The following is a 53,313-nucleotide window of genomic DNA, read 5'->3' as shown; positions in this document are numbered from 1 at the left end:
ATACACATCCTCAATAGACACACCACTTTCAGCTAATTCGTCTATAACCTCAACAAAATTTGTTGAATACCGTCCTTGCTTTGGAAAAACAGCACTGTAGAAATCAATATTTGCTCCTATGAATACACTTCTCAACCACGCTCTGTTGTATATCTCCGGATGCACACGAACCCCAATTACTCCCTTCTTAAGTTTGAAAACATATATAGCATCGGAGTGATCGGCATCTAAGTAATAAGTACTTTCGCCAACCTTCAAATCCAGTTTGCTAAGAAACTCCAGAAATTCATCATCCTGATATGATGGGTCCTTTGAGTAAATCTTACTACCGTCCCAGTAGAATACCGAAGCAATAAACTCGTTGAATTCTTCAGGCTTTTTAGTATTCCATATATCATAATATTCAGCAAAGCCTATCAGTGTTGGTTCAATAACATCCATAAAGTATTCATATTCATTTATATTCCTTTTCAGAATCTCCTCACCGTAGGCTCTAATAGCCTCTACCTCGTAGTCATAATAGTCATCTTTGAACCCTTTGTTAATAACTTTTAGCATATTTACAGTGTAAGTTTGAACTAACGAGTATATTGAGTTTATAACGAAATAAGATACTACAAGAGAAATTCCAAATATAACTACTGAAATGATGATAGCACTCTTTAAAGCAAAACCAATCCTAAATCTCTTCATACACTATTCCTCCAAGTATCCATATAATAAACTAAAGATTTTAGCCTTTTCTACTTCTAAACCATACAGAGCATAGTCTGAATATCCTAAATACTAGCGCTATTAACTAAAATTTTCAAGGACAGATCCTGACCAGATAGAACACAACTAAAGCTAAGATACTAAAAGATTATCTCAAAAATCAGGTTCTTATACCAGAGACAGAATTCAGAAGCGCAGGTAAAAACTGATCTATCACCTTTAAAACAACTACACAAAGATCTAGACCTTACTGTCTTCTAGGCTCTAATGTTTGAATTCAAAGCATTATTACAAATATCATTTTAATTATGGAAGAGGAACAACTACTCAAGTGGAACAAGATAATAGAGAAGACACCACCACTACCTTTTGTAGTTAATACACTCCTAAACGAATTGGACAACCCTGATGTAGACATAAAGAAGATAGAGGAGATTATAGAGAAGGATACCTTACTCGTAACGAAGGTTTTAAGGATGGCAAACTCTGCATACTATGGCTTTCCTAGAAGTATAGCAACAGTTAAAGAAGCGATAATAGTTCTTGGCTTCAATACCATAAGAAGTATAGTGCTTGCTATATCTATAAAATCAGTAATGAATGTTGATGTCTCTGGATATTGGATGGGTTCAATGAAGGGGCTTTGGGAACATTCACTGCTTACTGCTGGAGGGGCAAGAGTAATAGCAAAGAAACTTAAATTACAAGACCCTGAAAGATACTTTGTAGCAGGATTGCTACACGATATTGGTAAAATAATTCTAAGCAGCATAGCAAAGGAATACAAGGTTCAATTCCTAAAGAATTTTCTCTTCTACAACAAAACTATATCTCAAAGCGAAGAAGAGATAATAGGTATATCCCACAATATGGTAGGATACCTTCTAGCAAATTACTGGAACCTACCGCAGTTCATAGCAGAAGTTATACTCTACCACGATGACCCATCCAAAGCTCCTGAAATCATCAGAAAAGATATAACTGTAGTATCTGCTGCTAATGAACTATCGTATAACTTTATACCCGAAAACCTAATTGAAATAGGTGTTAGCGACAAAAAGAATAAAAAAGCAGAAGAATATCTATCTTACCTATCAATCTTAAATGAAAGAGACAGTATTCTAGGAGCTATGAAGAAGTTTATTCAAGTTTCAGTCGGAGGTTACGATGAACAGTATTGATAAACTTAGAAAAGAAATTGAAGAGATTGATGAAAAGATTCTCAACCTAATAAATGAAAGAGTCAAAATAGCGATTCAGATAGGCGAGGAGAAAAAAAGAAACAAGATAGGTATTTACGACCCTGTTAGAGAAAGTGAGGTTATAGAGAGAATTAGAAATATGTCAATAAATGTTGGGTTACCATACGAATACATTGAGGATATTTTCCTGCTTATAATGTCAATGACTAGGAACGTTCAAGGCAAGTTAAAAATTGCTCTTCTTGGTCCTGAGGGAACATTTTCGGAAATAGCGGTAGTGAAGAGATTTGGCTACGATGTTGATAAGATATACACTAACAGCATACCTGACATATTTAGAGAAGTATCAAAGGGCAAGGTTGACATAGGGATAGTTCCGATAGAAAACTCTTACAGCGGTGTAGTAGCACAAACACTTGATAGTTTCGTTGACTCACACCTCAAAATAATGGGGGAACTATTCCTCAGGGTTCATCATTCACTTCTATCTGGGGAAAATAGCATTGAGAATGTTAAGAGAGTTTATTCACACCAGCAAGCACTGAGTCAGTGTAAGGATTGGATTGAGAACAACTTACAAGGGGTTGAGATTATTGAAACGAGTAGCACTGCAGAAGCGTCTCGTATCGCATCAACAGAACCATACTCCGCATCAATAGGTAATGAAATCTTGTCTAGAAAATACAACCTTAACATACTCGCAAAGAACATTGAAGATGACCCTATGAATACAACTAGATTTTGGATAATAGGTGAGAATGAAATTTCCAAAACAAACAATGACAAAACAACCATACTATGCTATATCAAAGACAAGCCCGGAGCATTGTTTGACATAATAAAACCTTTCAAAGATCTGAATGTTAATATGACAAAGATAGAGTCAAGGCCATCAAGAATAAAACTCTGGGACTACTTATTCTTCATAGACTTTGAAGGACACATACAGGATGATAAAATCAAACGACTACTAGAAGAGATTGAAAAGAAGTCATCTCTCGTTAAAATCTTGGGATCTTATCCAAAAGGTATAGTATTGGAGTAAGTTTATGAATGAAGTTTATAACTTTAGAAAGTTCCTAGAAGAGAACCTATCAAACCTAAAGGAAGTAAAACCTCTGTATTTCACTAACTTCAACAAATTAAAACTTCTAAAGAGAGGAAAAGTTAGAGATATATACGAGATTGGAGATTATCTTTTGATCGTTTCAACGGATAGAATATCTGCGTTTGATGTTATACTTCCTACACCTATTCCCCTAAAAGGAATGATACTAAATATGATGTCTTATTTCTGGTTTGATAAGTTCAAGGATTTGGTTGAAAACCATGTTGTTTCAGTTAATCCAGAAGATTATCCCGAAGAATGTAGAGAATATCTTAATCTACTGAGATATAGAAGTATGCTTGTTAGGAAGATGAATGTATATAAGATTGAGTGTATAGTTAGGGGATACTTGGCTGGTTCTGGATACGAAGAGTATATCAAAAACAACTCAATATGTGGGATCAAGTTGCCAGAAGGACTTAAAATGTCATCAAAGCTTCCAGAGCCTATTTTTACTCCTTCAACTAAATCAGATGTAGGTCATGATATAAACATATCTATTGATCAAGCAAGAGAGATAGTAGGAGATATGATTCAAGAGATACGACATAAGAGTATTGAGATATTTAAAATCGCTTCAGAGAACCTTGAAAGCAAAGGAATACTCCTCTGTGATACCAAATTTGAGTTCGGGTTTGATAAAAAATCTAAACTAGTTCTAATTGATGAAGTTCTAACACCAGACTCTTCTAGATTCTGGCTTAAAGAAACATACAGAGAGGGAGTCCCGCAAGAGAGTCATGATAAACAGTTTGTGAGAGACTATCTAAAAACTCTCGTTTGGGACAAATCATATCCAGGACCTGACTTACCAGAGAACATTGTTTTTGAAACTGCCAAAAGATACATATCTATCTTTCTCAAAATAACTAATTAGAGTAGTATGACAATATATCAAGAGCAACTAGCATAACTTCTACCCCTTTCTTTATATTATCCATAAGAGTCCTATTATATATACCCTTAATAGTTTTTGCGTTGAGTAGGTATTCCGGCGAAAGTGAGTTATAGTCTTCTAAAATCAATTTTAAGTTCTTACTAAGTTGATTAAAGTAGTCATTGTATTTTAAAACGATACTTCCTGCCAAATTGTTTAGAACAGATACTTTTTGTTGCAGTGATTTTTTTGAATTTTCTGACTTTATGTAGTTAAAGTCTTCCAAAAACTTACTTATTACTCCATAGTGATCTCCACCTTTTGATGTTTGCTTTACAAAGTTTGATATATCCTTCTCACTCTCCTCTATTGACTGAAACACAGAGGATAGCAAATTCTTGTAATATCTATCTTTGAAGATACCATTCACTATAATATCATTCACAGATTCTCTAAATCCCTTCTTCCAGAAGTAGTAAAAGAAAGTATATACAATCTCAAAAGATATGGTATGTGTAAAATAATTTAGTTTGTGCGACATAAGTATCTTACTAGTCTCCTCAGTGTATATCGTTAGCATATTCCCTTTGACTTCATCATACTTCACTCCTATGGTATTATAGAATATTTCCATCTTCTGAGATATAACTTCTTTGAGTATCTTTGTAGCAAGACCCTTATTTTTACTAATTACAACCTCCTTGTATATGTTAAGTAAAGAATATTCTGGTATCATAAAAATAGGATAATAGTCGGGATCATCCTTAAGAATACAAATAACATTAACTAAATCCATTTTTTCAATAATCTCACCAACCTTATCTAGATTTTCTTTAGATAACATAGATGAGATACGAGAAAAATTATTGTAATCATAGGAAGGCTCTTTATCAATCAGCTCTTCTAAATACTTTTTAAGTGCTATTATCACATCAACCATCATAGGCGTTATATCAGTTTCGGAAAGTATGTTTGATAACTTCTCAAGTTCAGATGTAAAGACATAGTCAGGAGTAGCATTCATTGTAATTCTACCTTTTTCATCCATAAACTGCTTAAGTATCCTTTTGAAGTTAACCTGCTCAACCAACTCTTTAAACACAAGCAGCCTACTGTAGACCCTATTGGCTCTATTTACCATTACTGGGTCAATACTTTCTAGACTGGTTTGAACTTCAGTTTCTATCTTATCATAGATTTTCTTGATGGACTTATACTCAGATATTATTGATTTTACATCACTTATTCCTATTATTGGTCTTGAATTCGTCAATATCTCAAATAGGTATTCAGCGCAGGTCTTTATTTCTAACACTGAAGAATTGTCCCACACATTTGGATTAAATATGGTCATATCAAGAACCTCTTTTACCAAAGATATGGTTTCGTAAAGTTCATAGAGATACCTAGCAAATTGAGGGTAAAGTTCCTTTGTGTAAGGGTTCATAATTCTAGGGGTATTGCCAGAGACCTTTCTCTTTATTATCCTCAACCTTTTGTTTCTGACATACTTCTCGTATGATGACAACCCAAGCAAAGATAGTATGAATATTAGCAGATTGTCCCAAAACGACAAATACACTTGATTAGAAGTAGTTTGTCTGATAGTAGTCTCTTTAGGTTTATCGCTAACTTTCATCTCCTTGATAGACTCTTCCATTTTTCTTCTAAGCTCCTCCCTTTCATCTGGAGACATACTTTTTATTTCCCTATCAATCCTCTGAGAAGTCTTCATAGGTATTCAAGAATCCTTAATCTACCCTCAAAAACTCACCTATTGCTTCTTTTATCAAATCTTTTAGATAGTCAGCAGAAGGATAAACCAATATCTTATCTAAATCTCTAATTGATATGAAATCAAAACCTTTTATTATTCCATCATTCTCTGACAATTTTATATCGCTCAAATCTGCAACTACATAATAGTAAATGTCAATAACATGCCTATCACCTTCAGGGGGGATAAAATCCCTTATACCAACATATTTGACAGAATACACATTACTAATATCAAGTTCTTCTTTCAATTCCCTAAGAAGAGCGTCTACTAACCTCTCTCCATACTCCACCCCACCTCCAGGTAAAACATAGTATTCCTTATTATTCTTGGAATGCTTAACCAAGAGTAATGCTCCTTTATCATTAAAGATAACCGCTTGAACTCTTATCCTTATCATCTATATACCCTAGAAAAATTCTTCTAGATTATAAAGTCATCTAATTTTTCATTTCAATCTCCAGGAGAACGCTTTAGGAATAAAAATTTTTTGTTTTTGGTGTTTTTACTACACCTGCGGAGAGGTCTCATCAGAGACAAGTATTCATACACATTAAACACACTTTCCGAATCTCCTCCATAATTTGTTGAATTCAACTCAACCATCTTTGATAATTCATGCCAAAGGTATTGAAGTATGAAATTCTTTGTTAAGAGATATGATTTTTCTTTAGGTAAGAGATTTTTTGTCGCTGGTCTTACAGGTTTTCTACTCCTATTCACACTTCTAGGTATCCACCTTTCAATACTTACTAATGCTATTGAAAATTTTAAGACGGAAATGGCTGTATCCATCTTTATAAATACTTCCAAGTTAGTCTATGACAAATTTGGAGCGGGAGTTGGTGAAGAAAGACAAACTGGTAAATCCTGGCTTTCAATACTTGATGAGGAATCAACTCCAAGCTTAGGGTTTGATTTGTTTGCCGATAAATCCTACGAGGAGACTGGTAAAAAACAGATAAAAGATAAGTCAGAACAAAAATCTCAAAACAAGATGGATGACTTTTCAAAATTGACTGAGGAAATTATAAGGGAGTATGGTCTTCCACAAAGTGAGGAAGAACTTGAGACGAAGAACTTATGGGTTGTTGATGTTATATATGGTGAGAAGTTGATTTCATCTTCGGATCCTGAAGCATTAGCAAACGGAACAATGTCCATAAATAACCTATTCAGAGTTAAGAAGGACTCAACAGAGAATAATTTTGTAGTTGAGGAGAGAAGAAGAGAGTTTTTTGTGGGATACGATAAGGTGATAAAGGGCTTCACTTTCAAAGATAGTGATCTGACGGTCGGTGTTGGGTATATAGAAAAACCTGCTAAAATACCTTTTGTCGCTCTAATTGTGTTCCTTGTAATCTCTGTGTTGATATCCTTGCCGTTCATACTTTTAAAGTTTTTACCTGATAAATTCAGGTTATATGTGGGTTTAGCGATTTTTGTTATCGTAGGTGTCCTAGTTTGGTCGTTTTATTCGTCTTCTATTGACATAATGGTTGATGAAAGTATATCCTATCCATCCAAGATTGCAAAGGATATTTTTACAAAACTTCAGGATAGGGGCTTTGGAATTACAGCTCCAGAATATTTTGAGAGCATTTCCAAGCCTGTTGGAGATATACAATCTCTAGGTTTTATAGAAAAGGACGGTGAATATGTAATATCGTCACAGTCAAGGGATTTTTATATAAGTTTCTTCAAGAATACTTTTAATGTGTTTTTTATAGTAATACTGCTTATTGGAGTTGGTGTCTTCTACTATTCTGCTAAGGGAGGACTTGAGCGATGGTTGAACGCATTGTATAACTATAGTGTTATTTATACATTCGTTATCTTTGCTTTGCTGCTCGTAGTCGTGCTGATAGGAATTCCTTTCCTATTCACTATAATAATGAGTTTTACCTCGCTTTCTAGATATCTTTCTGATCTTAATCTCGCAAGACAGTATGTTGGGTTTTTGAATTATAACGAGATCCTAAACTTTAACCATATACTTGCTAGAGTTGGTTTTGAGTGGGCTCAACAGAGTATTGAACAATCAAAGTTTTTTGTAAGAAACTTTGGTAGTTTCTACGATGTGTTCGTGAATAACTTTGTCTATACTGCAGTATCCGTCGCCATACAACTCGTGTTAGGTATCACATTCGCGGTAATACTAAATGACAATAAAGTAAAACTAAGAGGTGTTTATCAAGTTCTTCTTATACTTCCTTGGGTTATACCAACCTATATAAGTGCTTTGCTATGGAGGGAAGCACTCGGTCAGTATGGTCTATTCAAACAATTCTTTGATACGATAGGGCTTGAAGGGTTTAATATATATGCTAATAGCAACGTTTATTTTTTATCAATTTGCTTTGTTAGTGCTTGGTATGCGTTTCCTTTTATAATGATAGTGGCTTTGAGTGGGCTTCAAGGCATATCTGACTCAGTTAAGGATGCCGCTCTAATAGATGGTGCTAACTGGTTTACAAGACTTTTCTCAATCTATCTCCCACTAATAAGACCAACACTTCTACCTTCTGTTCTACTATCATCAATTTGGACATTCAATAATTTCAACATAGTGTTCCTCTTTACTGGTGGCGATGATAGATATGACATACTGATAACAAGAATATACGATTTCGTATCTAGACCTGACTTGAGGGTATTCACATTCGGATACGCTGCTGCGTATTCTGTCCTAGTTTTCTTGATACTGCTCATATACATTCTTGCTTTTGCGAGAGTAACTAGATTAACTGAAAAAACTTACTAGTCTGGAGGTTCTGTATGAGAAACATTAATTATGTCTTATTACAAGCACTTTTGGTTGTTTCAGTAATTGTTCTTCTTTTGCCTGTTATCTGGGTAGTCATTATATCTTTCTACTCAAAGGACATAATAAGACAGATATTTTCAGAAATTCTTAGGGGAAACTTCCATCTAGAGTCTCTTACACTCGGCAACTACATTTATATTCTTAGTGATCCTAACTTTCTGAGGTGGATACTGAATAGTGCTATAGTAGCAGGATCTGTTGCTTTTGTAAGCACTTTCATAGGGTTTATGGCAGGATATGGCATATCAAGGTATAATTTCCCTGGGAAGCGACCGTTTCTTATATCGCTTCTTACAACGCAACTCTTTCCAATAGCAATGATGATAGTTCCATTTCTAGTGATTGCTTCCATACTTGGAATTATTGGGACTCTGCATGGACTATCACTAGCATACCTAGCAACAACCTTACCTTTCTCTATATGGATACTCAAGGGTTTCTTTGACACAGTCCCTCAAGATATGGAAGAAGCCGCAGAAGTGGATGGTGCGAACCTACTACAGTTGATATCTTATGTTCTAATACCTATATCAAGACCTGCTCTAGCAACATCATTCATCTTCTCATTCGTTACTTGCTGGAATGAGTATGCGATAGCATTTATATTTCTTTCAGATGTTGCTCTATACACTCTCCCACCAGGTATAAGGTCAATGCTTCAAAATAACGATCTTCCAGGATTTTCTGCAGCGGTAGTTCTGGTCTCCATACCAGTAGTCATACTGTTTATGTACATAAGAAAGGAGTTGGTTGAAAGCGTAACACTCGGTGCTGTCAAGGAGTAGTAAAAAGTAAAGTTTTCTCATCTCCTAGAAAGATAAGTTTGAATTGCATAAGAAGGCTTTCTAATTAATAAATTCCATTCTCCGTTAGACTAGAAGGTAAGTTTCCAGACTTTTTGATTACTCATCACTTTGTCTCAGATAGTATCCTTAAGTCACAAAATTTCACTTCATAGTGGGTTTTTAAGTGCTTGAAAAAACTATACCTAACTGTGAATTTTAGTCTTTATTGTTGTAAGTTGATATCAGAGTAATTCATCTGGAAATACCTAATAGAAAATTGTCTTCAAAGTGCTTCAATAATATCAATCGGTGTAGGGTAAAACATATCTTTTTCAAACCTTTTTGATGCCTCTCCTAACATATACACTCCTGCTTTTACTCCTTCCTTGATGTCTTTTAGGAAGGCAATATTACCTCCTATTAGACCTGCTAGAATATCACCAGTTCCTGCTCTCGCTAAAACAGGTGTATTCAAATTAGAGATCCAAACATCACCATCATAGAAGAATAGATAATTCACATTGTCCTTGAGAACAAGATTAATTCCAAAATCTTCAGAGAATTTTTTACCTACAGAAAATGGTCGTTCCTTAACATCGTCTAAAGAAAATCCAGACAATCTTGAAAATTCAAGAAGATGAGGTGTCAATATGACTCTATGTTTATCCTTCATAGACTTTAGAATACCAACATCCTTTGAGAGTAAGTTTATTCCATCAGCATCTATTACTAATATGTTGTTAGTGCTAGTAAGTATTGTTTTTAAAAACGCTAGGGTTTTTTCATTCTGACCAAGACCATTACCTATTATCAAAACATCACTATCTTTGATTACTTCCTGATCTAGTATGAACCTAGCATCACCCTCCGAGAAATATCCCCTATCCCCTGATGGAACTGGAATTGAAACGACATCTGGGCAGGCAACCTTCATAGTTTGGTTAAACTTTTCCAAAACGAATGCTATAATGTATCCAACAGCAGTTTTACTAGCAGACTTTGAGACAAGTATTGATGCACCAAAATATTTATCGCTACCACCTATCACTATAACTCTACCATTACTACCTTTGTTGCTTGATACATCTCGCTTTAGTATTCTAACATCGCTAGATGTAAGGTAAAAAGTATTATGTTCTACAAGTGTGTCAATGAAATCAGCACTCAAGCCTAGAGTAGATACTGTAATATTACCTGTGAATCTCTTCACTTCGGGTAGGAACATCCCAGCCTTGATAGAGAAAAAAGTTATCGTGTAGTCGGCATTCACAACAGTATTGTTTGACAAAACATCTCCTTTGTCAAAGGAAGAGATAAAACCAGAAGGTAAGTCAATACTAAGTATTTTGATTCTATGCTTCCTTAAAGCATTTATTGATTGAACGACCAAAGCGATATCCTCTCTTAATGGTGGTCTAATACCTATACCTAGAAGAGCATCAATTATAATAACTTCGTCGGAAGTAAAGTTTTTCAAGTATTCGTCTAACTGGGTTTTAAAACCTTCCAAATCTGAAGATGGATTTAGTAGATGTATGTTATTTGTCAGTTTTGATAGAATTTCGTAGTTTTTCTTTGTTGAAGGAGTGAATTTTTGAGTATCACCTATTATCAATACATACACTTCGTTTGTGTGTTTGAGTAATTTTCTCGCTACTACAAGTCCATCACCGCCGTTGTTGCCAACTCCACAGATTATTATAAATCTTGATTGGTTAATCTTATCATCAAGAATAGACTTTATAAGTTCATAAGTATCGTTCCCCGCATTTTCCATCAGAAGTATTTCATCAATGCCGTAGGTTGCTGAGAGTTTTCTATCAACTCCTTTTGCGTCTTCAGGAGAAAGAATTTTCATTTCAAGGTATTATAACTTGCCTTCACTTGATATTCTTGCGGCAAGGTCATCAACCTTTTGGACTACATCAGGGTTAGGATTGATTGAAAATGATGTCTGATACGCAGTTATAGCACTTTCAAGCCTATCCATCCTTTGATAGGTATCACCTACTCTTTCAAATGTTGAAGCCATGTTCCGCATCTCTTCACTGTTTTGTTGTCTAAAGTTTATATCAACTATAACTTCTCTTGTTTCTTGGGGTTGAGGTTGTCTGTTATTTGTCTCTCTCCTATTATTTGGCTCGGGAACAAGGTTAGATACAATATTTGAGTTTATGTTAGGAGATAAATTTACTCTCTCCATACTCCCAATTATATTATAATCAACTACTAACCGATTTTCAAGAAAAGGGTAGTATAATTAACTAAACTCTTTGACTTCTTCAGGAAATACCTTTCAATAAATCACCTTTAACGGTTCTCCTAACTGTTTCAAACAATACGACTAGAAAGACTATGAATGTAAGGATATTCAAAACCAGTAGAATATTCATAAACACGGTTGATGCTTGTTGAGATGAGACATTTGCCATACCAAGGGTTCCGAACCCCATTGCGACTAATGGAAATACGAAAGCCCACCAACTCAAAGCAAATTTTATTCTGTTTTCTAGTATTAACTTGAAGAGTGTTATAGTAGATACGATTAGCCACCATACTCCAAAGGACCAGAAAAGTATTGAAAACATAACTAGTATTCCTATTGATGAACTTCCGAAAAGTGATATCATCTTAACAAAGATTGAGGACATTATTCCAAGTGGTGCGAGTTGAATAAATGTTGTAGGAGCAAGATTATTGTAAGGTACCTCACTGAGTATATACCTATACATAACTATGCTACCTATGAAAACATACATAAACAATCCAATAGCGAGACAGAAGAGAGATAACCAAAACAAGATTTCCCCAAGAGAAGGATTATTTTGAAATATACCAAGTAGTTCAAAACCTACTCTTGTTGATATTACATGAGCAACTGGTGGTATGAACCATCCAAAATTAGGATGTGTTATTTCAACCTTGTTATTGAAGAAAAGATTTATCACAGCAATAACGCCAAAGAGTATCACGAGTGAAGTTCCAACTCCAAATACTACTAAAGATATCGTTGAAATGAGTTCCTTGAAAGGTAGATGTTCTTGAAAGACAATCATTCCAAAGGATATTAAAACTAAAGATATCGGCATTGTTGAGAAGAAGCTACCTTGAATAGGGTTATTGAGACTCTCCTTGACCCTGTCCCATGCTATTACAAACCTGAGTAGCCATGGTATAAGAAGTAGCACAAAAAAGAATATTGATAGCAAGAATAGTGTATATCCAACCCAGTAAAACCAACTCACAACTTCTGATGAATAGTGCAGTGATACTCCTAGTCCAGATATGCTCATCACCATAGCATACCAAGATGGTGGAAAGTTCTCAACGATGCGCTTAAATGTTATCTTATCATCCATATATATCCTCCCTGACCTTATCTATCTCTACTTAAATTATAGTCAATGAACTGATAAAAGTATCCTTTATATTCGTCAGATATTTGCAGTTCAGAAACCTTGTTTTTGACGATTATGGAATACTCTTTAACTTTTTCTCCGACTATATCAAAAACATTGTATTTTCTACATAGATCTATGACATAATCTATCTCTTTATCTGTTATATGATGGTTACCAAATATTCTTAGCAGTGATTGTCTTTCATCGTTAGTTGCCGAGTTAATAAGAATGTTGTAGAAAATAGTTTTCTTGTTTTCTTTTATATCAGAACCTCGTGGTTTTCCTGTTAGAGATGAATCTCCTGTAAGCCCAATCTTATCGTCTTGAATCTGGAATATTATGCCAAGGTATTCGCCAATTTCTTCTATCTTGTGTATTGTTTCATCATCCACTTCGGATATTATAGCACCTAAAGCAAAAGGTAATGAGAAGGAATACCTTGCAGTTTTGTATCTGTATATTGATATTATTTCATCCTCGGATGGTATGTCTTTTAATCCTGATGTCATGACATCCTTCATCTGTCCTATCCCTACTATGGCCATCTCCTCACCGAATTTGAGTATCAACCTATCTAGAATATGTTTTCTACTTATCTTACCAAGTGATATGAACGCAAGTGAGAATGCCAAATTCCCCGCACATATCCCCATAGCCTCACCGATATGATAACTATTATCAACGTTTCTTTCGTCGGAAAGTTTCTTGTATTGGTAGAATATTGTATCCATACCACGCCTTTGTGTATCCTCATCCATAATATCATCGTGTATCAACAATCCTGATTGGAGTAGTTCAACAGTGATAGCACACTTCAAAGCATCTTGCAAGTATTTGTTAGAGAACATCTTTTCAGATAGTATCACCATAGCACCCCGTAGCATCTTCCCTGATATGACAAACTTGTGTAGCCTTTCAATAGCATCCTCAAACCAAAAATCTTTTATAATTGGTTTTGACCTTAGTGTATCAAAAAATATCTCAATTTCTGATATGATTGCTTTTCTATACTCGTTAAGTATGTTAAGCATAGTTTCGGTAGATTATAAATAGTATCAGATTTAGATTTCTATAAGAAGTGAGAGAATTTGTATCCTTAAATTTTAGTAGCAGTTTTTTTCATAACAACGAAGCATCTGACCTTACTACTTTCAATTCTCTCAAGTCTAGGAACATCAGAGTAGCAAACTTCCTCAACTAGATGACATCTATTCGCAAACGGACATCCTACACCAATCTCCAAAAAGTGTGGAACTCTCCCGGGAATGAAAGGAAGGCTCTCTAGCTTTCTATTCACATCAGGAACAGAGAGTATCAAGCCTTTTGTGTATGGATGGAGAGGATTATTGAATATATCTTCTTTTCTACCTTCCTCAACTATATAACCTGAATACATAATTATTACCCTATCGCAAATATCTTTCGCTAGAAGCAAATCGTGTGTTATGAATATTATTGATATACCATATTCGTCTCGTATCTCTTTGAGAATGTTTATTATCTCCTTCTGAACGCTCACATCCAGTGAGGTTGTTGGTTCGTCCGCTATTATAACCTTTGGCTTGAGTAGTAATACGAACGATATAACCACTCTTTGAAGCATTCCTCCACTCAACTGGTGTGGAAAACTCTTTAGCACTCTATCCTGGTGATGTATTCCTATCCTGTCAAATATTTCGTATATTTCTTTTTTTACACTTGAATAATCCAAACTATGAGACTGACATAGTATCCTCAATTGTTCTTCAATCCTCAGGATAGGATTTAAAGCATTCAAAGGGTCTTGAAATATAATACCAATCTTACTACCTCTGACAACATCAAACTGGTTAGTTTCGGCTAGATCAGTGCCTTCAAATACTATTCTACCTTTGACATCCAAACTTTCATGACTTAATCCTAGTATTGAGTGCATCGTGATACTCTTACCAGAGCCACTCTCTCCAACTATACCTAGTATCTCATTTTGTTCAAGGTCAAAGTTGATGTCTCTGACTATGGTTTTGTTTGTCTTCTTGTGTATGATGCTTAGGTCTCTAACACTTAGTATGCCCATATGGAAGTATTATAAAACTCTTTTGTGCTTTTTTGATAAATAGAAATACCAAAATTTCGTTGCTTTTAACCAAAAAAATAAATTAAAGAACATTCTAAATTTACACATTCAGCAAAAGAATTAGTTTATTGATTCAGAATTCCTTTCGGATTTACGTTTTGAATCTTCTTTTTCTTATAAGCACACAATACAAAAATACAGAAGAGTTTTCTTCCTAGTAAGAATGGGATATACATTTGATTCCTAGTTGAGTAGTGGAGTATAATAGATTTATGGTTAGAGGTGGTTTGATTGCGATAGGTGTAATCTTGCTATGTAGTTTTACATTCTTTGTAGGTTATCAGTTAGGACTTGTGAATACACCTCAAAAAGCAGTTAAAGATCGTGCAACTGAGTTGATTGATCAAAACAAAAGGGGGGAGGCGATAAAGGTATTAGAACTCGGTAGAAGGGAGCTACAGTTGGTTATTGACGCAGTTGAACTGGATGTGTATAGGGCTCAAATCTACAAGAATTTAGCAAGACAGTATTTTATGAGGGATATGTGGGGACTTGCAATTGAGAACTCACAGAAGGCTCTTAACTTCCTTCCTACAGATGCCAACTTATACTTTATGATAGGACTATCTCTGTTTCAATTATCAAAAACCCTTGAGGATAAGGAACAGATAAAGAACTACATAGATAGGGCAGAAATCAACCTTCAAAAGTCGCTAAAAATGAACCCTGATTACTTTGATGCCAGATATTCTCTAGCGATAGTTAAGATAGAGAAAGGCGAGTATGGTTCAGCGCTAGAACATTTGAATTATGTGTTAAATTTAGAGCCAAATAATGTTTCTTCTCTCTTCGCTAGGGCTAGAGTGTATTATGAACTTGGAGAACTACTAAAGGCTAGAGATGACTATACAAAGTTATTGAACATACTTCTTCCTAACGACCCTAGAAGAAGAAAAGTTTTAGAGAATATAAGAATAATTGATAGCCAAATGTAGTCAGGTGTCAAATTTTAGAGATATATTTAGTGTGATAAAGAATGAAGAAATTGTTTGTATTAGTGTTCCAAAATCTCCTTCTATAAGGATATTCTAGTTGTATTCTTTAAAGGTATCTGTTATGGAGGAATGTGAGACTAGTTAGGTTTAAAGTAATAAAACCAACGAAATAAGTTTCCGGGATTTTATATGCGTACTTGCAAACCTACACTCTAACGAGTGTATGAAAAATTGACTTCTTATATTAACCTCTACTGTTATAGACGAAATACTCTGTAGATTTAACCGTAAGAATACTACCTATATATGTATAGGAGTTCGTTGTAGTTTTATTAGTTTTAACCTTTTAGTTCTTTCATTATATCTGGTGCTTTGCCTGCACTGAACAGAACTTTTTCATTCTTGTAGGAGTATAGTTTTATCATTTCTTCTCTTGCTGGACCCAGGTATTTTCTTGGGTCAAATTCACCAGGGTTTTCATATAACTGTTTCCTTATGATTGCAGTCATCACAAGCCTTGCGTCTGAGTCTATGTTGACTTTACACACAGCGGATTGAACTGCTTTTTGAATCTGATCTTCTCTTACTCCCGCGGTATCCTCCATCTTACCACCGTATTTGTTTATCATATCAACATACAGAGGCATAACCGATGAAGCACCGTGCAAAACGATAGGGAATCCTGGTATCTTTTCTTTGATTTTCTCAAGAATGTCAAGTCGTAGAGGTGGTATTTCTTGTCCAGGCTTAACCTTAAACTTATACGCACCATGACTCGTTCCTATTGAGATAGCGAGTGAGTCAACACCTGTTTTCTCAACAAAGTCAGCTGCTTGATCGGGATCTGTGTAGATTGACTTCTCTGCTGATACTTCTTCTTCTACTCCAGCAAGTATTCCTAATTCACCTTCAACGCTAACATCAAACTGATGAGCGTATTCAACAACTTTTTTTGTTATTGCCACGTTCTCTTCATAAGGTAAATGCGAACCATCTATCATAACAGATGAAAAGCCATTATCAATACAATCTTTTGCCAGTTCAAAAGAGTCTCCATGGTCTAAATGTAGTGCGATAGGTATTTCACCTAGACCTTTACTAGCAGCAAGATCCTTTGCAAACTCAACAGCACCTTTACCGAGGTACCTTAGTAGAGTTTGGTTAGCATATTGCCTAGCACCTTTGGAAACTTGGAGTATAACTGGAGACTGCGTTAACACACAAGCGGTAAGTATTGCCTGTAATTGCTCCATATTGTTGAAGTTGTAAGCAGGAACTGCAAAACCTTTCTGATACGCATGTTTGAACATCACCTTTGTATTGTAAAACCCTAACTCGGTGTAGTGAATCGCCATACCCATACCTCCTTAGTTTTGTAGTATTATGATAATTGATTTTCGCTTAGCAAATCAAGAAGATAGATATACTTCAAGTTGTTTGTTTTAATTTAAAAAAATTTGAAAAAATGTAATTTTTTGTTATAAAATTTTTTACATAGAGGAGAGTTATGGGAATATTAGTTCCTGAAGATGTGGAAATTTACGATGCTGAAAAAATAATTGACTGGGCAGTTAAGCAGTTTGGGAATAAGGTTGGGCTATCCTCAAGTTTTAGTGCAGAGGATGTTGTGATAATAGATGTTTTGGTTAAGGTTTGTAATAAAGTAGGTATAGAACCTAATGTTTTTACGATTGACACAGGAAGGTTGCCAAGTGAGACTTATGAAGTGATTGATAGAGTAAGAGAGAAGTATGGTATTAAGGTAAAAGTTTATTTTCCTGACTATAGGGAAGTTGAGGAGATGGTCAATAATTATGGTATGAACTTGTTCTATGAGAGTGTTGAGAAGAGAGAGTTGTGTTGTGAGATTAGAAAAGTTAGACCTCTCAAGAGAGCGTTGGAGGGACTGGAAGCTTGGATTACTGGGCTTCGTAGAGAACAGTCTGTAACGAGGAAGGATATAAAGAAATTAGAGATTGATGTTATTCATAACAACATATATAAGATAAATCCTTTAGCTGATTGGTCGGAGAAAATGGTATGGGATTACATCAAGGAGAACAAAATTCCTTACAACGCGCTTTATGACAAGGGCTATGCTAGTATAGGTTGTGCTCCTTGCACTAGACCTATTAAGAAGACAGAAGACATAAGAGCAGGTAGATGGTGGTGGGAAGCACCAGAGCACAAGGAATGTGGGATACACGTAAAGAAATTCTAATTTTTGAGAGGTGAGTATGAAGAGGAATATTGACTATCTTGACTATCTAGAAGCTGAGGCTATATATATCTTGAGAGAGGTTGCAGGTCAATTTCAAAGACCTGCGCTTTTATTTTCTGGTGGTAAAGACTCAATCGTTCTAGTTCATCTTTCACTTAAAGCTTTCAGACCTGGAAAGTTTCCTTATCCACTCGTTCATATAGACACAGGACATAACTTTCCAGAAGCTATTGAATTCAGAGACAATCTTGTGAAGGAGATAGGTGAAACATTGATCGTTAGGTATGTTGAGGATACGATAAAGCAAAAAGGTATTGATGATGCTACAGGAAAACTTCCCAGTAGGAATGTTTTACAGACATACACACTATTAGACACGATACAGGAGTTTGAGTTTGACGCTTGTATAGGGGGTGCTAGGAGAGAAGAAGAGAAGGCAAGAGCTAAAGAGAGGATATTTTCAGTAAGAGATGAGTTTGGACAGTGGGATCCTAAAAGACAGAGACCAGAACTCTGGCACATACTAAATGGTAGAATAAAGAAGGGAGAAAACGTTAGAGTTTTTCCTTTGAGTAATTGGACTGAACTTGATATATGGAACTACATCTTGAGGGAGAACATTAAACTACCATCAATATACTTCGCACATTACAGGGATTGTATATACTACAAGGGCAGGTTAGTTGCTGTATCACCTTTTATTAGGATTGATCCTGAGGACAAGATAGTGAATAAGAAAGTAAGGTTTAGAACTGTTGGAGATATGACTTGCACTGCTGCTATTGAGAGTGATGCGGATACTGTTGAGAAGATAATACAAGAACTCATATCCACGAACATAAGCGAGCGAGGAGCAACTAGACTTGATGATACCATTTCAGAAACCGCTATGGAAGATAGAAAGAAGATTGGATACTTTTAGGGGGTGTTGCGATGGTTGAAGTTTTGAAATTCTTCACTTGTGGTAATGTTGATGATGGTAAAAGCACTCTCATAGGTAGGCTTCTGTATGATAGCGGCGCTATATCCTCTGATTTAATTGAGGCACTTTCAAGGAGAGGTAATAGACCACCAAATGCCGAGATAGATTTGGCGCTGATAACCGATGGATTAAAGGCGGAGAGAGAACAAGGCATAACCATAGATGTTGCATACAAATATTTCTCTACTCCTAAGAGAAAGTTTATACTCGTTGATACTCCAGGTCACTTCCAATACACTAGGAATATGATAACAGGTGCTTCATCTTGTGATTTGGGTATCATAATAGTTGATGCTAGAAATGGACTTACAGAGCAGACAAAAAGACACATAATTATTTCATCACTACTTGAGATACCACATCTGCTCGTCTGTGTTAATAAGATGGATATAGTAGGATACAGTAAAGAAGTCTTTGATAGAGTATCTTCGGACATCATCAACTTTTTTAAAAAGGTTGATAAACATTACATAACAGTTATACCTGTTAGTGCCTACTTGGGTGATAATGTTGTTGTGAAATCAGAGAATATGCCTTGGTATGAAGGACCTACGGTTATGGAATTCCTTGAGAATATTGAGATTGAATATGAAGATTTTGATAAGACTAGGTTTCAGGTCCAGTATGTTATGAAACCGAGTAGTTCGGATGGTCTTTACGATTACAGAGGATATGCGGGAAGAGTTCTATCTGGAACATATAGAGTAGGAGATAGGGTTGTTATCTTACCCGAAGGTTTCACAACTAGAATTACAAAAATTGAGTCAAACTTAAAAGATGTTTCAGAAATAAGCTCTCCATATAACTGTATAATCCACCTAGAAGATGATATAGACATATCCAGAGGTGCTTATATCGTGAGAGAGGGTGAAGAGCCAATTGTTAGCAACGAATTTGTGTCTTACATATTCTGGATGGACGATAGGAAGAAACTTACAGAGGGAGAAAAGTTTTTACTTATGAACGGCAGTAATACTACAAAGTGTGTTGTGAAAGAGATAGTAAATAAGATTGACATCAACACTCTTGAAGAGGTAGAGCAAAAAGAGATAGGGGTTAATGAAATAGCAAAACTATTAATAAAAACAGCACAACCTATATGCTATGATTACTACTCCGACTACCGATGGACTGGTTGTTTCATACTCGTAAATGAAGTTAATAACAGCACTGTTGCAGGAGGTATAATCATAAATGGATAACTTTTTGTGGGAACTATCTCTATTTCTTGTCTCATCGCTTTGGGCAATATCTATGGGGGCTAGCGGGTTTTCAGTTTCATTTGCCACTCTATACTCAACCAAGAGAGTTGGACTACTAATGTGTATGTTATTATTCACGGTATTTTTGCTCATTGGTGCAGTATTTGTAGGAGGAGAGGTTGCTAAAACACTATCCTCAAAGATTATACCAAAAGAAGTGCTTTCAACGAAAAAGTGGCTCGTTGTTATAATACTCTTTTCGGCTGGGGTTAACCTATTCGTATCAAACCTTCTCAAGGTTCCATCATCTACAAGTATAATAATCATGACATCTTTTCTTGGTGCAGGGTTATACCTGTGGAATGTGTATTGGAATACCTTTATCTTATCATTGGTCGTGTTTATATCTTCGTTCGTGCTAACATACTTCTCAACTTTCTTCCTAACAAAACTGTTCTATCCTCCAAGGTATTCAAACCTATGGGTTTATGAGAAATTGCTTAATAAGAAAGAGTTTTTATTTATACTAGTTCTAGTAACATCAATATACAACGCATTCTCAATAGGAACGAATAATGTATCAAATGTGGTAGGACCTGTGGCTGCTACTGATATTATGGGAGAGTTTGAAGGGTTTATACTATTCTCTCTCCTTTTCGGACTAGGTGCTTTGCTTATGGGTAAAAGAGTTATAAAAACTGTTGGAGATGAGATAGTTCCTATGGGTGTAGTATCTGCATCTATTGTGTCAATAGTTAGTTCAACATTTACTGTCCTATCTTCACTCATAGGATTACCGTTTCCTACTGTGATAGTTGTTGCTTCATCCATAATAGCAGTAAGCACTGTGAAGAAAGAGATCTCACACCTATACTCTCTCAAAAGCCCACTAACTAAAAAGATACTCATAGTCTGGACATTCTCAACTATACTCCCAACAATCACAACATACCTTATGTGCCATTTATTCTCATCGTTGGGGTTGATATGATACAGAGTATATTATCCAAAATAAATAATTTCATAAGTGGTGAGATATCCTTTGAAGAACTCTCCAAAACTTTGAGAAGGTATAAGATACTTCCAAACGAAAAGAACAAAACCTTTACAGTAAGAATACCATCCAAGTTTGGTGTATTTAGTTCAGAGAAGATATATAAGATGGTGGATCTAACAAAAGTAAGTTTCATACATTTAACTACTAAACAGAATATTGAACTCCAGAATATACCACCAGATCAACTTTTAGGGATTCTTAAAGACCTCAACACAATTGGTCTCTTTCCTTTTGAGACTGGAATATCAGATTTCATAAACGTAAGTTATCTCACTGGTATAAATAAGTTGGGAGTGTTTGATGTTCTTGATATTGCTATTCTTCTTGAAAAAACTCTTTCAAACTACGTTTCCCCCTCTAACCTACATCCAAAGTTTAGAATAGGTATATCAGATTCTGATGAAGATTTAGGTCTTGCTCTAATAAGCGATGTTGGGCTAATTGCAAAGGTTCATAATAAAACTCAAGGTTTTGAAATATTTTTTGGAGGAAGTTTAGGAGAAGTTCCTAGAAAGGGTGACTTACTCTTTGAATTTGAAGATATCCTTAACGCTGTAAAGAGAGTCGTAAGTCTTGTTTTGTGTTTAGTTGATTTTGGTAAGGTAAGGGCTAAAAGGTTGATTGTAGCGAAAGGGAGAGACTATGTTGTGAATGAGTCCGAAAAGTATTTTAAAGATATTGCTCTTCTTGAAGATACAACTACTTACTTTAACCTTTTAGGTGATAGTAGTAATGGAGATACTATTAGAATGAAGAAAGTTGATAAGAAATCTTTTGTGAAGTTTGTTCAACAGAAGCAGGAAGATATGTTTTTCGTTGAGAGTGTGGTTGATAACGGCGATGTAGAAAGTGATCTTTTGAAGATTTTTTGCTTCTTATCCAAAAACTATGGTGATGGTAGGTTAATTGTAGGTAATAGACAAAATTTGATAGTTCCCAATCTGCATAAGAATAAAGAGAATGAGATCAGAAGCTTACTTGAACTTTTGAATGTTGGAGTTTTGAACTTGGAAGATCAGAACATAGTATCCTGCACTGGAACTTATTCGTGTAATATCGCTATACTGAACTCAAAACTTCTGTCTGAAATGGTAAGAGAGGAAGTAAAGGATACTGCTTTGAGAATAAATATTTCTGGTTGTCCTAACTCTTCGGGTCATCATCACATAGGAGATATAGGTGTATTCACCATATCCGAGTTTAGGGGTAGGATAAAGGTTTGGAATGTAATAACTTTCGGCGGATACGGTAAGAATAAACTACCAATAGGTAGAGCATTTTCAAAATCTCTTCCAAACCAAACTCCTCATATAATCAAAACCATAATTGATGCATATAAGGCATCGGGTATTAGTTTTCAAGATTTTGTATCACAAAAGAAAGTTGAACTTAAGAAGAGAGTCTTTGAAACAATTATATCAACATCTAAACATACTTTGACTGATGGTATCGTTGCTTTGAACCCACCTGTTAGGAGAGGTAGTAAGCTAGATGAGATTTATCTGAAGATGTTTGATGTGCAACTAATTTTATACAGAGTTCTAAAGAAGGTTGAGAATCGTGAAGAGGATCGTTTTATCTCTCATTTCCGTAGGATTATATCTAGCTTTATGGATAGCCTACCTAAAATAGTTAGGAGTAAGTTTAATAGTTTTTGTATCCCTTCTAAATTGGACGGTATGTTGGAATTTACTTTTGAGGTTGAGAATGTTTTGGATGATAGTATAGATAGTTTGAGAGATATTATCATTTCGGAGGAGGAGATGAATGAAAGGAATAGTGTATATAGTTGGTAGTGGTCCCGGGGATAAAAACCTGATAACCGTGAAGGGTGCTAAGATTCTCTCACAGTGTGATGTCGTTGTTTATGACTATTTGTGTGGCGAGGATGTCTTGGAGTATTGTAAGGATAATTGTGAGAAAATCTGTGCTGAAACGTTTTCAAAGGATCACTCGCTAGATAGGATAAGAGGATTGTGTGATTTCATAATTTCTAGGGTAAGGGAAGGTAAGAAGGTAGTAAGACTCAAGGGAGGTGATCCTTCTATCTTCGGGAGACTTCATGAGGAGGAGAAAATACTCAAGGATAATGGTATTGAGTACAGGGTTGTTCCTGGTGTCACTGCTGGAACTGCGGCTGCGTGTATGTTAGGAATCTCTCTAACAAGTAGAGAGTTTGCTCCAAAAGTAGCATTTATAACAGGACATGAGTCTCAAGATAAAAGAATATCATTCATTGACTGGGAGAAAATAAGTAGTAGAGAAACACTTGTTTTGTATATGAGCGTTGAGAGGATCGGTGAGATAGCAGAAAATCTGATGAATGTATCAAAACTTTCTCCAGATACACCAGTTTTGGCAATCAGGAATATCTCAAGACTTGATCAGAGATATATTGTATCTAATCTGGGTAATATACAGAAGGATGTTATAGAGCATAAGATAACTCCTCCTACAATCTTTATAATAGGTGATGTTATAAGATATGAGGAGCAACTCAATTGGTATAAATCTCAGAAAAAAATACTATTCACTGGTATATCTGAAGAAAGGTTCTTTGAGGATGGTATAATATTTCATCTTCCTATGGTTAGGATAGTGCCTCTTGAGGATTACTCAGAACTTGAGAGTTACATAAAGAGAGTAGCAAATAAAGAGTTTGATTGGGTTGTCTTTTGTAGTAGATATGGGGTCTATTATTTTTTCAAGACACTTTACAACCTTAAGATGGATACAAGAGTGTTGAGTGGAGTGAAGATAGCAGCGATTGGGGCTTCAACTTCAAATGCACTCAAAAACTATGGTGTGATAGCAGAACTAGTCCCGACTGAAGAATCTTCAGAAGGATTACTTGAAGTATTCAAAAATGTGCCGAGAGGTAAGATATTTCTCCCAAGGTCTGACCTTTCGGACAAAGGATTAGGTGATGGATTTAGTAAGCTCGGATTTTATGTAGAGGAGTGCTACGCTTACAGAAACATTATGCCAGATAACCTACCAGATATTGACTTTTCGCTCATTGATACGATAATATTCACTTCGCCTTCAACAGTGAGAAACTTTGTAAGGAGGTATGGTTACATACCTCTTGATAAAGAAATAAGATGTATAGGTCCAAAAACTAGTAGAGAGTTAGAAAAATACCTTAATGCTAACCCATCTTATCGTCATCATCAGAGTTCTTGAGCGCTTCTATCTTCAGTTCAGGAGTAAGCCTCAAGAATGCCTTATCTACATCTTTAAGGAATAGTGATACTTTGTCAAATACCTTTTCGGTTGTCTCCTTATCAAACTTGGAAATATTCTTCATCCATTCAACTGCTTCATCTGCGATCGTATCATATACTTTTGGTAGTATCCTGTCTGGTATGATAAGTTCCTTATACTTTTGGAGTATTTCTAGTGGTTCTTGCAGTTCAAGTCCTTTGAGGTAGAGTAGTGCTTTACAACAACCTACTACAGCGTTGAACGACTTTTGAATAACCGTCTGATAATCTTCATCCTGTAGGTCTCCTTCTGCTTCGTATACCTCTCGCAATGCTTCAAATATTGATATTGAGATTATATCAAGAAGACTTCCTGCACATTCACCTCTCTTTGCCGCTTCTATAGCGAAATCTCTATTCTGTCCCCAGTCTCTATACAATTCAGGATTTTCACTTTTGGATGCCACTTTAGTGTATTCTGCTATCTCCTTCCTTACTCTGTCAATACCTATTCTTTTTATAAAATCTCTAAAACTTTCAGAATCTTGTCTCTCATTTTTGTATATCGTTAGCATTCTATCTACAACCTTTGGAACATTCTTTGAAGGTATCTTCACAAGAGCATTCCCTATTATACCAGTTTCTTCATAGGGGTATCCACCAACATACATAAGATAGTGAGGTATAACTCCATCCTGGTTCTCTAATGCATTTCCTGAAAATCCGATATCACCTATATGATGTTGTCCGCAAGAGTTTGGACAACCGGAGATATTTATCCTAACCCCCATAAGGTCATTTACTTCATTTGCTATCGCTTCAGCAAGGTTATATGGATATGTAACTGCTAGTTTACAGGAGTATGCTCCAGGGCAGGATGTTATCAGCGGCAAGGTGGATTGTGTTATAAACCCATGCTCCTTAAGACTTCCGAATACACCAACGAGTAGTTCGTTCTTGACCCAAGGCAAGAGTATGTCTTGTCTTTGAGTTGCTACTGCATAACCAGCACCGTAGTCTTCAGATAATCTGGCAATGAACCTCAGATCATCAGGCTTAAGGTTACCAAGTGGAACTCTTATCATAACTGCACTGTATCCTTCCTGTCTTTGTTCATAAACGTCATTTGATAACCAGTTTGAATATTCTGGAGTATTCTTGAGGTTTTGATACTTTTCTACTTCGGACGGACTAACATTTTGAACCTTCTTACCGCCTTCTCTGCCGTTAACAAATGGTGCTGGATGTGGGAAGTTCTGAATATACCTTTCTAAATCTTCCTTTATATTGATATGTCTCTTCACTCTCTCATACTCTTCAAATACACGCTTTTTAAACTCTTCTACTCCTAACCTCGCTACAAGAAACTTTATCCTTGCTTTACTCCTCAACTTTCTTTCACCCTCTCTGTGGAAGACCCTTATAACCGCCTCCGCAAGGTAATAGACATTCTCTGTATCTATGAAGTCCGTAAGTAAATGAGCAGGCATAGGTATAGCACCTAAACCACCACCAACATAAAACTTAAATCCCTTTACTTCCTTACCATCAATAACTCTCTTCTGAGCAACGAACCCCATATCGTGTATCTTTACCATTCCCCAGTCCTTTTCCGACTCAGACCATGCTATCTTAAACTTCCTAGGTAGCGTAAGTGTCAGAGGATGTCTTAAGAAATACCTAGTCATATACATAGCGTAAGGTAATACATCAAAAACTTCATCTTTAGATATTCCCGTAAAAGGTGATGCTGTAATGTTTCTAACCGTATTGCCGCAAGCTTCTTTTGATGTAAGTCCTACCCTAGCCATGTCCCTAAATAAAGAAGGTATATTCTCAAGTTTAACATAGTGTAGTTGTAAATCTTGCCTCGTTGTTATGTGTGCAACACCGCTTCCAGCGTAGTTTTCAACCATAAGCGCAGTTGCTCGTAACTGATCAGAGTTTATTATACCCTGTGGTAACTTTATTCTAACCATGTGCATACCTTCGGGGTAGTGCCTAACACCGTATATTCCGTGTGTTAGCCTGAATGATAAAAACTTTTCAGGACTTAACCTGCCTGATAAAAACCTCTGGATTACATCCTCTATCTCCATTATCTCCGCTTCTATATCCACTCCCTTGTGTATGTCAAATATGTCAAGATACTCTTGAACCATAATCCTTACCTCCTTAAATGTTGTAAAGTATTATAAATCATATCTTTGACATTTTCAAATTTTTCGTTATAAAAAAATTGATTTTCAAAAAAGTATTTTTTTAAAATTTTTGACTAAAGATTAGATCTGAAGAGGAGGAGTTGTATGGATGTTCATACGCTTGACCTTAAAGGTGTGAAATGTCCTTTCAACTATGTGAAGGCAAAGATAAAGTTAAGTGAGATGAAGATAGGTGAAGTTCTTGAGATGTTTCTTGATGATGGTGAGCCTATTAGGAATGTCCCAAAGAGCCTTGAGCAGGATGGGCATCAGGTTCTTAGCATAGAAAAGAGTGGTGATGTTTATAGAGTAGTGGTGAGAAAAGAGGTTTAGATAAATATGTATCTAGTTTTTGGTATTAGTCATAAGACGGCAAGAATTGATATAAGAGAGAGATACTTCGCTACTTCCTCTCTTCTTGAGGAATACTACCGAAGGCTAACTATTATGGATGAGGTAGTTATAATACCAACTTGTAATAGGTTTGAGGTGTATGGATATTTGAACGAGAAGTTAAGTTTGGAATCTGTTAAAGATTATCTATTCAAGACATTCAACATTCTACCTAGTGATAGGAAGTATTTTTATTTCATAACCTCTGAAGATGCTATTGATCATCTTTTTAGGGTTGTGAGTGGAATAGATTCCAAGTTTATTGGTGAATGTCAGATTCACGATCAAGTCAAGAAAAGTTATTACTATTCCTTGGGGATTGGGAGAACAGGATATTTCTTGAACAAACTCTTTCAGAGAGCATTATTCGTATCTGGTAAAATCAGAAGCAGTATTCCTATATCAAGTAAAGTATCTCTAGGTAGCATAGTCCGAAGTAGAATCTCAGAAAATTTTGAAGCTCCTAGAGTATTGCTAATAGGCACAGGTGAAATAGCCTTACACTTGTTGAAGTATTTGAGGGCATTGACGAAAGATATAACTATTGCTTCAACTAGGCATCTGGAGAGAGCAGTTGAAATATCAAAAAAGTTTTCTATTAAGTATTGTAATTTTGAGGATGTTAGGTATTTGATTGATAGTTCAGATGTTTTGATAACTGCTACTAGTTGTCCTTTTAAGATTGTTGATGATACTTTCTTTACAAATAGAATATCAAAGATTCTGATATTTGACCTTTCGGTTCCTAGAAATGTTATGATTGAAAATTTAAAACCCAATATTGTTGTATATAATATTGATAACTTGAATGACGAGAGGAATCATAATTTGTCTCATAGAGAGGAAATGTTTGAAAGTTCAAGAAAGATAATTAGCGTTGAGGTGAGCAAGTTTATGGAGGGCATTAAGTGTGATCTTATGAAGAGGAATGTTGTTATAGGTAGTCGTGGTAGCAACCTGGCGAAAAAGCAGGTTGAGGAGTTTATAAATAAACTTCTAGAGAAGGTTCCTTCCTTGAGAATAAGATTTGATATTAAGTATTACAATACTACTGGTGATATTGATAAAAATACTCCTATTTACAAGATAGAAGGAAGTGATTTTTTTACTGACCTAATTGAGCAAGCTCTTATTGACCATGAGATTGATATAGCAGTCCATAGCGCTAAAGACCTACCAGATATACACAAAGACGGTATAATAACGATAGCACTGACTTCATCAGAGGATAGAACTGATTGCTTGGTTGTAAGGGAAGACCTAAAAGGTTATACCCTTTCAACACTCCCGAAGGGATCTGTAATAGGTGTATCAAGTAGGAGAAGGATAGAACAGATAAGATCCTTAAGACCAGACCTCATAACAAAAGATATAAGAGGAAATATAGAGGAGAGGCTTGCTAAACTTGACAGTGGTGAATATGATGGTGTAATTATGGCAACAATAGCACTGAAAAGACTTGGACTTACGAACAGGATTTCAGAAATACTTGATACAAAAGTGTTTGATACTCATCCACTACAAGGTTCTCTTGCGATACAGATAAGAAACAGCGATATTAGAAAGTTTTCTTTCCTTCTAAAGATTGACAGTAGGAGAAAGATTGTTTTTGATACTCCTTATAGTGATCTAGAAGATAAATTGGTGTATTATGTTAATAAGTATTATTGGCAGAAGTTTATAGCGTTCAAGAGGAATTTCCTTTCAAACCCTGATAAGATAATAAAGGTAGATACGGTAGAATACATTAACGATGAAACTGATAGTATCATTAGCAAGGTCAAATATCTTTTGAAGCATTGATGTTTAGTACCTTTAGTTAGATCTGTTGGTATTCGCAATGCTGAAAAAAGAATCTTTCTGTTGTGAAGTGAAAATTTATATTCTTAAACATTTCTTTAGCACCTGGGGAATAGAAAAGCAAAAATTGAAAAAAGAAAAATTTGAAAAATTCAAAGAAATTGTTTAAAATATTTACTATGAAAGTAGTAGGTAGTGAAGTTAGGGGTAGTTTGAGTAGTTTGAAGAAGTCTGGAGTTTATGTTAGTGGAAGCATACTAGATTTATTTTTCAACACGCCCATAGTTGAGATAAGGAAGTTAGTTGATGAAAGCATGGCTAGTGTTTATGCGAAGTTAGAGTTTATGTCTCCGGGTGGTTCTGTGAAGGATAGGGTTGCTATGGCTATGATAGAAGATGCCGAAAGGTCTGGGATATTGAAAGATGGTTCGGTTATAGTTGAAGCAACGAGTGGTAATACTGGTATTGCATTATCGTTAATAGCAAGCGTGAAGGGATATAGGTGTATATTGGTTGTTCCTGAAACACTTTGTCTAGAGAGAGTTTATATAATGGAGAATTATGGAGCAGAAGTTATAGTTACTCCGGGGGAGTTAGGTATGGAAGGTGCAATACGAAAGGCTAAGGATTTACTCAACAAGATACCTAATTCTGTAATGTTAGATCAATTCTCAAACTCTGCAAACCCAAGAATACACGAGGAGACAACTGCTAGAGAGATAGTTGAGACTATGGGGTGCGAGATAGATGCTTTTGTTGTAGGTGTTGGAACTGGTGGAACGATAACAGGTGTAGGTAGAGTTCTAAAAAGAGAGTGCCCGAATGTAAAAATTTTTGCTGTTGAACCTGAAGGATCACCTGTGTTAAGTGGTGGTAAGCCGGGATTTCACAGGATTCAGGGTATCGGTGCTGGCTTCATACCACCTATATTGGATACCTCAATAATAGATGAGGTTGTGAGAGTTTCGGATATGGATGCATATAAAACAACTCAAGCTCTCGCAGTAGGTGAAGGTATATTTGCCGGTATATCTTCAGGTGCTAATATCTTCGCTTCACTCAAACTGGCAAAGAGACTCGGAAAAGGTAAGAAAATACTAACAATCCTTCCAGACGCAGGCGATAGATACTTCTCACTGAAGCAGTATTTTGAGTTCTAAACATTAATCAAACATTTAAAATAGTTTGAGCAGAATTTGGGAAGATAATTTGTTCTTGAATTGCTTATATTGTTTAACAGTGAGTTGAAGTATAGGAAGTTTAGAGTTCAAATAAACTTTAACAGGATTACTCGGGATTTCGTTAGAAAATATTATATCCTTTTATAGAAGCAAGTCTTATTCAAAAGTCTCTTTTATCGCTGAATGTAAAGCAGATATGGTTAGTTCTATATCTTTTTGTGTATGTGCGAATGAAACGAACCATCCTTCAAATAGTGAAGGAGGTATTAGAATACCTCTTTTGAGTAAGTTGTGGAATAGTTTTGAGTATAGTTCTTTGCTTGAGGATTTGACGTCGGTAAAGTTTGTTATGTGATCCTTCTCACTGAAGAATATTGAGAATAGACTTTTGAACTGATTTACTACTAATTTTATCTTTCCTGCGTTTATGCTTCTAGATATATCCTTGACTACTTGAACCAGCATATTAGCTATTTTTTCCAAGTATGAATAATCCATCGTTTTGAGAATAGATAGTGTTGTAAGTCCTGCTATTACTGCTATTGGATTACCTGACAGAGTACCTGCTTGATATACATCACCAAGTGGTGCGAGTAAAGACATTATATCTCTTCTACCTCCAAAACATGCGAGAGGGAATCCCCCACCTACTATCTTACCTAGACAGGTAAGGTCAGGTTTTATACCTAATAACTCCTGAACTCCACATACCCCGAACCTAAACCCAGTTATTACCTCGTCAAATATAAGTATTATACCTCTGTTGCTACATACATCCCTTATAAGTTTCAGGAACCCATCTTTCGGTATCACAACACCCATATTCGCAGGTATAGGTTCAATTATCACACACGCTATATCTTTTTCTTTATCAATAGTTTTGAGGAATGCATCTTCATCGTTGAAAGGTAGTATTATACTGTCTTGGATTAATGAACTTGGAACACCTTTGCTTGTTGATGTTGGTATGTTAGCAACACCAGATCCTGCGGAGACAAGGAAGTAGTCAGCGTGTCCATGATAACATCCTTCAAACTTGATAATCTTACTTTTACCTGTGAAACCTCTTGCGAGTCTTACAGCACTCATACAAGCTTCGGTTCCTGAACTTACGAACCTTACCATATCAACCGATGGTATGAGTTCCGATATTGTTTTTGCTAGAGCATACTCAACCTCGGTTGGAAGTCCATAACTTGTCCCCCTGTGGATATATTTTTTTACAGTGTTTATAACTTTTCTGTAGGAATGTCCTAGTATCAGAGCACCCCAAGACATTATGTAGTCAATGTAGGTTTTACCTTCTATGTCATGTATTTTTGAACCCTTTGCTTTGGATACGAAGATAGGAATACCACCAACTTGGTAGAATGACCTTACTGGTGATGAGACACCGCCTGGTATATACTCTTTTGAGTTCTCGAATGCTTCTAGGTTTGATCTAAAGAAGTTGTTCTTCATAGTTTTTATAGCCAGTCTGGAACATCTTTAGCCCAGTATGATATTATTATATCTGCACCTGCTCTCTTTATTGAGTATAGTATTTCCATCGCAATATCTTTTTCATTGAATATCCCGTTTTTGGATGCTACCTTAACCATAGAGTATTCACCGCTTACATTGTAAGCGGCGAGTGGAACGTTGAAATTATTCCTTATTTCTCTTATCACATCAAGGTAAGAAAGTGCCGGCTTAACCATAACTATATCTGCCCCTTCCTCTATGTCCTGTCTTACCTCCTCTAGTGCTTGTCTTATGTTTCGGTAGTCCATCTGGTAGGTCTTTCTATCACTGAATTTTGGAGATGAACCCACTATATCTCTGAAAGGTCCGTAGAAGCTAGATGAGTATTTAGCAGAGTATGACATTATGAGAGTTCTTTCAAATCCGTTCTCATCCAGAGTCTTCCTTATCGCTTTGACTTGATGGTCCATCATCGCCGAAGGAGCTACTATATCTACTCCTGCTCTCGCATAGTTTAGTGCAGAAAGTGATAGAACTTCAAGTGTTTTGTTGTTATCAACCCAGTCTCCGTTCCAAATACCACAATGACCATGAGTAGTGTATCCACAAACACACACATCGGCAATAACAACAACATCATCAAATTTGTTTTTTATCTCTCTTATTGCTTTACACACAACATTATCTTCTTTGTATGAGTAGGATGCAATATCATCCTTTTTAATCTCATCAATAACACCAAAAAGTAGAACGCTTTTTATCTCCTTATCCCTCAAAACTTTAACTTCTTCAATCAGTCTATCAACACTATATCTGCGAACTTCAGGAAAGGTTTCTATTTCTTGAACTATATTCTCTCCTTCTATGACGAAGAGAGGCATAACGAAGTCATTAGGTGACAGTTCCGCTTCCGCTACCAAATCTCTTATTGATTTGCTTTTTCTTAACCTTCTTATCATAAAACTATTATAATCGGGAATTGAATGCTATTTCAAAGAACCTGAAGCAACTCTCTCAATTGGTATGAATATCATTACGGTTGTTCCCTCTCCTTCTTCGCTTTTAACTTTTATAAATCCACCATGATCCATAACTATCTTTTGGCAGATGGATAATCCTAAACCAGTTCCTTTCGGTTTGGTTGTGAAAAAGGGGTCAAATATTCTATCTTGTATCTCTTTTGGTATTCCTACACCATTATCTTTTACATAAACGGCCAAATAGTTAGTGTTGTTATCAAAGTATTCCGAATATCCTATCTCAATAATACCAGACTTGTGTTCTATTGCCTGAATTGAATTGAGAATAATGTTTGTGAATACTTGAAGTAGAAGACTATAGTTTGCTTTGACAACAGCGTTATCGTCTAATTTGTTGATAACCTTTATATGTTTCTGATTGATCTGGTATAGTAATACGTCAATTGATTCATTTACTAGCGATTTTAGAGACACTTCCGATATTTCGTAATTTATAGGTCTTGAAAATCTTATGAAACTATTAAGTAGGTTTATTATTCTTTCAATGTCCTTTGATGTTACTTCTATAAACTTGTCTATGAATTTTTGATCATCTTTTCTTGACTTTAGTAGTTCAATGAAACCACTTATTGAGGTTAGAGGATTTCTTATCTCGTGAGCTATCCCGGACACTATTTCAGAGATAACATTCATCTTCTCAGAAAGAACATATCTTTTAGTTATCTCTTTCTTGTAGGTTACATCTTCTATTGTCCATAGTATTTCGGAAACAGAACCTGTTTCTTCGTAGATAGGCTGTGCTTTAACTTCGTAGAAACTATTTTTAACTTCAACTTCTACTCCAACACTTTGGAGTTTTTGAGCATCTTTCTCTTTGATGGATTTGATAATATCTTCAACTAGTTCTTTGAGCTCAGTCTTATTTATATACTTTATCCTTCCATCATCCCCTGTTATTGCTATTATACTTGTGATGTTCAGTAGTATTTTGTTGCTTAACTGGTTCAGAAAGAATAGTTCTTTATACATTACATAGTTCTTTACTACTACTCCTACTGGGTTTATTAATATTTTGAGTTTTGAAACATCGTTTTCGTTGAACGGCTTATAATCTATACCTAGTCTTTTGTTGGCTAGTATAACTGCTCCTACAACTTCTTTCTCAAATCTAATAGGGTATATTATGAGGTTTTCCAGCTTTTTATCGTCTTGTGAGAGCAGTTCTTGCTTGTCGTTAGCGCTTGCTATTACTGGTTCTTCCAGATGTCCTATCTGTATTGCTTTTACAATCAGTTTTTTAGTTATGCTTTCTTCCAATCCTAGATAGAAGCCTGAAATAATATCATAATTTTTATCAAGTATCACGATGCTTCCTACTTCTGCTCCGAGTTCTGCTATAATGTTGTCAATAATATACGCTAGGAAGAGTTCTCTATTGAGAGGTGCAGTTATTGATTTGTAGAATGAGAGTATTGACTCTACTTCTCTAAATTCGCTAATTACACTTGCTGTCGTTTCAACCGTGTCAAATATATCTTTGATATTCATCACGAGTAGTTTGAAAGTAGATAAATCTCCCAAAAATAGTTCCTCATTTCTATTTATGCCAATCAGAGCTAATTCGGAGTTTCTACTCCTGAAGTAGTAAGAGATAAACCTGAACCCATTTATGGTTTCACAAAGAAATGGTATCTTGAACTTGAAGAAATCCTCTCTGGTCTGTTTGAATACACTGATAAGATGTTCATAATTTATGTTTCCTGAAGACTTGATGGATATTACTTTATTGTCTTGATCAACTATGAAAAGATCCGAAAAACTTTCAATGAATGAAGCAATATTGATGATCTGTTCTATTCTGCTAACCAGGGTAGGTGTTCTATCTACCATACATTATTCACAAACAAATACCACACTATCTCGTCGTTTATATTCTTAATTTTCTCAAAGTTTTGTTCATAGTTGCTTAGAATGCTTTCTTCTTTCTCTTTGGAGAAGTCTGATAACTTGATCCAAGTTTTAGCATCTTCAAGTGTAGTTTCAATGTGGAACTGAAGCGCATAGACGTTCTTGTTGTATGTAAATGCTTGATTAAGGTAGTTATCAGAAGTTGCTATTCTTACTGCGTCTCTTGGTAGGTCAAATGTATCTCCGTGCCACTGAAAAACCTTCATATTTGGATAATACTTTGAGAATACTCTATCCTTTAGACCATCACCAGTTATCTTAACATCATACCATCCTATCTCTTCACCTTTGTCTCCTTTATAAACCCTTGCTCCAAGTACATTAGCAATAAGTTGAGACCCTAGACATATCCCAAGCACAGGCTTACGGCTAGTTATGAACTTATCTAATATCTTCTTAACTTCTGATAGGTATGGATATTTATACTCTTCATACACCGATTGAGGTCCTCCTAGAACGATAAGACCCGAATATTTGTCAAGGTTTATAAAACTTTTGTAATCCCCTGTTAGTTTATCGGTGTCAAAGTATTCAAACCTTATAGTGTATTTTCGTAGAGAGTTTTCTATATATCCAAGTCCTTCTACTCTAGAGTTTCTTAAAACTAACAACATAAGATTCAGTATATATTATAAGTTAAAGTTTTTCAAATTCTGTTTCGTTCAGTGCTTAAATGACACATTACTCACCAAGCGCCAGTCGCCAACACTATCAATGATGATAAATTCTTTGCTTATGTTGTTGATCATCCTAGAGTTGATAACATACAATCCTTTACTTGAAAAGGCATCATCTTTACTTACACTGACAAGTTCGTAATTTCCAACAACTCTTGATAGAAAGTAGTATGATTGTGATAATGGTATATCTACAAAGCCAACAGTTGAGTTTTTAGGAATATACCTTGAGACTAGTATCTTCTGAAGGTTTGTTTCTTCTATAAATTTATCAATACTACCGCTACCGTTTTGAGCTACTCTCAAGAAAGGGTTTAGTGTTTGAGTTATGATAACTATTTCTGCAAAAATGGATATAATGATTAAAGTTGTTACCAAAGATCTAATAGGTATTCTAACTACTCCTTCTTTGCTTGCCCTGAGTATTTCAAAAATAAACCATCCTGTAATTATTGAGAGTATAGGAAATATTGGCATTACATACCATTCAGTTTTGGTGCTTACTAGCAAGGCAGGCAGCATAACAGAGAGTAAATATATCACTACAGTAGTGTCTCTAAAGACTTCGTTCCTATATTCCAACCTGAAAGGAATTTTGGATTCCCTGTTGAATATAATTTTGAGTTTGTAAAATGGAGATACGAGTAGTAATATTGACCAAGGTAAAAACTTTAATACGATAGGTTCTAGATAGAATAAAGGAGATGACTGATGCCCCTCTAACGTTTTTGTTCCTCTTAAGACAAGGTCATATCCTATCATCTTTTCAAAAAATGTAGTTCCATCAAAGTTAAATCTAGCAAGGCCCCATGCAACTATCGGTGTGATAGACACAATAGGTAGTAGAATATAGTCATATATTTTCATCTTCAGATACATTCTGTTAAGCAAGAATGATAGTAATATTACCAGAGCAACCATAACACTTGCGAAACTTTTTAGGAGGAATGCAAGTGAGAATAGTATAGCAGTAAGGTAAAGGTAATTTTTGTTATCCCTTGCTCTTTCTGATGTAATTACTGAAAGTAGAACTAAGAATGTTAGTATAGCATCAAAATCTCCAGTCCTTGCTCCATGGACATGTATGAATGAAAAACAGGTTGCTAGGATAAAGCCAGAAAGTATTGAGACTTCAGGTCCGAACTTCCTTTTGGCATAGAGAGTAGTTATTACAATTGTTAGAAATCCGAAAAACGCAGAGAAAAATCTTAAACCAAAAGGATTTAAACCAAAGATAGAGAATGATAATGCTATTAACCAAGTCCCAAGAGGTGGCTTGAGATTCCAGTAATCTGGTTGTCCTCTGTAATGGTTCGCTGAAAGTATCCCGTTTGTTAGCATTTCATAAGCATTCACACCGTGTCTTGCTTCATCCCACTCTTGAACAGGTAGTTCCCAAAGATTAAAGAAAATATTGAATAGTGCTATCAGTATTACAAGAACGAAAAAGTATGTATAGTAAGTCTTAAAAACATTCATAAACAAACTTTGCCTTTTTATCCTGATAACCAGACAAGGGAATTATATTACATTCAATCTTGGTAAGTCTAGAATTGGTGAAAACGAGTAGCAAGATCTAAAATTCTATCACAGGACACATAGTAGTTTGAAAAATTTTAAAGGATCTCTGGCGCTACTAATCCAAGGTTAAATTGAAATTAGTGGTAAAAATTATAGGCCATTATCTCTCAAAGGATACCCTAAAAAATAGTTGTAGCCAAATTTTATGACTCAATGCCTTTATCACTTCTTTTTGAAGGCTATCTTAAGAGGAGTTTATAATTCCGAACTATGGATGCTAGAAGAGTGATTTCAAACTTCATTGAACTCGTTAAGATATACAGTCCTCCATTGATGGAAGATTTCGTATTTGAATACCTTTCAAGAAAGTTTAGGGAACTTGGAGTGATATCTGAGATACAGGTAGATGGTAAGGTTAAGAATATGATAGGGTTTATAGAAGGAAACGATAAAACCAAGAAACCTATCTTCTTCTGCTCGCATGCTGATACCGTTGAACCTTCAAAGAACATAAATCCTATTGTTGATGAGGAGGGAGGAGTTATAAAGTCTGATGGAACTACCATACTTGCTTCTGATGACAAAGCAGGTATATCGGCAATTCTAGAACTCGCATACCATTTGAGAGAAGAACCTACTGCTAGGTATGGAGATATCTACCTCATCATAACTTCTGCGGAAGAGATAGGGCTTGTTGGAGTAAAGCATCTTGACCTGTCAAATGTTAAAGCAGAATACGGGTATTGTATAGACTCTCACGATGACGTAGGTAATGCTATAATAAAGGGTTCAACACACTACAGGTTCAAGGTTGAATGTATAGGCAAATCATCTCACGCAGGTATTGACCCAGATAAAGGTATAAACGCTATAAAGATGGCATCCTACATTATTGACAGGCTTGATACTGGACTTCTAGATAAGGATACTGTTTTTAACATAGGTGAGATTAAAGGTGGTAAGGCTACAAACATAGTTCCTGATAATGTCGTCTTTGAAGGTGAGGTCAGGAGTTTCAAAGAAGAGAGGATTAGGGAAGAACTGGATAAAATACAGAAACTCTGCATAGAAACAAAGAATAAATTTTCTGGCGATGTTAAGTTTTCATACGAGAAGCTTTACGATGGATTTGATATAGACCCCCAGTCCGAAGTTGTTAAAAGGTTCGTTGATGCTTGCTACAAGATTGGTGTCAAGCCCAATCTTACCGTAACTAGAGGTGGTAGTGATGCTAATATCTTGAACTCTAGAGGATTCCAGACACTCAATATATCCTGCGGAATGCGAAACCCACACTCAACAGAAGAATTTATATACATAAAGGATCTAATAGACATATCAAAACTTGTTATAACTATAGCACTTTCATAACTGTTTTCAATTTGGATACTATCAAGAGGGGGTTTAAGTATGAATGTTTGTGTTATAGGAAGTGGTGGTAGAGAACATGCTCTTGCTTGGAAGTTAAGTAAATCTTTAAATACAACTAAACTATTCTGTGTTCCTGGTAATGGTGGAACGCAAAGTATATCAGAGAATGTTTCAATATCTCTGAAGTATCCTTTCAACGAACTGGTTAGTTTCATAAAAGAGAGAAAAGTAGACCTTGTTGTGATAGGTCCTGAAGCACCGTTGGTTGACGGTATCGTTGATATACTCACAAGTAAAGGAATAAAAGCGTTTGGTCCAAATTCAGGTGCGAGTAGATTGGAAGGTAGTAAAGTTTTTGCAAAACTTCTTATGAAGAAGAATAGAGTCCCAACTGCGGATTTTGAAGTGTTTGAGGATTTTGAGAGTGCGAAGGTTTTTTTTGAGAAGCATCCTGATTGGGTAATAAAGTTTGACGGGCTTGCTGGAGGGAAAGGTGTTGTAGTTCCGTCAAGCCTTGAAGAAGGAATTTCATTCCTTGAAGAAATATTCCTTAAGGATAAATTTTCATCAACTAGCAAGAAAGTTGTAATAGAGAAGAAACTTGAAGGGTATGAATTAAGCGCTTTTGTAATAACAGATGGTGAAGATGTGAAGTTCTTATCAACTGCGCAAGACCATAAAAGGGCATTTGATGGGGACAGAGGTCCAAATACGGGTGGCATGGGTGCTTATGCTCCTGTTCCATTCGTATCAAAAGAATTAGTTGATAAGATAATGAAAAAGATAGTATATCCTACAATAGAAGGACTCGCTAAAGAAGGCATAACCTACAAAGGAGTATTATACTGTGGTCTTATGATTGATAAGAATGATGAGCCTTATGTTTTGGAATTTAATTGTAGGTTTGGAGACCCTGAAGCACAGGTCATCTTACCTATTATGAAAACTGACTTTTATGATGTTGCTTCTGCTACTGCTGAGGGGCTTCTAAAGAAGGTAAAGTTTGAGATGTATGAAAAGTTTGCTGGGTGTGTTGTCCTCGCTTCAAATGGATACCCTGGAGACTATGAAAAAGGTATGAAAATAAGTGGAGACCTATCTGAAAACGATGATGTAGTAGTATTCCATGCAGGAACAACCTTGGCTAATGGAAACTTGATAACGAATGGGGGAAGAGTCTTGAATGTGGTTGGAATAAGTGATAACCTAAAGCAAGCACTTAATATAGCATATGCTAGGGTAGAAAAGATACACTTTGATGGAATGTTCTACAGGAAAGACATAGGTTGGAGAGTGTTATCTGAATAACTACTAGATCTTTTTACTTAAAATTTAGTATCTCAAGTTTTTGTTATTATTCTAACAATCCTTTGAAAATGTAGAATACTTTTATTACTGGATTCCTAGCAACCTTCCAAAGTTATATACAATTACACTCAAAACCCATGCTAGTGAGATAGTGTAAAAGAAACTGAATACAGACCATTTCTTACCAACTTCGTTTGCTATTACAACGACGGTAGCAATACACAACATCGCAACCTGCATAAAAACCAGAAACGATATGGCTGATAAAGGAGTAAATATACTTGGTAAAACTTCTGTAATACCTTCTTCTGATACACCATAGACAGTTCCCAAAGTTCCAACCACAACTTCTCTTGCTAATATAGCAGTAAATACAGAAACTACTACTTGCCATTCACTACCGAAACCTGTTGGATAAAAGATAGGTTGAAGTGTTTTACCAATCACTCCAAGAATACTCTCTTCAGAAGCGTATTCAACTCCAGGAGGTAGAGAACCTAAAAGCCAAACTACAATAACTACCAAGGCTATTACTGTTCCTGCTTTCTTGACAAAGAGAAAACTCCTATACCATACCTCTGAAAAGAGCACCTTGAGCGAAGGTAATCTAAAGTCTGGTAATTCCATGACGAAAAGAGAATATTCACCTTTAGCAATGTTTCTTCTGAAAATTATTCCAAAGATTCCCGCTAGGACGATACCTAGAAGATACATAGCAAAAAGAACAATTCCTTGATATTCCTTAAACAATGCTGAAGTGAAAACAACGAAAACTGTAAGTCTCGCAGAGCAACTTATAAGCGGTAGAACCAGAACAGTTATTAGTCTGTCTTTGAATGAGGATAGAACTCTGGTAGCCATAATTCCCGGTATATTACAGCCGAAACCTATAAGCATAGGTAGGAATGACTTACCGTGTAGCCCAAAAGTTGTCATCATCCTATCCATCATTATCGCACTTCGTGCTAGAAAACCACTATTTTCAAGAATACCTATGAACGCAAATAAAACTACAATGTAAGGTAGGAATACTAAAACACTTCCTACACCTGATATAAGACCATCCGTTATGAAGGATACGAATATACTATTCCAAGAATACACTTCCCCAACGGATTTAACCCATTCTGAAAGTTGCGAGAAGCCTTCCTCTATCAATCCTGCCAGAGGATCTCCTATCACAAAGACGAGTTGGAATATACCAAACATAGTAGAAAGGAAAACAATAAGCCCCCATACCTTGCTAGTAAGTATTTCATCTACTTTTCTCTGGATTGTCTCTCTCCTGTTTGGAAGCTTCTGAGTGTGTTCTTTTAGGATTTTATCAATGAAATTATATTTTGAACGAACTATCGCTGCATCAATGTCGTCGTTTGAGATTGTCCTTAGATCCTTTTCAGTGTCTCTTATAACCTCAAAAACTTTGTCTTGAATCCCATTATTTAGAACTTTTGATTTTAAGATAAAGTCATTTTCCTCAAGTATTTTTACTGCTGTTCCTCGCAAACTACGAGAGGATATTATGCCCTCTTGATTAAGTATAGAAATCAGTTTAGATATACCTTTCTCAATGACACTTGGGTATTCAATGGATAGACTACTCTCGGCTTTACCATCAGATTCTAGTTTGGATATTTTATCAATGACTGCCTTCTTAAGACTTTCAACACCTTTTCTTGTTCTACCAAGTGTAGGTATAAACTTAACTCCGAAGGTTCTACTCATCGCATCAACATCTATCTTGATACCATTTTTCTTGGCAACATCAATCATGTTTAGTGCAACTATAACATTAAACCCAAGTTCAAGAAGTTCAGTAAGTAGAAATAGACTGTTGTAGAGATTTGTAGCATTAACTACTACAATCATAATATCTGGCTTTTCTTCTAGTATAAAATCTCTTGCAATCTTTTCATCTATGGATGATGCTGAAAGAGAGTAGGTTCCGGGTAGGTCAACAAATACAATTTCTTTGTTGTCATATTTTATCCGTTTCTCCTTTCTTTCAACTGTAGTCCCAGACCAATTTCCAACCTTCTCGTTAGCACCAGCAAGGTTATTAAATAATGAAGTCTTACCAACATTCGGAGCCCCTACCACCCCAACCTTATAGACTTTCCTTCCAGCAACTTCGGACATCAAAACCTCCAAGGTAATGACAATTTTATACAAGATCCAATACCGATTTCAAATAGTTTAATAAAATTAGATTATTCCAACTTTATTAGCCTTTTCTCAAGTGACAATACTGGATATTTTTTAGTAATTTAATTATGTTTGTTGTTTATAATTATTAAGATGAGAAAGAGTAATAACTTGGAACAGACATACAGATTATCTCTTAAGCAGATACCAATGAACTTACTATCGCAGACCATACAGCTCCTAGGACTTCCGCTTGCTGAGTTTGAGACAGAGATCAAACAGGAACTTGAAGATAACCCATTGCTTGAAATGGAAGAAGACACAACTTTAATTACAACTAAAAGTATTGAGTCTGGAGAGGATAGTATTGATGAAACAGATACCAATCTAGGTGAGATTAGTGATACCTATGAGATATCAAGGTTGAAGGAATTTGAGTCAACCAGTAGGAGGTCATATGAGAAAACCCAGGTATTTGAGAATAATTTTTCAACGGATGAGACGCTACAAGAACATCTTCTTTTTCAGGCAAGGCTTGACATAGCTGATGAAAGGCTATTTACTCTCGCATCCTATATTATATATGAAATTGATGATGATGGTTATTTCAAAGGCGATATAAGCACTCTGAAGAAGGTGGAAGGTTATGAATTCACTGAAGAGGAGATAGAAAAAGTTAGAGAGAGGATTAAGACTTACGATCCCGTTGGATGTGGAAGTAGAACTCTTGAAGAGAACCTAATATCCCAGCTGGAAAATTTCTACCCGAATTTACGGAATATTGATACTTATAAGAGAATTATAGAAAACGATCTAGAGCTTTTAGCCAAAGATAGTAGATTTCTATCTTCAAAATACGGTTTGTCAAAGGAAGAAGTGGAAGAATTGAGGTTGATTGTAAAATCACTCTCCCCTAAGCCAGGTGTTAATTTTTCAAAATCACCTTCCTTCATAGTCCCTGAAGCCGTGATTAGAAAAACGGATGATAGTCTAGAAGTTGAATTCAATGATAATTATATACCTAGATTGAGGATAAAGAAGGAATACATTGAGGCTGTGAAAAAATCTGGTTCAAAGGAACTTAAGGATAAGATAGTAAAAGCAAAAAGCATTATACTTGCTATTGAGTACAGAAAAAATATTCTTAGAAGCATAATAGAAAAAATTATTGAGCACCAGAGAGATTTTCTGTTAGACAAACAAAATTTCCTTAACCCTCTTCTTATAGAGGATATTGCTGGAGAGTTAGGCGTCACGATATCAACGGTTAGTAGAGCTATAAAGGACAAGTATATTCTGACACCAGTTGGTCTTGTTCCAATAAAGTATTTCTTCTCAAGGTCTGGTAAAAGTGTAATTGGTGAGGAAGTTTCTGTTGATAGGATAAAGAAACTCATAGATACACTCGTGAAAAACGAAGGAGACAAACCTTTATCTGATGATAAGATTGCTAATATCTTGAAGAATAAAGGAATAAAGATAGCTAGAAGAACCGTGACAAAATACAGAGAAAGTATGGGAATTCCACCGGCACACTTAAGAAAGAAACGATGAAAAAAATATACATTGTCTCAACTCCTATTGGAAACCTAGAGGATATAACCATAAGAGCACTGGATATACTAAAAAAGGTTGATGTTATTGTTTGTGAAAACCCAAAGCACCACCTCAAACTACTCAATCACTATGGTATAAGGGGGAAAAGACTTATAAAGATTACCTCTGCGAATGAAGCCAACAGTGTTAATGGAATTTTGAAACTTATTGAAGACGGTAAAGAAGTTGCTATAGTTTCAGATGCTGGAACACCAGGTTTATCCGATCCCGGCAGTATCTTGGTTAGAGAATTAACTAAAAGAGGTGTCAAGTGTATCCCTATACCAGGTCCTTCTGCTTTAACCTCTGCGATTTCCGTATCTCCTATTCCAATGAGTAAGTTTATATTCTATGGTTTTATCCCTAAAAGTCAAAAGAAAGTTGAGAAAGTAGTTCAAGATTTGAGTAAGTATGGATTTCCAGTAATATTCTTCATACCCCCCGAAAGAGTAAAAACGTTTGTAAATGTTGTTTGTAGTAAATACCCACACTCTGAGATAGTATTATTTCGTGAGATTACTAAATTAAATGAAGAAGTAATATATGGTAATCCTTGTAATCTAGAATTTGAGGATAAGGGAGAGTTTGTTGTGGTAGTTAAGTTTTAGTCCTCTTCATCTTCTCTTTCCGATAGTATTCTGTCAAGTTGAAGTAGTGCTCCAACGTGTTTTTCAACCATCCTAACTTTTCTAAGTAAGTCGTAGGAATTTTTCTCTTCCTCAACCTGTTCTTCTACAAACCACTGTAGAAAATTTTCTGTTGCCTTGTCGTCAATCTTCTGTGCTAAGTTCACAAGTTCGTGTATCTTGTTTGTTATGTATTTCTCATGCTCGTAGGCAGACTCTGCTGCGTGTAGTATAGAGTCCCAAGTGTGTGGGGGTTCTTTCAGTCCAAAGAGTTTTACTACACCATTTTGTGATATTATATAATTGTAAATCTTCATAGCATGCTTGAGTTCTTCTTTTGCTTGTATCATCATCCATTTTGAAAAGCCAGAGAGTCCCTGTTGTTCAAAATAAGCACTCATTGAGAGATACAAGTACGATGAGTATAATTCCTCGTTTATCTGCCTATTTAGCGCATCTTCCATCTCTCTCTTTAGCATACAATCCTCCTGTAAATGCTACAATATAAACAAAAACTTTTTGCTATGTCAAATTTGGTATTATCTTGTTCTTTTATTGATTTTGTCATCCTACCAGCAGCATATAATCCACAATTAGGTGAAGTTTATATTGTGGTTGAGTAAATGTTTTTTTATTGAGCATCCAAAAGGCTTACAAAGAAGTAAAACTAATACTATCCTAGAACTAAAAGTAATCAAGCAAAGAGTCCAGAGTTTTGAATATTCAACTAGTTGAATTCAACAAGTGATGTTTTGTTTTCTTGAGTGTTTTTGATGTCTTATTTATAATGAACTTTGTGAGAAGGATATTGATATTGGTTACCATTATATCTTTTCTTTCAAGTTGTGCACCATCGGTGGGTAGAAAGGTTGTTGAGAGTGGTAAGTTTGAGATTGAACTGACAGTAGGAGGAGCTTTCTTCTACTACACTTCCATTCCACTACCATTGCCTAATGTTGGTTTAGGTGTAAGGTATGGGGTTATTGATAGATTTAATATTGGAGGTAGGGTATATCCTCTATCTACACTTTTTGGTTCGCTTCTGTTTGAAACTTATATAGTTGGAGAGGTTTATGAAAGTAGTGATACTTATATCCCATCTATAAATGTATATTCTTTACTAAACTATCTAGCTTTTTTAGGATATTTTGATATGACTTTCTATCCACTAGTCGGAACTGTTGGTGTATGGAAGTTTGGTTGGGGTAGTGTTTATGTTCCTCTTGAAGTGTCTTTTGATTTCTACTCTCAAAGAAGACCAGTCAAGTTTAACCTCGGAGTTGGTTTAGACTTCTTTGTAACAGACAATTTTGGTATCTCTGCCGAACTTAGAGTAAATAGTATAGGGAACATATATTTACCTTTAGGCAACATGGTAGGAGTTCCTGTATTTTTTGTATCCACTCACTATAGGTTCTAGCTTTTGTTAAGTTGTCCGAATGTTTTTGACGTTAGAAATTTGAGTTAGTATGTTCTATGAAACTTGTAAAACGATGAAAAACAGATCGGAAATTTTTACTTAATTTGATTAGATTTTTAAGGTATTTTTATAATTTCACTTAAAGTTTAGAGGTCTATATGGTTAGAATAAGGCTTATGAGGTTTGGTGCTAAGCACAGACCTTACTATAGGATAGTTGTTGTTGACTCAAGGAAAAGAAGAGATGGTGCTTATGTTGAGAGTCTCGGACATTATGCACCTATGGAAGGGAAAAAACTTTATATAAATCAGGAGAGATATAATTACTGGATTTCAGTTGGTGCTCAACCTTCCGAAACGGTTGGAAAGTTATACAAGCGGTTTTCGTCTTCTTTGAAGTAGAAAAATTTTTAGGAGAGGTGGTTTATGAAGGAAAAGGATCTTGTTGAACAGATTGTAAAATCACTAGTTGATTACCCTGAAGATATTTCTCTCAAGGTTGTTGAGGGTGAAAAATCTACCATCCTTGAACTTAAAGTTAGGAGTGAGGATATAGGTAAGATTATAGGAAAGAAGGGTAGAATTGCAAAGGCTGTAAGAACTATTGTAAGTGCAGTTGCTGTCAAGAACGGAAGAAGAGTTATTCTTGAGATACTTGACTAATTTTTCTCTCCCGAGCTACCGCTCGGGATTCTTTAAATGAAGGAATTAATAAAAAGTATTGCCCTTGATGTTGGTTTTGATATAGTCTCTTTTGTTGAACCTTATTCAATTTCAAAAGACCCTGACTTAATTACTAGCTACCAAACTTGGATATCAAAGTCTCTCAATGGTGATATGAAATACCTTGAAGAACACAGATTGAAAAAGTTTGACGCGACTCTGATTGAAAACTGGGTTAGAACAGTTATACTTGTTGGTGCTAGTTATTTCAATTCTTCTTACTTTGAGAGACCTTCTGAAGAGTTTGGTAGAGTATCAATGTATGCTTGGGGGTATGACTATCATTTTGTAATTAGAGAAATGCTCAATGAGTTTGTGGAGAGACTGAAGAGGGAGATAAAAAAAGAGTTCAAGTATAGAGTTTTTTCTGATGCTACTCCTTTGTATGAAAGAGGTTTTGCGGTTGCTGGAGGGTTTGGCTTTCAGGGCAAGAATACCTGCGTGATAAATTCCAAACTTGGTTCATTCTTTTTTATAGGAGAGGTTTTAACTGATCTTGAGATTGAGTATGATGATAGAATTAAATTCAAGGGATGTGGTAGCTGCTCTAGGTGTATAACTGCTTGTCCAACAGGAGCGTTAATGAGTTCTGGTTATGTCCTTGATGCCAGAAAGTGCATATCTTACCTTACTATTGAATACAGAAGAGTGATACCCGATGATTTAGCAGTTTTGATTGGTGATTGGATTTTCGGATGCGATGTATGTCAAGAAGTGTGTCCATTTAACAAGATCCTTTACCTTAAGAAGTTTGTAACGAGAATAAAGAAATTTAATACCGAGATAACTCCTTTCCTCAACCTAAAATACGTTATGTCAATACCCAGTGGTAATCAGTTTAAGAAGGCTTTCAAGGGTAAAGCGTTCTTAAGAGCAGGTAGAAGGGGGATGGTTAGAAATGCGATAATAGTTGCAGTCAACAACGGTGCTAAAAGTTTAAGGGATACCATAAATAAGTTAGTGGAAGACAAAGACGAAATTGTTGCGAGGACTGCTAAGTGGGCTTCTGATAGGATATGAGTTTGATATATGTCGGGATGACTGGATTTGAACCAGCGACCCCACCCACCCCAAGGGTGTGCGCTACCAGGCTGCGCTACATCCCGACCTTGGGCGGTAGAGGATTCGAACCTCTGACCTCCACTGCGTCAAAGTGGCGCTCTAACCAACTGAGCTAACCGCCCCCTTGCTGAACTGGTTTCAAAAATTATAAAAATCTATACATTATAAATTCAATAAAAAACTCTGTATTAACAAAAAGGTCTAAAATTTGAAAGATAAATAGATAATTACGATATAATATACTATGAGAGGATATGTAATGGACATATACATAATGGGGAACAAGATTGACTATAGCATTGACAACGAAAGAACTATAAAGGATGTTGTTGAGAATATAGCAGAAATAGTTAGTAGCTATGGACACTCAATAACAGAATTGAGGATTGACGGCAAGCCTTTTAGTGTTGATGACCCATTACTTGAAAGAATTGAGATAAAAGCAGTTTCAAATCTTGAAGTTGAGACAGCGTCGTATTTTGAAATATCAACATCTCTCTTACACTCTCTTATACCTTACACTCAAAACCTTAGAAAACACATCAAAGAAGGAAATATTGATTTTGGAACTTTTGATCAAGCAAGATCTTGGATAATAGAAGTATTAATAACTTCAATCAATATACTCTTCATATTTTCTCCTAAGTCCGAATACGTGTTGCGAAGAAATGAAATAGTTAATTTTATATCTAACTTCACCTATAATGAACTCCAAAATGATACTAAGAAAAGTGAGTTTATGAATAAATTAGACGAACTTGAAACACTCTTGAACGACATAACTAAAGTTCTTGATAGGATATCCCAGGAAGGCAATCTTTTCTTTGATACAACTATAGATAATGATCTATCAAACATCTTAAGGTTAATTGACGACATTCCTTTAAAACTTCAGACAGGAAACGACGAAGAAGCTCTAAAGGAAATATACGAATTCTCAGAAATATTTATAAGTCTCATTGAGTTCTTGAGATATGTAATCACATCGTCTGGTAGCAAATTATTTTCTGACTATCTACAATCATTTGATTTTTCAAAATTTGGCAGTATAAATAGCATAATAGAATCACTAATTGGTAGTGTGCAAAAACGTGATTTCGTTTCAGCGAGTGACTTAATTTCATACGAGTTAAAACCACTTGTTGAAGAATTGAATAGTTTCATAGCAAACATGAGAGACAAGGCTTTCAAACAAATTTCAGAGAACTAATCTACTCCCTTACTTGACCATTCCCATATACAATCCACTTGTCTGATGTTAGTTCAATTAATCCCATAGGTCCTCTTGCGTGTAGCTTGTGTGTGCTAATCCCAATTTCAGCACCAAGTCCAAACTCACCTCCATCTGTAAATCTTGTTGATGCGTTAACCATAACTGTTGAAGAATCAACTTTGGATAGGAACTTATTCGCCTCAAAATAATCACTAGTTACTATAGATTCGGTATGTCCTGATCCATATTTTTTTATGTGTGCTATTGCTTCATCGGTGCTATCTACAATCTTTACATTCATAATATAGTCAAGGTATTCGTTATAGTAATCTTCTTCTCTTGCCTCCTCTACTGAAACTATCTCTAGGGTTCGCCTACATCCTTTGAGTTTTACATTCTTTTTTATCAGTGCTTCAAGTAGTTCCTTTTTGTAAGGGTAATCTTTGTGTATAAGTAATGTTTCTGCTGCATTACATACTGATGGTCTTTGTGTTTTTGCGTTTATAGTGATCCTTTCTGCCATCTCCTTATCTGCACTCTTATCAACATACACATGACATACGCCTTTCTCTTGCCTCAAGACAGGTATCTTGGATTTTTCAACTACGCTTCTTATAAGTCCCTCTCCACCTCTTGGTATTACCAAATCTATGTAGGAATCAATCTTCAGTAGTTCATCAACAACTTCGTGTTCTACTCTATCAACATACTGGATAGCATTCTTTGGCAGCCCTGCGTCTTCTATCGCTTTTGATATGAGTTTTGAAAGAGCAATATTTGTGTTATATGCCTCGCTTCCACCTCTTAGAATACCTGTATTGCCACTCTTTAGAATTAGTGTTGCTGCATCTACAGTTACATTAGGTCTTGCTTCGTATATCATAAGGATAGTTCCTATTGGAACTTTAATCTTATTAACTATCATTCCGTTAGGTCTTCTAGAACTATACACCACCTTACCAACAGGGTCATCAAGAAGTATAACATTCTGTATAGCGTCAACTATACCATCTATCCTCTTCTCATTCAAGACAACTCTATCAATGAGTGCTTCAGACCTACCTTTGCTTCTAGTGAATTCAATATCTTTCTTATTTTCCTCTATCAAAAAGTCCTTATTCTCTCTTATCTGCTTCGCTATTAACGATAGAGCATAGTTTTTCTGACTAGTGGGTGATGTTGAGATAATCTCAAATGCTTCTTTTGATTTTCTAGCAATATCTTCGCAGTATTCTTTTATACCCATTGATAGCCTCCATTCACAAATTTTATACGAGTATCATATTAATTTTCTTCTTAAGTTTCAGAAGGGAATAAACTAGTAAATTACAAAGTTGGTTAGAATAAAATCTTGTTAGAAGTTATATTAGATTACTAATGACTTTAAAAGTTCTAGAAGAAAGTCTTGAATTCCATCAGACTTGAATTAGTAAATTGAAATAAGCTGGGTAAATCTTTGATAATGAAGTTCAAGTTTGGAGGTTTAGGTATGCCGAAGGAGCATGTTATTGACGAGAAGAATATTAACACAGTTTTAGCAGAAGATATATCTTTCAAGGGTATTCTAAAGTTTTCAACATCTCTTATGATAAAGGGAACTTTTGAGGGTGAGATTGATGCTACAGGACATCTAGTTGTAGGACCTAAAGCGGTAGTCAAAGCACAGATAAAAGCTGCGAACATAACAAACTACGGTGAAATCATAGGTAATGTTGAAGCAACAGACAAACTTGAGATGATAAGTGGTGCTAGACTGACAGGTGATATAAAAACACCAGACCTATACATAGAATCGGGATGCATCTTCAACGGAAACTGTTCAATGCCTTCAAAAACACCTACTACACCACCAACCCAAAAATAACAATCTACAAAACTTATCTCCAAAAAATATCAAGGATCATTCTAAAACCTATAACTGCGAAAATCACCAGTTGAAAAACTACAAGAGCTATCAGAAATGTTAATATGTTGTTTGTGTCTTTCTGATATTTTGAGTCTATCAATAATCTATCACTGGTATTCTTTTCAAACCTAAATACATACTCACCTTCATCAACTTCAAATCCTAGTCCTTTTACTACAGATTTACGATAGTTTTCGTCACTCTTAAGCTTCTTAATCTGCTCAGATTTTTCATTATTAAGTCTTTCCATCTTTAATACCTCTTCCCTAAGCTGAGATATCTCCTCCCCTTTTTGGATCGTATCCATCACTCCTCCTCTTGAGAAGATGAAAGAAGTAAGAAGTATCACAAATATGGTTGATAAAACGATTGTAAATATTATAGGTGCATTGTCTCTGTTCATATATGAATATTCGGCATTAAATTACTTAAGATACTCTTTTTCATTTGAAAATACTTCAGTTAATATTATACTCTTACTGCGAATATCTACCTTTCTAACATACCTACTAGAAAGAGGTATGATGTAATCTAAAAACTCTAGAAAATAATTCTTTCCATCAGTAAGAACTCGCTTTAAAGTGCCTATTTCTTTTCCATCACTCTCGTATATTGTGCTACCTTCAAGATCTGCTATATAAAACTGGTCTTCTCTCAACTTTGGTAGGTTTTGATAAGGAGTAAAAATAATTTTGCCCTTCAGGTGATCAACTAGTTGAGGGTTGAAATCTTCAACATAATAGACTACGTAATTAGAACCCACAAAATCAACTTTAAGTTTGATCCTCTTGTATCCAGTCATCGTCTTAAGATAATATTCACTTATTCTCAACATTTCTTCAATAGTATCCAAAAGTGGTTCAACCTTAACCTGATTTTCAAGCTTGAACCTACCTAAAATTCTACCAACCTCTACATACCTTTCTTCCATCGCTATAATTTTATAAGTTTAAGTAATTGCTAATTACAAGTTTGCCATACACAGAATTATCCTACTACCAATTAGTTTTTTAATTCACAAGAACTTCCTTGAATAGATATGGATTAGATTCTATTATTGTTTTCTAAATACTGAAAATATCAGAAAGAACAGTATTGATAGTATGATACTAATGACTATACTCGTTACAATCGGGAAGAAGAAGATGAAGTTATCTTTCTGTATGAATATATCTCCTGGAAGCCCTTTGAACTGGTTGAACTGAACTCTATCAAGAAGCGAGAGAATGATACCTATAACAAGAATAACAATTCCTGTTACAATTAGAACCTTCGCTATCTCTGTCATCTATGAGCGGGAAACGGGACTTGAACCCGCGACCTCTTCCTTGGCAAGGAAGCGCTCTACCAACTGAGCTATTCCCGCTAGTATATAAAATTATACAAAACCTTACCCTAATAATTCAAATTCACTAATTTGAGAATATCCTTCACTGTTTGTTCTGTTGTAACCTACTAAGCTGTATCTTGAGATCCATAAGCAGTTTCTTCTTGTAGAAGGTAACATCCTTTAAAAGTTTATCTAGGTCATTTACTACTATCTTACCATCAGCTGATATACTTATGTTCTTATCAGAATCTAATATTGACTTTATGTATTTCTTACCTTCATCAATGTTGTAGCCAAGAAACTTTATAAGGTCTTCAACGGAGAAGTTGAGTTTGTATGATTCTTTGGGTTTTATTGTGATTCTATTCTTCTCAATCTGTATCATTATAGCATCGTATATCCTAGCATTTGCTTCTTTGAGTGCTATGTTAGCGAGTTGTCTGTATATAGCCCATATTCTATCACTTAAGAGTTCTATTATTCTGGTTGCTATTTCTGGTCTGGTATGAACCATAGCCTCAAAATTCTCTCGCTTCACATACATAAGCTCGGTTTCACCTACTGCGGTAGCAGTAGCACTTCTAGGCTTATTCTCAAGTATTGACATCTCTCCAAATATATCACCCTCCTTGAGAACAGCAAGCAAAACTTCATTACCATTAACGAACTTTGTTATTCTAACATTACCTTTGAGTATTACATAGGCCTTGTCTCCATACTCATGCTCACAAAATACAACTTGATTATCATGATACCTCTCAATTGACTTTTGCGGGTCTATATCAGGTTCAGCCATCGCTATAATTGGGTCTATTGAAGCAAGCTTCATCTTAGCAACAGATACATAACCTCCATCAGGACAGTATTCTATATACTTTTTGTATGCGTATGCCGCTTGCTCTTGCATTTTTTTTGAGTAATAGAATTCTGCTATGTTAAATAACTGATAAGGGTCTTCTTCAGTATGTGATTTAAAAGTAAGCTTAGTAAGCGTTGTATCATACTCTCTAAGTTTTTGACTGAAAAATCTCAATATTTTCACTGCTATTGGAGCACTCTTTTGTATCAAGTCTCCAAACTGCGACCTGTGAATGCACAGTAGAGATGTATCTTCCAAAGACACAACGGTTTCCATATTACTCCTTTTACTCATGCACGATACAACACCGAAAAAATCCCCCTTATTCAGAGAAACACCATCCTTACTCCCTCTTATTATTGGGTCTATAGTCTCAAATACCTGAACTCTCCCACTTTGGATAATATAAAACTCTTCAGGAATTTTATCTCCTTCTATCATTATGTAACTTCCGGGCTTATATTTTGCTACCTTAAAAGTTATTGATTCACTCATACATTTAACTACGAAAGCAATTATAAATAATATATTCTTTACTAACAACTATACCAAGTCTTTGACGGTAGTCTAAAATTTTTATTGATGCTTAATAATGTGGATAAGAAGTTGATGGATAACCAAATGATTAGGAATGGTTTCTAAAATTTTTTGCAAAAAATCACTACTTGACAAGTATATTTATATAGAAGCGAAAAATATTCAAGGAGGTATGTATGTTGAGAGTAGCGACAATCTTGATTCTGAGTTTGTCTGTTGCAAGCCTGTTGCTGTCCTGCTCGCCATCTCCAGAGGGCAACCAGGCTGGTGGTTCAAGTCGAGGTCCAGGTGGAGGTCCAGGTGGAGGTCCAGGAACTCAACAAGAGGTGTTTGACAACCCAGTGTATGTCTCACCAAGCGGCGACGATGCCAACGACGGCTTGTCAAAGGATAGGCCTGTCAAAACTATTCAAGTAGCAATACAGAAGGCTGTAGCAACCAACAGACAGAACATCTTGATACAGTCAGGTGTGTATTCAGTCGGTAGTGGTTTGAACGACAGTGGTAGCGGTGTTGTGATATCCAACAACAACATAAGGCTGATAGGAGGATGGAATAGTGCTTTTAGTTCGGTTGTTGGATACAGTGAGTTGGATGGCGGAGGAAGTTTGACACACATCATA

General features: G+C 35.6%; 48 protein-coding genes and 3 tRNA genes. 26 read left to right on the top strand and 25 right to left on the bottom strand.

Annotation, left to right across the window (positions count from 1 at the left end; all coding sequences use genetic code 11):
- On the bottom strand, positions 1-693 hold a 693-nt coding region (locus tag NZ579_05510), incomplete at its 3' end, for a hypothetical protein (GenBank protein ID MCS7299396.1).
- 329 nt (positions 694-1,022) lie between these two features.
- On the opposite strand from NZ579_05510, the gene NZ579_05505 reads away from it, so the two are divergent.
- From NZ579_05505 to NZ579_05495, 3 genes are read left to right on the top strand one after another with little or no spacing between them, the layout of a single operon-like run.
- The gene (locus NZ579_05505; GenBank protein ID MCS7299395.1) at positions 1,023-1,895 is read left to right on the top strand and encodes an HDOD domain-containing protein; all 873 of its coding nucleotides are present in this window, start codon (positions 1,023-1,025) and stop codon (positions 1,893-1,895) included.
- Positions 1,882-2,961 (top strand): prephenate dehydratase, encoded by a 1,080-nt coding sequence (pheA, locus tag NZ579_05500; GenBank protein MCS7299394.1) that lies wholly within the window; start codon positions 1,882-1,884, stop codon positions 2,959-2,961. Before NZ579_05505 ends, pheA begins: the two co-directional genes overlap by 14 nt.
- 4 nt (positions 2,962-2,965) lie before the next feature.
- Entirely contained in the window at positions 2,966-3,901 is a 936-nt protein-coding gene (locus NZ579_05495; GenBank protein ID MCS7299393.1) for a phosphoribosylaminoimidazolesuccinocarboxamide synthase, read from the top strand.
- Here NZ579_05495 and NZ579_05490 read toward each other — a convergent pair.
- Both NZ579_05490 and NZ579_05485 read right to left on the bottom strand, forming a co-directional pair.
- Positions 3,894-5,636 (bottom strand): DUF5312 domain-containing protein, encoded by a 1,743-nt coding sequence (locus tag NZ579_05490; protein MCS7299392.1) that lies wholly within the window; start codon positions 5,634-5,636, stop codon positions 3,894-3,896. The two genes, NZ579_05495 and NZ579_05490, sit on opposite strands and share 8 nt — an antisense overlap.
- 16 nt (positions 5,637-5,652) lie before the next feature.
- Complete coding sequence (locus NZ579_05485; GenBank protein ID MCS7299391.1) at positions 5,653-6,078, bottom strand: NUDIX hydrolase; 426 nt, start codon at positions 6,076-6,078, stop codon at positions 5,653-5,655.
- A gap of 237 nt (positions 6,079-6,315) precedes the next feature.
- Here NZ579_05485 and NZ579_05480 point away from each other — a divergent pair, with 237 nt between their 5' ends.
- Together NZ579_05480 and NZ579_05475 are read left to right on the top strand one after the other, a co-directional pair.
- The gene (locus NZ579_05480; GenBank protein ID MCS7299390.1) at positions 6,316-8,442 is read left to right on the top strand and encodes a sugar ABC transporter permease; all 2,127 of its coding nucleotides are present in this window, start codon (positions 6,316-6,318) and stop codon (positions 8,440-8,442) included.
- A 14-nt stretch (positions 8,443-8,456) separates the two neighbouring features.
- Positions 8,457-9,290 (top strand): carbohydrate ABC transporter permease, encoded by an 834-nt coding sequence (locus tag NZ579_05475; GenBank protein ID MCS7299389.1) that lies wholly within the window; start codon positions 8,457-8,459, stop codon positions 9,288-9,290.
- 283 nt (positions 9,291-9,573) lie between these two features.
- Here the strand turns inward: NZ579_05475 and NZ579_05470 are convergent, their stop codons facing one another.
- From NZ579_05470 to NZ579_05450, 5 genes are all read right to left on the bottom strand, one after another.
- Positions 9,574-11,148: an NAD(P)H-hydrate dehydratase gene (locus NZ579_05470; protein MCS7299388.1), complete on the bottom strand. Its 1,575-nt coding sequence runs from the start codon at positions 11,146-11,148 to the stop codon at positions 9,574-9,576.
- Positions 11,149-11,157: 9 nt separating this feature from the next.
- The gene (locus tag NZ579_05465; protein ID MCS7299387.1) at positions 11,158-11,493 is read right to left on the bottom strand and encodes a hypothetical protein; all 336 of its coding nucleotides are present in this window, start codon (positions 11,491-11,493) and stop codon (positions 11,158-11,160) included.
- Between the two features lie 79 nt (positions 11,494-11,572).
- Complete coding sequence (locus NZ579_05460) at positions 11,573-12,649, bottom strand: hypothetical protein (protein ID MCS7299386.1); 1,077 nt, start codon at positions 12,647-12,649, stop codon at positions 11,573-11,575.
- 17 nt (positions 12,650-12,666) lie between these two features.
- Positions 12,667-13,722 carry a polyprenyl synthetase family protein gene (locus tag NZ579_05455; GenBank protein MCS7299385.1) on the bottom strand — a complete coding sequence of 352 codons (1,056 nt, stop codon included), beginning with the start codon at positions 13,720-13,722 and terminating at the stop codon, positions 12,667-12,669.
- Positions 13,723-13,787: 65 nt separating this feature from the next.
- On the bottom strand, positions 13,788-14,747 hold the full coding sequence (locus NZ579_05450; protein ID MCS7299384.1) for an ABC transporter ATP-binding protein: 960 nt from the start codon (positions 14,745-14,747) through the stop codon (positions 13,788-13,790).
- Between the two features lie 272 nt (positions 14,748-15,019).
- Here NZ579_05450 and NZ579_05445 point away from each other — a divergent pair, with 272 nt between their 5' ends.
- Positions 15,020-15,742 carry a hypothetical protein gene (locus NZ579_05445; GenBank protein MCS7299383.1) on the top strand — a complete coding sequence of 241 codons (723 nt, stop codon included), beginning with the start codon at positions 15,020-15,022 and terminating at the stop codon, positions 15,740-15,742.
- A 338-nt stretch (positions 15,743-16,080) separates the two neighbouring features.
- Here the strand turns inward: NZ579_05445 and NZ579_05440 are convergent, their stop codons facing one another.
- On the bottom strand, positions 16,081-17,097 hold the full coding sequence (locus NZ579_05440) for a class II fructose-1,6-bisphosphate aldolase (protein MCS7299382.1): 1,017 nt from the start codon (positions 17,095-17,097) through the stop codon (positions 16,081-16,083).
- 152 nt (positions 17,098-17,249) lie between these two features.
- On the opposite strand from NZ579_05440, the gene NZ579_05435 reads away from it, so the two are divergent.
- The 6 genes from NZ579_05435 to cobA are packed head-to-tail and all read left to right on the top strand — an operon-like array spanning position 17,250 to position 24,390.
- Positions 17,250-17,963 carry a phosphoadenylyl-sulfate reductase gene (locus NZ579_05435; GenBank protein ID MCS7299381.1) on the top strand — a complete coding sequence of 238 codons (714 nt, stop codon included), beginning with the start codon at positions 17,250-17,252 and terminating at the stop codon, positions 17,961-17,963.
- Positions 17,964-17,979: 16 nt separating this feature from the next.
- Positions 17,980-18,885, top strand: coding sequence for a sulfate adenylyltransferase subunit CysD (cysD, locus tag NZ579_05430; protein MCS7299380.1), 906 nt, complete (start codon positions 17,980-17,982; stop codon positions 18,883-18,885).
- A gap of 11 nt (positions 18,886-18,896) precedes the next feature.
- Positions 18,897-20,147, top strand: a complete 1,251-nt coding sequence (locus tag NZ579_05425) for a GTP-binding protein (GenBank protein MCS7299379.1) — start codon at positions 18,897-18,899, stop codon at positions 20,145-20,147.
- The gene (locus NZ579_05420) at positions 20,140-21,138 is read left to right on the top strand and encodes an inorganic phosphate transporter (protein ID MCS7299378.1); all 999 of its coding nucleotides are present in this window, start codon (positions 20,140-20,142) and stop codon (positions 21,136-21,138) included. The genes NZ579_05425 and NZ579_05420 overlap by 8 nt, the downstream gene beginning before the upstream one ends.
- Positions 21,135-23,000 (top strand): hypothetical protein, encoded by a 1,866-nt coding sequence (locus NZ579_05415; GenBank protein MCS7299377.1) that lies wholly within the window; start codon positions 21,135-21,137, stop codon positions 22,998-23,000. The genes NZ579_05420 and NZ579_05415 overlap by 4 nt, the downstream gene beginning before the upstream one ends.
- Complete coding sequence (gene cobA, locus NZ579_05410; GenBank protein MCS7299376.1) at positions 22,972-24,390, top strand: uroporphyrinogen-III C-methyltransferase; 1,419 nt, start codon at positions 22,972-22,974, stop codon at positions 24,388-24,390. Before NZ579_05415 ends, cobA begins: the two co-directional genes overlap by 29 nt.
- Here the strand turns inward: cobA and NZ579_05405 are convergent.
- Complete coding sequence (locus NZ579_05405) at positions 24,356-26,572, bottom strand: nitrite/sulfite reductase (GenBank protein MCS7299375.1); 2,217 nt, start codon at positions 26,570-26,572, stop codon at positions 24,356-24,358. The genes cobA and NZ579_05405 overlap by 35 nt on opposite strands.
- Positions 26,573-26,716: 144 nt before the next feature.
- Between NZ579_05405 and NZ579_05400 the strand changes: the two genes are divergently transcribed.
- The 3 genes from NZ579_05400 (at position 26,717) to cysK (ending at position 29,964) form a co-directional block, all read left to right on the top strand.
- On the top strand, positions 26,717-26,944 hold the full coding sequence (locus tag NZ579_05400) for a sulfurtransferase TusA family protein (protein MCS7299374.1): 228 nt from the start codon (positions 26,717-26,719) through the stop codon (positions 26,942-26,944).
- Positions 26,945-26,950: 6 nt separating this feature from the next.
- The gene (hemA, locus tag NZ579_05395) at positions 26,951-28,807 is read left to right on the top strand and encodes a glutamyl-tRNA reductase (GenBank protein ID MCS7299373.1); all 1,857 of its coding nucleotides are present in this window, start codon (positions 26,951-26,953) and stop codon (positions 28,805-28,807) included.
- A gap of 176 nt (positions 28,808-28,983) precedes the next feature.
- Positions 28,984-29,964 carry a cysteine synthase A gene (cysK, locus tag NZ579_05390; protein ID MCS7299372.1) on the top strand — a complete coding sequence of 327 codons (981 nt, stop codon included), beginning with the start codon at positions 28,984-28,986 and terminating at the stop codon, positions 29,962-29,964.
- Between the two features lie 177 nt (positions 29,965-30,141).
- On the opposite strand, the gene hemL is transcribed toward cysK, so the two are convergent.
- Genes hemL through NZ579_05365 form a run of 5 tightly spaced genes read right to left on the bottom strand, consistent with a single transcriptional unit; the run spans position 30,142 to position 36,553 of the window.
- The gene (gene hemL / locus NZ579_05385; protein MCS7299371.1) at positions 30,142-31,446 is read right to left on the bottom strand and encodes a glutamate-1-semialdehyde 2,1-aminomutase; all 1,305 of its coding nucleotides are present in this window, start codon (positions 31,444-31,446) and stop codon (positions 30,142-30,144) included.
- A gap of 5 nt (positions 31,447-31,451) precedes the next feature.
- Positions 31,452-32,408, bottom strand: coding sequence for a porphobilinogen synthase (gene hemB, locus NZ579_05380; GenBank protein ID MCS7299370.1), 957 nt, complete (start codon positions 32,406-32,408; stop codon positions 31,452-31,454).
- Positions 32,409-32,435: 27 nt separating this feature from the next.
- On the bottom strand, positions 32,436-34,319 hold the full coding sequence (locus tag NZ579_05375; protein MCS7299369.1) for an ATP-binding protein: 1,884 nt from the start codon (positions 34,317-34,319) through the stop codon (positions 32,436-32,438).
- Entirely contained in the window at positions 34,313-35,011 is a 699-nt protein-coding gene (locus NZ579_05370; protein MCS7299368.1) for a type 1 glutamine amidotransferase, read from the bottom strand. The genes NZ579_05375 and NZ579_05370 overlap by 7 nt, the downstream gene beginning before the upstream one ends.
- A 48-nt stretch (positions 35,012-35,059) precedes the next feature.
- Positions 35,060-36,553: a glycosyltransferase family 39 protein gene (locus NZ579_05365; protein MCS7299367.1), complete on the bottom strand. Its 1,494-nt coding sequence runs from the start codon at positions 36,551-36,553 to the stop codon at positions 35,060-35,062.
- A 312-nt stretch (positions 36,554-36,865) separates the two neighbouring features.
- Between NZ579_05365 and NZ579_05360 the strand changes: the two genes are divergently transcribed.
- Positions 36,866-37,966, top strand: coding sequence for a M20/M25/M40 family metallo-hydrolase (locus tag NZ579_05360; protein ID MCS7299366.1), 1,101 nt, complete (start codon positions 36,866-36,868; stop codon positions 37,964-37,966).
- Positions 37,967-38,005: 39 nt separating this feature from the next.
- The gene (gene purD, locus NZ579_05355) at positions 38,006-39,274 is read left to right on the top strand and encodes a phosphoribosylamine--glycine ligase (protein MCS7299365.1); all 1,269 of its coding nucleotides are present in this window, start codon (positions 38,006-38,008) and stop codon (positions 39,272-39,274) included.
- An 84-nt stretch (positions 39,275-39,358) separates the two neighbouring features.
- On the opposite strand, the gene feoB is transcribed toward purD, so the two are convergent.
- Positions 39,359-41,413, bottom strand: coding sequence for a ferrous iron transport protein B (feoB, locus tag NZ579_05350; GenBank protein ID MCS7299364.1), 2,055 nt, complete (start codon positions 41,411-41,413; stop codon positions 39,359-39,361).
- A gap of 159 nt (positions 41,414-41,572) precedes the next feature.
- On the opposite strand from feoB, the gene rpoN reads away from it, so the two are divergent.
- Both rpoN and rsmI read left to right on the top strand, forming a co-directional pair.
- A complete protein-coding gene (rpoN, locus tag NZ579_05345; GenBank protein MCS7299363.1) occupies positions 41,573-42,973 on the top strand; it encodes an RNA polymerase factor sigma-54 in 1,401 nt (466 codons plus the stop codon).
- Positions 42,970-43,623: a 16S rRNA (cytidine(1402)-2'-O)-methyltransferase gene (gene rsmI / locus NZ579_05340; GenBank protein ID MCS7299362.1), complete on the top strand. Its 654-nt coding sequence runs from the start codon at positions 42,970-42,972 to the stop codon at positions 43,621-43,623. The genes rpoN and rsmI overlap by 4 nt, the downstream gene beginning before the upstream one ends.
- On the opposite strand, the gene NZ579_05335 is transcribed toward rsmI, so the two are convergent.
- Complete coding sequence (locus NZ579_05335; GenBank protein MCS7299361.1) at positions 43,620-44,120, bottom strand: ferritin; 501 nt, start codon at positions 44,118-44,120, stop codon at positions 43,620-43,622. The genes rsmI and NZ579_05335 overlap by 4 nt on opposite strands.
- A gap of 317 nt (positions 44,121-44,437) precedes the next feature.
- Here NZ579_05335 and NZ579_05330 point away from each other — a divergent pair, with 317 nt between their 5' ends.
- From NZ579_05330 to queG, 4 genes are all read left to right on the top strand, one after another.
- Entirely contained in the window at positions 44,438-45,061 is a 624-nt protein-coding gene (locus NZ579_05330) for a hypothetical protein (GenBank protein MCS7299360.1), read from the top strand.
- Positions 45,062-45,219: 158 nt separating this feature from the next.
- Entirely contained in the window at positions 45,220-45,462 is a 243-nt protein-coding gene (rpsP, locus tag NZ579_05325; GenBank protein ID MCS7299359.1) for a 30S ribosomal protein S16, read from the top strand.
- Positions 45,463-45,486: 24 nt separating this feature from the next.
- Positions 45,487-45,723, top strand: coding sequence for a KH domain-containing protein (locus tag NZ579_05320; GenBank protein ID MCS7299358.1), 237 nt, complete (start codon positions 45,487-45,489; stop codon positions 45,721-45,723).
- 36 nt (positions 45,724-45,759) lie between these two features.
- Complete coding sequence (queG, locus tag NZ579_05315; protein ID MCS7299357.1) at positions 45,760-46,803, top strand: tRNA epoxyqueuosine(34) reductase QueG; 1,044 nt, start codon at positions 45,760-45,762, stop codon at positions 46,801-46,803.
- A gap of 12 nt (positions 46,804-46,815) precedes the next feature.
- Here queG and NZ579_05310 read toward each other — a convergent pair.
- Both NZ579_05310 and NZ579_05305 read right to left on the bottom strand, forming a co-directional pair.
- Positions 46,816-46,889 (bottom strand) — tRNA-Pro (locus NZ579_05310).
- A gap of 4 nt (positions 46,890-46,893) precedes the next feature.
- Positions 46,894-46,967 (bottom strand) — tRNA-Val (locus tag NZ579_05305).
- Positions 46,968-47,089: 122 nt separating this feature from the next.
- On the opposite strand from NZ579_05305, the gene NZ579_05300 reads away from it, so the two are divergent.
- Positions 47,090-48,055: a hypothetical protein gene (locus NZ579_05300; protein MCS7299356.1), complete on the top strand. Its 966-nt coding sequence runs from the start codon at positions 47,090-47,092 to the stop codon at positions 48,053-48,055.
- A 1-nt stretch (position 48,056) separates the two neighbouring features.
- Here NZ579_05300 and NZ579_05295 read toward each other — a convergent pair whose 3' ends face one another.
- Positions 48,057-49,304: a glutamate-5-semialdehyde dehydrogenase gene (locus tag NZ579_05295; GenBank protein ID MCS7299355.1), complete on the bottom strand. Its 1,248-nt coding sequence runs from the start codon at positions 49,302-49,304 to the stop codon at positions 48,057-48,059.
- A gap of 243 nt (positions 49,305-49,547) precedes the next feature.
- Here NZ579_05295 and NZ579_05290 point away from each other — a divergent pair, with 243 nt between their 5' ends.
- Positions 49,548-49,922 carry a polymer-forming cytoskeletal protein gene (locus NZ579_05290; protein ID MCS7299354.1) on the top strand — a complete coding sequence of 125 codons (375 nt, stop codon included), beginning with the start codon at positions 49,548-49,550 and terminating at the stop codon, positions 49,920-49,922.
- A gap of 13 nt (positions 49,923-49,935) precedes the next feature.
- Here the strand turns inward: NZ579_05290 and NZ579_05285 are convergent, their stop codons facing one another.
- From NZ579_05285 to NZ579_05265, 5 genes are all read right to left on the bottom strand, one after another.
- Complete coding sequence (locus NZ579_05285) at positions 49,936-50,367, bottom strand: septum formation initiator family protein (protein MCS7299353.1); 432 nt, start codon at positions 50,365-50,367, stop codon at positions 49,936-49,938.
- 21 nt (positions 50,368-50,388) lie between these two features.
- Positions 50,389-50,895 carry a ribosome maturation factor RimM gene (gene rimM, locus NZ579_05280; protein ID MCS7299352.1) on the bottom strand — a complete coding sequence of 169 codons (507 nt, stop codon included), beginning with the start codon at positions 50,893-50,895 and terminating at the stop codon, positions 50,389-50,391.
- 123 nt (positions 50,896-51,018) lie between these two features.
- The gene (locus NZ579_05275) at positions 51,019-51,252 is read right to left on the bottom strand and encodes a DUF2905 family protein (protein ID MCS7299351.1); all 234 of its coding nucleotides are present in this window, start codon (positions 51,250-51,252) and stop codon (positions 51,019-51,021) included.
- Positions 51,253-51,257: 5 nt separating this feature from the next.
- Positions 51,258-51,330, bottom strand: a tRNA-Gly gene (locus tag NZ579_05270).
- Between the two features lie 64 nt (positions 51,331-51,394).
- Positions 51,395-52,648, bottom strand: a complete 1,254-nt coding sequence (locus tag NZ579_05265) for a cyclic nucleotide-binding domain-containing protein (protein MCS7299350.1) — start codon at positions 52,646-52,648, stop codon at positions 51,395-51,397.
- Positions 52,649-52,866: 218 nt separating this feature from the next.
- Between NZ579_05265 and NZ579_05260 the strand changes: the two genes are divergently transcribed.
- Positions 52,867-53,313 (top strand): hypothetical protein (locus NZ579_05260; GenBank protein MCS7299349.1); only part of this gene is annotated, 447 nt, incomplete at its 3' end.

The organism is Spirochaetota bacterium, assembly GCA_025061835.1.
In the GTDB taxonomy this organism is placed as follows: domain Bacteria; phylum Spirochaetota; class Brevinematia; order DTOW01; family DTOW01; genus SKYB106.
Note: the sequence above shows the minus strand (reverse complement) of the source record. Positions and strands in the feature narration are given on the sequence as shown.

Coding starts and splice junctions, on each gene's coding strand:
- NZ579_05505 (MCS7299395.1), top strand. CDS start 1,023: ATGGAAGAGGAACAACTACTCAAGTGGAACAAGATAATAGAGAAGACA.
- pheA (MCS7299394.1), top strand. CDS start 1,882: ATGAACAGTATTGATAAACTTAGAAAAGAAATTGAAGAGATTGATGAA.
- NZ579_05495 (MCS7299393.1), top strand. CDS start 2,966: ATGAATGAAGTTTATAACTTTAGAAAGTTCCTAGAAGAGAACCTATCA.
- NZ579_05490 (MCS7299392.1), bottom strand. CDS start 5,636: ATGAAGACTTCTCAGAGGATTGATAGGGAAATAAAAAGTATGTCTCCA.
- NZ579_05485 (MCS7299391.1), bottom strand. CDS start 6,078: ATGATAAGGATAAGAGTTCAAGCGGTTATCTTTAATGATAAAGGAGCA.
- NZ579_05480 (MCS7299390.1), top strand. CDS start 6,316: ATGAAATTCTTTGTTAAGAGATATGATTTTTCTTTAGGTAAGAGATTT.
- NZ579_05475 (MCS7299389.1), top strand. CDS start 8,457: ATGAGAAACATTAATTATGTCTTATTACAAGCACTTTTGGTTGTTTCA.
- NZ579_05470 (MCS7299388.1), bottom strand. CDS start 11,148: ATGAAAATTCTTTCTCCTGAAGACGCAAAAGGAGTTGATAGAAAACTC.
- NZ579_05465 (MCS7299387.1), bottom strand. CDS start 11,493: ATGGAGAGAGTAAATTTATCTCCTAACATAAACTCAAATATTGTATCT.
- NZ579_05460 (MCS7299386.1), bottom strand. CDS start 12,649: ATGGATGATAAGATAACATTTAAGCGCATCGTTGAGAACTTTCCACCA.
- NZ579_05455 (MCS7299385.1), bottom strand. CDS start 13,722: ATGCTTAACATACTTAACGAGTATAGAAAAGCAATCATATCAGAAATT.
- NZ579_05450 (MCS7299384.1), bottom strand. CDS start 14,747: ATGGGCATACTAAGTGTTAGAGACCTAAGCATCATACACAAGAAGACA.
- NZ579_05445 (MCS7299383.1), top strand. CDS start 15,020: ATGGTTAGAGGTGGTTTGATTGCGATAGGTGTAATCTTGCTATGTAGT.
- NZ579_05440 (MCS7299382.1), bottom strand. CDS start 17,097: ATGGCGATTCACTACACCGAGTTAGGGTTTTACAATACAAAGGTGATG.
- NZ579_05435 (MCS7299381.1), top strand. CDS start 17,250: ATGGGAATATTAGTTCCTGAAGATGTGGAAATTTACGATGCTGAAAAA.
- cysD (MCS7299380.1), top strand. CDS start 17,980: ATGAAGAGGAATATTGACTATCTTGACTATCTAGAAGCTGAGGCTATA.
- NZ579_05425 (MCS7299379.1), top strand. CDS start 18,897: ATGGTTGAAGTTTTGAAATTCTTCACTTGTGGTAATGTTGATGATGGT.
- NZ579_05420 (MCS7299378.1), top strand. CDS start 20,140: ATGGATAACTTTTTGTGGGAACTATCTCTATTTCTTGTCTCATCGCTT.
- NZ579_05415 (MCS7299377.1), top strand. CDS start 21,135: ATGATACAGAGTATATTATCCAAAATAAATAATTTCATAAGTGGTGAG.
- cobA (MCS7299376.1), top strand. CDS start 22,972: ATGAAAGGAATAGTGTATATAGTTGGTAGTGGTCCCGGGGATAAAAAC.
- NZ579_05405 (MCS7299375.1), bottom strand. CDS start 26,572: ATGGTTCAAGAGTATCTTGACATATTTGACATACACAAGGGAGTGGAT.
- NZ579_05400 (MCS7299374.1), top strand. CDS start 26,717: ATGGATGTTCATACGCTTGACCTTAAAGGTGTGAAATGTCCTTTCAAC.
- hemA (MCS7299373.1), top strand. CDS start 26,951: ATGTATCTAGTTTTTGGTATTAGTCATAAGACGGCAAGAATTGATATA.
- cysK (MCS7299372.1), top strand. CDS start 28,984: ATGAAAGTAGTAGGTAGTGAAGTTAGGGGTAGTTTGAGTAGTTTGAAG.
- hemL (MCS7299371.1), bottom strand. CDS start 31,446: ATGAAGAACAACTTCTTTAGATCAAACCTAGAAGCATTCGAGAACTCA.
- hemB (MCS7299370.1), bottom strand. CDS start 32,408: ATGATAAGAAGGTTAAGAAAAAGCAAATCAATAAGAGATTTGGTAGCG.
- NZ579_05375 (MCS7299369.1), bottom strand. CDS start 34,319: ATGGTAGATAGAACACCTACCCTGGTTAGCAGAATAGAACAGATCATC.
- NZ579_05370 (MCS7299368.1), bottom strand. CDS start 35,011: ATGTTGTTAGTTTTAAGAAACTCTAGAGTAGAAGGACTTGGATATATA.
- NZ579_05365 (MCS7299367.1), bottom strand. CDS start 36,553: ATGAATGTTTTTAAGACTTACTATACATACTTTTTCGTTCTTGTAATA.
- NZ579_05360 (MCS7299366.1), top strand. CDS start 36,866: ATGGATGCTAGAAGAGTGATTTCAAACTTCATTGAACTCGTTAAGATA.
- purD (MCS7299365.1), top strand. CDS start 38,006: ATGAATGTTTGTGTTATAGGAAGTGGTGGTAGAGAACATGCTCTTGCT.
- feoB (MCS7299364.1), bottom strand. CDS start 41,413: ATGTCCGAAGTTGCTGGAAGGAAAGTCTATAAGGTTGGGGTGGTAGGG.
- rpoN (MCS7299363.1), top strand. CDS start 41,573: ATGAGAAAGAGTAATAACTTGGAACAGACATACAGATTATCTCTTAAG.
- rsmI (MCS7299362.1), top strand. CDS start 42,970: ATGAAAAAAATATACATTGTCTCAACTCCTATTGGAAACCTAGAGGAT.
- NZ579_05335 (MCS7299361.1), bottom strand. CDS start 44,120: ATGCTAAAGAGAGAGATGGAAGATGCGCTAAATAGGCAGATAAACGAG.
- rpsP (MCS7299359.1), top strand. CDS start 45,220: ATGGTTAGAATAAGGCTTATGAGGTTTGGTGCTAAGCACAGACCTTAC.
- NZ579_05320 (MCS7299358.1), top strand. CDS start 45,487: ATGAAGGAAAAGGATCTTGTTGAACAGATTGTAAAATCACTAGTTGAT.
- queG (MCS7299357.1), top strand. CDS start 45,760: ATGAAGGAATTAATAAAAAGTATTGCCCTTGATGTTGGTTTTGATATA.
- NZ579_05300 (MCS7299356.1), top strand. CDS start 47,090: ATGAGAGGATATGTAATGGACATATACATAATGGGGAACAAGATTGAC.
- NZ579_05295 (MCS7299355.1), bottom strand. CDS start 49,304: ATGGGTATAAAAGAATACTGCGAAGATATTGCTAGAAAATCAAAAGAA.
- NZ579_05290 (MCS7299354.1), top strand. CDS start 49,548: ATGCCGAAGGAGCATGTTATTGACGAGAAGAATATTAACACAGTTTTA.
- NZ579_05285 (MCS7299353.1), bottom strand. CDS start 50,367: ATGAACAGAGACAATGCACCTATAATATTTACAATCGTTTTATCAACC.
- rimM (MCS7299352.1), bottom strand. CDS start 50,895: ATGGAAGAAAGGTATGTAGAGGTTGGTAGAATTTTAGGTAGGTTCAAG.
- NZ579_05275 (MCS7299351.1), bottom strand. CDS start 51,252: ATGACAGAGATAGCGAAGGTTCTAATTGTAACAGGAATTGTTATTCTT.
- NZ579_05265 (MCS7299350.1), bottom strand. CDS start 52,648: ATGAGTGAATCAATAACTTTTAAGGTAGCAAAATATAAGCCCGGAAGT.